The sequence below is a fragment of the Sanguibacter gelidistatuariae genome (genome assembly GCF_900096585.1).
Lineage (GTDB): Bacteria > Actinomycetota > Actinomycetes > Actinomycetales > Cellulomonadaceae > Sanguibacter > Sanguibacter gelidistatuariae.
Genome location: NZ_FMYH01000002.1, coordinates 1 through 56,800 on the forward strand (window position 1 = coordinate 1; position 56,800 = coordinate 56,800).

Here is a 56,800-nt window from a genome sequence, read left to right on the forward strand (position 1 = left end):
CTTGGTGTTGATCGGTCAGATCGAGGCTGAAGGTTCGTGGCGTGCTGACACGATGCATTCCTTCTCGTCGTGGTTGGCCTCGCGGGAACGCCTGTCGAAGGCGTTGGCGCAGCGGACGGTCGGGGCGGCGCGGGCGTTGCGTGAGCACCTGCCCGCGACTGCTGCTGCGGCGTGTGCTGGGGAGATCACCGCCGAGCACGTGTCGATCATGGTGAAGGCCACGGGCACGGAGACGTTGCGCGAGAAGTTGGCTGGGCCGGTGGCCAGTGATACTGCGGCGGGGCCGGTGTGCACGGGCGAGCAGATGCTCCTGGGGAACGCCGGGACATGCAAGGTGGATGAGTTCGGCAAGCTCATCAAAGGCTTCACCGTCAGTGGCGACCCGGAAGCTCAGGAGAAGGCGTTCAAGGACGCGGTCGAGCGGGAGTTCCTGCAGATCTCACCGACGTTGGGTGGGATGCAGATCAGCGGGTTCGTCACGACCGAGCACGGCCAGGCCTTCAATGCCGCGCTCCGCGCGGTCGCTGGCGTCCCGGCCGCCGACGATCTGCGGCCGGCGGACCTGCGCAAGGTCGACTCCCTCGTGGACCTGGCCCACCTGGTCCTGGACGGTGGGATCGCTGGCAAGGGCGCCAACGTCCGCCCGCACTTGTCGGTCCACATCACGTGGGACGAGTTCACCGGCCTCTACGCCAACGCGCACACCGCGTCGACATCCTCGACCGTCAGCGTCAGTTGAACTCGCGACCCGTCAGCCTGCGCGGCGACCGGGGCTGGTCCGATGAGACCCGGCGCCTCGGTCGATGCAAGCAGGTTGATCACCGTACCGCCGAAGTCGAAGGCCGCGGACTGAGCGTCCTCGAACACGAGCGGCATCCCGAACACCTCCTGGTAGAACTGCTTCGTCTCGGCGAGATTGTCCGTGAACAGCGTGATGGCACTGATGCCCTGCACCCAAGGAGTCATGTGCCCAGTATTCACGTGTCAGCAAGGTCACGTGTCGGCAACGTCACGTCGAGGCGTAGAACGCGCACTTTCGGACGACGACCAGGCACCATGGGCTGGGTCCAAGGGCCCGGTTTTGCACGGAAGCCACCGGGAGAATAGATCTGGGCAGCCAGCCACACAGGACGTCCCACCGCAGACCCTCGACCGAAGGCACAAGTCATGAACACCACTCAGCTCGGCCGAATCGTCGTCGCCGGCGCTGGCATGGTCGCGCACCGCTTCGTCGAACAGCTCATCGCCCGCGGGCCGCAGGACGGCTGGACGCTCACCGTCGTCGGCGACGAGGGGCATCTGCCCTACGACCGCGTGCACCTGTCGGAGTTCTTCGACGGACGCAGCCCCGCAGATCTCGCCATGAACCCGTCTGTCTGGGACGACCCCCGGGTCGAGCTTGTCTCTGACGACCGGGTCGAGGCCATCGACCGCGATGCCCAGTTCGTGCACACCCGCTCCGGCGGCGCGATCGCCTACGACACCCTCGTGCTCGCGACCGGCTCCTGGCCGTGGAGCCCGCGCGCTGAGGGCACCGACCTGCCCGGCGTGTTCAGCTACCGCACCATGGCCGACGTCGCGGGCATCGCCGCGTGGATCGCCGAACGCGAGGCGACCCTGGGACGCCCGCTGCGCGGCGTCGTCGTCGGGGGCGGGCTGCTGGGGCTCGAGGCCGCGGCCTCGCTGCAGAAGCTCGGCGCGCACGCGTCCGTCGTGGAGTTCGCCGACCGCCTCATGAACGTCCAGCTCGACGACGGCGGCGGGCAAGCCCTGCGCGTGCTCATCTCCGACATGGGCATCGACGTGCACACGTCGACCGGCGCCTCCGCGCTCGGTGCGGCCGCCGACGGCCCCGTGGGCACCATGGCGCTCACCGACGGCTCCGAGCTGCCCGCCGACATCGTCATCTTCTCGACCGGCATCCGCCCCCGCGACCGCATCGCCCGCGAGTCCGGGCTGGCCATCGGCGAGCGCGGCGGCGTCGTCGTCGGCCCGACGTGCCGGACCTCCGACCAGGCGGTCTGGGCGATCGGGGAGTGCGCATCCTACGAGGGCGAGTGCACGGGCCTCGTCGCGCCGGGCAACGTCATGGCCGACGTCGTCGTGGGGCAACTGCTCGGCAGCGACCTGACCTACGCGAGCCAGCCGGCCGGCGCCAAGCTCAAGGGCGTCGGGATCGACGCCGCGAGCTTCGGCGACGTCTTCGCCCTCTCCCCGGGTGCGCTCGAGGTCACCTTCGCCGACCCGGTCGCCAAGACCTACAAAAAGCTGGTCGTCTCCGACGACGCCAAGATCCTGCTCGGCGGCGTGTTTGTCGGCGACACCACGCTCTACCCTTCGCTGCGGCCCATGCTGGGCCGCGCGCTCGGCGCAGACCCATCCGCCTTCCTCGCCCCCGAGGGCGGCGCTGGAATCCCCAGCACGGACCTGCCCGACGACGTCGTGGTGTGCTCCTGCGCGAACGTCACCGCGGGCACCATCCGCGGCGCGGTCACCGAGCACGGGTGCATGGACGTCGGCGCGGTCAAGGCGTGCACCAAGGCCGGGACGATCTGCGGGTCCTGCGTTCCGCTCGTGACCAAGTTGGTCAACGCCACGCTCGAGAAGGCGGGGATCGAGGTCTCCCACGCCATGTGCGAGCACTTCTCGATGTCCCGCGCGGAGCTGTTCGCGCTCGTGCGGGCCGAGGGGCTGCGCACGTTCACCGAAGTGGTGGCCGCCCACGGGACAGGCCGTGGCTGCGTCATCTGCAAGCCGGCAGTCGCCTCGATCCTCGCCTCCCAGGGGGCCGGGCACGTGCTCTCCCGCGAGCACATCGCGCTGCAGGACACGAACGACCACGCCTTGGCGAACATGCAGAAGGATGGGACGTACTCCGTCATCCCGCGGGTGCCGGGCGGGGAGATCACCCCGGAGAAGCTCATGGTCATCGCCCAGGTCGCGGCGGACTTCGGGCTGTACACCCGGGTGACCGGCGCGCAACGGATCGGGATGTTCGGGGCCCGGATCGACCAGCTGCCCGAGATCTGGCAGCGTCTCATCGACGCCGGGATGGAGTCGGGTCAGGCCTACGGGAAGTCCCTGCGCGCGGTGAAGTCCTGCGTCGGGCAGTCTTGGTGCCGCTTCGGCGTGCAGGACTCCGTCGGCATGGGCATCCGCCTGGAGCTGCGGTACCGCGGCCTGCGCTCCCCGCACAAGTTCAAGTTCGGCGTCTCCGGGTGCGCCCGCGAGTGCGCAGAGGCGCGCGGCAAGGACGTCGGCATCATCGCGACCGACAAGGGCTGGAACGTCTACGTCGGCGGCAACGGCGGGTTCACCCCGCGCCACGCCGAGCTGCTCGCCGAGGACCTCGACGACGACCGCCTCGTGCAGGTGATCGACCGCTTCCTCGCCCTGTACATCCGCGAGGCCGACCGCCTCGAGCGGACCGCGCCGTGGGTGGCGGGCTACCCGGGCGGCATCACCGCCCTGCGCAAGGTGCTCGTCGAGGACTCCCTCGGCCTGGGCGCCGAGCTCGAGCAGACGATTGCCGAGCACGTGGAGGCGTACACCGACGAGTGGGCGGACACGCTCGCCGACCCGGAGAAGCTCAAGCGCTTCGTGTCCTTCGTGAACCTGCCCGACGAGCACGACCCCGACCTGGCCTACACCTCCGAGCGAGGTCAGGTCCGCCCGGCTCGTGCGGGCGAGATCTCCAACAACAACCCGGTCATTGCCCGGACGATCGAGGTGCGCTCATGACGAGCTGGACAGCAGTGTGTGCGATGGACGACCTGCTCCCCGAGCTGGGGGCGGGGGCCATGGTCGACGGCGTGCAGGTCGCCCTGTTCCGCCTCGCCGACGACCGCGTGCTCGCCATCCACCAGCGGGATCCGTACTCGGGGGCGAACGTCCTGTCCCGCGGGATCATCGGGTCGCGCGGAGACGTGGCGACGGTGACGTCGCCGATGTACAAGCAGGTGTGGAACCTGGCCACGGGGGAGTGCCTGGACCCGGTCGGCAAGGACCCGGTCGACCTGCGCACGTGCGCGGTCGAGGTGACCGGCGGTCAGGTGCGGGTCTCGCTCGGGTAGGCCGGGACGTCGTCGGGCACGATCGCCGGGCCTTCGCCGCCCGGCGTGCGGAGCGCGGGCGTGACGAACGACGCCGCGAGGACGCAGACCAGCACGAGGACCATCGCCCCGCGTAGCCCGACGTGTTCGCCGAGGAATCCGAGGGTCGGCGGCCCCACGAGGAAGGCGAAGTACCCGGCTGTAGCAACCGCGCTGACGCGCACGGCGGAGTCGGGGTGGTCGCCGGCCGCGGAGATGCTCACCGGGAAGGCGAGCGAAGCCCCAAGTCCCCACAGCACGACGCCGACTCCCGCGACGACCGTGTTGTCGACGACGATGACGAGGGCCAGTCCGACGGCGGCCAACAGCGCGCAGAAGCGTACGACCGCGGAGCGGCTCACCCGGCGCAGCACCATCGCGCCCGCGAACCGGCCGACGGTCATCGCGGTCGCGAAGCCGGCGAAGATCAGCGATCCGGTCGTCGCGGACGTCCCGTGCCCGTCGACCATGAGCAGCGGGAGCCAGTCGTTGGCGGACCCCTCGGCGAAGGCCATGGCCAAGATGATCAGGGCGATGAGCACGAGCCGGTGGTCGCGCCACACGGTGAGCTGGTCGCGCCAGCTGGGTGCGCGGTCGTCGGGCTGGGCCTTGCCGGTGCCGGCCGGGACGGCCCGGGCGCCCCAGGCGCACACTGCGGCGGTGGCGACCGCGACGATGACCAGGTGCGCGACGACGGGGAAGTCGGCCGCGGTCAGGGCGATGCCCAGCAGCGCGCCGGCCACCGTGCCGAGGCTGAAGCACCCGTGCAGGGTGGCAAGGACCGGGGCGCCCAGGGCCGCCTCGAGGGCGGCACCCTCGATGTTCAGAGCGATCTCGCACAGCCCCATCCCCGCGCCGAACAGGGCGAGCCCGGCGAAGACGCCGCCGGCCACGCCCAGCAGCACGCCGAGCCCGACGACGGCCATCCCGGCCGCGATGAGCGTGACACCTGCCGTGATGACGGGACGACCGCCGTGCCGGCGGACGAGCCCCCCGGAGGCTACGACGCCCGTGATCGACCCGACCGAGAGACCGAAGAGGACCAGACCCATCTGCGCGGTCGAAGCATCGACGGCGTCGCGGACGGCAGGGGTGCGTGAGACCCAGGAGGCCATGGCGAGGCCGGCAACGAACATCGTGGCGAAGAGCGCCAGCCGCCATCTGCGGGTCGTGGGATCCATCGGTGCTCCAAGATCGGTGAGGGGCGGGCGGCTGTGCACGTTCGTCCGCGCCAAGTGTACGCTCGTACCTATGACGACTGACCGCACCACCCAGCCCACGTCCGGAGTCGGTCCCGACGGCTACCCGGACCCCGCTGACACCCGCACGATGCACACGCGCATGCTGGCAGGCGATCTCTACCTCGCCGACGACCCCGAGATCGGTGAGACGAGCGCGGCTGCCCTCGATCTCCAGGACGCCTACAACCAGACTTCCGCCCGGCAGGGTCCGCTGCGCAGGGTGCTGCTCGAGCAGATGCTCGGCTCGATCGGCGCGGGCTCCGAGATCCGCCCGCCGATGTACATCGACCTCGGCAGGAACATCACTATCGGCGCCCGGTGCTTCGTCAACTTCAACCTCACGGCGCTCGACGTCGCCGCGATCACGATCGGCGACGATGTCCTCATCGGCCCCAACGTCCAGCTGCTCACCCCCACCCACCCCGTCGAGCCCGCCCCGCGCCGGGACAAGTGGGAGGCAGCCAAGCCCATCACCATCGGCAACAACGTCTGGCTCGGGGGAGGCGTGATCGTCTGCCCCGGCGTGACCATCGGGGAGAACAGCGTCATCGGGGCCGGCGCGGTCGTCAGCCGGGACATCCCGGCGAACGTCGTCGCGGTCGGCAACCCGGCCCGCGTGATCCGCAGCATCTGATGAGCCGGAGATTTGATCCCACCCGACGTGACCGCCTGATCGACGTGACGATCGAGGCCATCGCCGAGCTGGGCGTCGCCGGACTCTCCGCACGCAAGGTCGCGACCCGGGCGGACGTGCCGCTCGGGTCGATGACCTACCACTTCACGGACATGGACGAGTTGCTCCGTGAGGCGTTCACCCGCTTCGCGGGCTCCGTGGCAGTCCGTTTCGAGGAGCGGTTGGCCTCGGTCGTCGGGGTCGCCGAGGCGAAGGCCGCAGTCGCGGCGATCATCCATGAGGATGTCTTCGACACTCCGGCCAACCTCGTGCTCACCCACGAGCTGTACACGCTGGCGGCCCGCGACCCCGCCTACCGCACGATCACCCGCGACTGGATGCGGCGCAGCCGGGCGGCCCTCGAGCGTCACTTCGACCCGACGACGGCACGTCAGCTCGATGCGCTCATCGAGGGCCTGACCATCCACCGAGCGCTGGACACCGAGTGTCACGACCCCGAGGTCACCGTCGGCGCGATCGAGCGCATCTGCCGAGGCGCGGGAGGCTAGAAGGCGTCGAGGAGCTCGACGACCTCATCTGTCGAGGTCGGGGTGAAGTCCGCATAGAACTGCCCTACGGCGCGGAAGGTGCGGGGGCTGAGAACCTGGACGAGCTCGTCGGCCGCGAGCCCCGCGGCGGTCGCCTCCGGCGGGGCTACCGGCACGGCGACCACCACCCGTGCCGCACCACGGGCGCGGGCCACCTCGACGGCGACCCGAGCGGTCGCCCCCGTGGCCAGGCCGTCGTCGACGACGAGAGCCACCTTTCCGGTCAGGTCGAGCGGGGCGCGTCCGTGGCGCAGCCGGGCAACGAGGGCGTCGACCGCTGCTCGCTCAGATTGCTGGACTTCGTCGAGCTCGCGGTCCGAGACGTAGGCGAGCGTCGCATGTTCGAGTACACCCACGGATCCCTCGCCGACTGCGCCGATGGCTACCTCCGGCTGAGCCGGGAACCCAAGCTTGCGGACCACCACGACGTCGAGCGGTGCTTCGAGCGCTCGCGCAACCTCGACCGCCACCGGCACGCCGCCGCGAGGCAGGCCGAGCACAACGACGCCCGGCCCTCGCACGTGCTCCAGTCGCCGAGCCAGCTGGCGCCCGGCATCTCGACGATCGACGAACCCTGACATCTGTGCCGCTCCCGTGAGTTCCTCCGTCCATCCTCGCCCCGCGCGGCGGCTGACGGAAGGGGGATCGCTCGCTTCGCGACGGGGCTGCGGCCGTGCGGTCGCGGCTCCTCGGGGAGCCGCGTGGTGTACCGCTAGTTGGCAATCGTTTGCCTCAGTGGCAGGATGGCACCATTGGAGCCGCCTGTGGTCATGCCGCAGTGTGGTGATGGCGAGGTGCATCACCGTTGATGCACCGCAGTCGGCCGCCGTGGCAGCCGACTGGGCCCAGGTCAGCCCGTGGAGGAGTACATCGTGGTCAGCGACAAGAGTGCCCTTGCGGACGACGCGATCGCCGCAGTGCCGGAGCCTGCGCCGCGCAGGCGCACGCGCAGCGGCGGGGCACCCACGATCTATGACATCGCCCAGCTCGCGGGTGTCAACCCGTCGACCGTCTCCCGTGCGCTCAACCAGCCGGGCCGGATCAACGCCAAGACCGAGGCGCGGGTTCGGGCCGCGGCGAAGGAGCTCGACTACCACGCCAACCCGATGGCGCGGGCGCTGCCGACCGGGAGGACCAACACCCTCGGTCTCTTCCTCGCCGACATCACCAACCCCATGGTCTTCGACGTCGTGCGCGGCGCCGAGCGGGCAGCCACGGCCGCTGGCCTGACGCTTGTCATCGCCGAGTCGCAGGAGTCCGGTGACCTCGAGGAGACAGCCATCGAACGGCTCCTGCCGTCGGTTGACGGCGTGGTCCTGGCGACCACGCGGCTGAGCGACGAGCGGATCCTCGCGCTGACCCGGCGCAAGCCCGTGGTACTCATGAACCGCGAGGTGGACGGCGTCACGTCGGTCGTCCCGGACATCGGACCTGGGGTCGACGAGACCGTGGCCCACCTGCACGGGCTCGGCCACCGCTCGATCGTCTACCTCTCGGGGCCGACCACCTCGTGGATGAGCGGCCGGCGCTGGGATGCGTTGAGCGCGAGCGTCGTCGCCCACGGGATGTCTCTCATCGAGATCGGTCCGAATGCGCCCACCCTCGCGGGCGGGCGCGACGCCTTCGCCCGGGTCCAGCTCTCGGGAGCGACTGCCGTGGTCGCCTACAACGACCTCATGGCCATCGGTCTGCTCCGCGAGGCGAGCCTGCGCGGCGTGGTGTTCCCCGACAACCTGAGCATCGTCGGCTTCGACGACATCTTCGGCAGCGACTTCACGTCGCCGCCGCTGACCACCGTGCGCTCACCGTTGCTCGAGGCGGGGACCCGAGCGGTCGACCTTGTGCTGCACGCGATCACGACCGGTGACCAGGTCACGCCCTGCCTAGTCACTGGTGACCTGACGACCGAGCTCGTGGTCCGCGGCTCGACGGGCGCGCCGCAGGCGACCTGAGCCCGACGCCGCGCGCCCGCTCTCGTGTGTAGCTCGCTGGCCTGCTCCATGGCCGCGTGAGCGTCGCCGATGCCGTGGCAGACCCCGTCTGCCGGGGCCGGGCCGAGGCTCTGTGGGACGAGGCCGAACGAGTGCTGCCGGCCGCAAGTCCTGACCTGGCGTCCTACCGGGCGGCGCTGCACAACCGGTTCGAGAATGCCCGGATCGAGCATCGCCTCTCCCAGATCGCCGCCGACGCCGCATTCCGTGCTCGGGTGCGCTCGGTCGTCACCTCGTTCAGCTGAGGCTCTCACCAGCAGGTTCGGGACCCGCCGACAACCAGCTATTCGGCCAAATGGCAATCGCATGCCAAACGGCGGGATGCGTGATCCACTGGAGGAAGCCCGAACCGGCTCCGGTTACTTTCAGAGCCAGCAGCACCAGGTCCCACGAATCTAGCCCGCAATGTCGCGCAGTCGCAGTGAAGCGACCCAGGAAGGTCAGTCATGCTGAAACCGCAGTCCTCCGCCACCCGTGAGCTCCTCAACCTCGACGGTCTCTGGCGGTTCGCCGTCGAGAACGACGAAACCGCGGGATCCTGGACCGCTCGTGTCGAGTCCGGCCTCGAGGCTCCCGTCCCGGCCAGCTACAACGACCTGTTCACCGACCCGGCGATCCGCGACCACGTCGGCTGGGTCCGCTACCAGCGCGAGGTCCGGGTGCCGCGCGGATGGGCGGGGGAGCGGGTGTTCGTCCGTGTCGACGCCGCGACCCACGAGGGCCGGGTCTACGTCGGTGACGTGCTGGTCGCCGAGCACGTGGGCGGATACACCCCCTTCGAGGCCGACATCACCGAGCTCGTCACGGCCGGCGAGGTGCTGCGGCTGACGATCGCCGTGAACAACGTGCTCACCAACGAGACCATCCCGCCGGGATCCATCGAGGTCACCGCGGACGGGCGCCGCCAGCAGCGGTACCTGCACGACTTCTACAACTACGCCGGCCTGGCCCGCTCGGTCTGGCTCTACAGCGCACCTGCCCTGCGGGTCGGCGACGTGACGATCACGACCGACGTCGACGGCTCGACCGGTCTCATCGGCTTTGACGTGTCCACCACCGAGGCAGGGCAGGTCCGGGTGAGCGTCCGGGACACGACCGGCCGCGTCGTCGGTCAGGCAGACGGCGCCCAGGGCACGCTCCGGGTTGAGGACGTGACCCTGTGGCAACCCGGTGCCGCCTACCTCTACGACTTCACGATCGAGACGCTCGACGACGCAGGCGCCGTGACCGACGAGTACGTCCTGCCCGTCGGGGTCCGCACCGTCGAGGTCCGCGGCATGCAGTTCCTCATCAACGGTGCCCCGTTCTACTTCACCGGCTTCGGCAAGCACGAGGACACCGCGGTCCGCGGCAAGGGCCACGACAACGCCTACCTCGTCCACGACTTCCAGCTCCTGGACTGGATCGGGGCGAACTCCTTCCGGACCTCCCACTACCCCTATGCCGAGGAGGTCATGGAGTTCGCCGACCGGCACGGCATCGTCGTCATCGACGAGACCGCAGCGGTTGGGCTCAACCTGGCCATGGCGGGTGGGATCTTCGGTGGGGTCGTCAAGCCGACCTTCTCGCCGGAGACGATCAACGACCGCACCCAGGCCGTCCACGCCCAGGCCATCCGCGAGCTCGTCGCGCGGGACAAGAACCACCCGAGCGTGGTCATGTGGTCCATCGCCAACGAGCCGGGCTCGAGCGAGGCCGGCGCGCGTGAATACTTCGAGCCGCTCGCCGCGCTCACTCGTGAGCTCGACCCGACGCGCCCCGTCGCCTTTGTCAACGTCATGTTCGCGACCTTCGAGACCGACCTCATCTCCGACCTGTTCGACGTCATGTGCCTCAACCGCTACTACGGCTGGTACGCCGACACGGGCGACCTGGCCAGCGCCGAGGTGCACCTCGAGACCGAGCTGCGGGGCTGGCAGGAGAAGTACGGCAAGCCGATCATCATGACGGAGTACGGCGCCGACACCCAGCCCGGTCTGCACTCGATCTTCGACCAGCCGTGGACCGAGGAGTACCAGTCGGCCTACCTCGAGATGAACCACCGGGTCTTCGACCGCATCGAGGCCTTCGTCGGCGAGCAGGTCTGGAACTTCGCCGACTTCCAGACGTCGGTCGGTATCTTCCGCGTCGACGGCAACAAGAAGGGCGTCTTCACACGCGACCGCAAGCCCAAGGCGGCCGCCCACGCACTCCGTGCACGTTGGACCACACTCGGAAAATAGTTGCGCTCTGCGCGACGGGCAAAGGAGCCCAGATGTCCTTCATGACTAAGCACCCGCGAGCGACGACGCCCGCTTCCCAGGCCACCCAGCGGCCGTCGACCACGACGCCTTCATGCCCCCGGCCCTGCTGGAGTCCCAGCTCGCCACGCTCGAGCCGCTCGCAGCCGACGAACCCGGAATCGTGGTGGACATCGGGCCCGACGTCGTCACAGTGATCGCCACGGCGGTCGGGCAGATCCGCGCCTTAGCCGGTGCCGGACAGGGCATCGCGCAGCGAGCCGATCACGAATGCTCCGGCAGGTGAACTCGCCACCGTCAGGAGGACGAGGTTGGCGACCACTGTGCACCAGAAGACCGCACGGAAGCTCACCTTGATGGTCTTGTGCCGCAGCACCTGCTGCGCGAGGAGTGCACCGGGCCACCCACCGAGCAGGGACAGCAGGTGCAGCGTGCTCTCGGGTGTCCGCCAGCGCCGGCCTCGCGCCGCGGCCTTGTCCTTCGCGTAGACGACGAACGTCAGCAGGCTCATTGCGGCGTACACCCAAGCCGTCCAGGACGGAACGGTCCAGACGGTGCCCAGCGCGGCCACGGCGCCTGCGCTCACCCCGAGCGGCACCGCGACCTTGAGCGTCCGAGACAGTCGACGCGAGCGCCCGCGCCGACCCGAGCTCGCCTGGGGCTCACGGGTCCGGGTGGCGCCGTCAGTGTCGCGTCCGGGGCCGGCGGGAGGAGTCATGCGGCGAGTGTAGCGAGGGCCGGTGGGGCGGGTGTCCGGGATGGGTGTCTGAGGTGGGTGTCCGAGGCGGCTGCCTGACCGGCGAGAATGATCCGTATGACCACACCGATCGCGCGACTGCTCGCCGACCCGCCGGACCTCCCGGTCCGGACTGGTCTCTCCGAGCTGGTCCGTGCCGTGGGCGCGCGCGGGGTGGCCGTCGTGCACGCGCCTCCCGGGACCGGCAAGACGACGCTCGTCCCGCCCGCGCTGGCCGCCGTCGTGGCGGGTCGGGTGATCGTCACGCAGCCGCGGCGGATCGCGGTGCGGGCGGCCGCGCGGCGCCTCGCCCAGCTGCTCGGCGAACCCGTTGGTCAGACCGTGGGGTACACCGTCCGCGGGGAGTCCACGACGACCGACGCGACCCGGGTCGAGATCGTCACGACGGGGGTGCTCCTGCGACGGCTGCAGAACGACCCCGAGCTGGTCGGCGTCGGTGCGGTCGTCCTCGACGAGTGCCACGAGCGTCAGGTCGATGCCGACCTCGCCCTCGCCCTGCTCGTCGACGTCCGCGCGAACCTGCGTGACGACCTCGTGGTCGTGGCCATGTCTGCCACGGTCGAGGCGGAGCGCACCGCTCAGCTGCTCGGCGGGGCCGGCGGCACGGGACCGGGCGACAGACCTGCCCCGGTCGTCACGGTCGAGAGCGCCCTCTTCCCGGTCACCGACGTCTGGTGCCCGCCGCCGCCACGGTCCGCCGCCCTCGACGAGCGCGGCGTCACCCAGCCGTTCCTCGACCACGTCGCGGCGACCACCCGCCGGGCGCTCGCGGAGCAGACCGGCGACGTCCTGGTGTTCGTGCCCGGGGCCGGGGAGGTGGGCGCCGTCGTGCGCCGCCTGGGCGGGCTCGACGTCGACGTCCGGCCGCTGCACGGCCGACTGCCCTCCCGAGAGCAGGACCTGGCGCTCGCGGCCGGGAGCCGGCGCCGCGTCGTCGTCTCGACCGCGGTCGCCGAGTCGTCACTGACCGTCCCCGGCGTGCGCGTCGTGGTCGACGCCGGTCTGTCCCGCGAGCCGCGGACGGACCACCGGCGCGGGCTCGCCGGGCTCGTGACTGTCCGGGTGAGCCGCGCGAGCGCAGCTCAGCGTGCCGGACGCAGCGGCCGCGAGGGCCCGGGGGCGGCGTATCGCTGCTGGTCACGGGAGGACCACGCGCGCCTGAACGCGCACCCCACCCCGGAGATCATGACCGCGGACCTGACCGACTTCGCGCTCGAGCTCGCCTGCTGGGGCAGCGCGGACGGCTCTGGCCTGGCCCTCATGGACGCGCCGCCAGCGGCTGCGATGGCGGTCGCACGTCAGACCCTGGTGGGGCTGGGCGCGGTGTCGCCGGACGGTCGGGTCACCCCGCGTGGCCGGGAGATCTCACGCATCGGCGTCGATCCGCGGCTGGCCCGCGCCCTGCTCGACGCGAGCGTGGTCATCGGGGCCCGGCGCGCCGCCGAGGTGGTGGCCTTGCTGTCCCAGGATGTGCGGGCCCCCGGCGGGGACCTCGTCGCCGCGCTGCGTGACGTGCGCCGCGGCGGCCCTGAGGGCGCCGCCTGGGCCAAGCAGACCCAGCGGCTGCAGCGGGCCGTGCCGCGCGGGCGGGACACCCGTGACCGGAGCGACCTGACTGAGGACCTCGCCGTAGGGCTTGTCGTTGCGCTCGCCCACCCCGACCGGGTCGCGCGCCGCCGCCCCGGCGGAACCCGCTATCTCATGGTCTCCGGGACCGGCGCGGACCTGCCGCCAGGGTCGCCGCTGGCCGGCTACGACTGGCTCGCGATCGCCGACGCCGATCGCGGCGCGGGCCGGCGCGACGCCGTCATCCGCTCGGCCGCTCCCCTCGACGAAGACCTCGCCCTCGAGGCCGCCTCAGCCGCCCTGCACGACGACGAGGAGGTCGCCTGGGTGGACGGCAGGGTCCTCGCGCGCCGCACGACCGGACTGGGGGCCATCGAGCTGAGCTCGGCTCCGCTGACCGATCCACCGCGCGAGCGGGTCGTCGCCGCGATCCGCACGGGCCTCGAACGCGACGGGCTCGACCTGCTGCCCTGGCGAGAGTCGGCTCGGGAGCTGCGCGCACGGTTGGCCTTTGTGCACCGCGCCTGCGGTTCGCCGTGGCCCGACGTGAGCGATCAGGCGCTGCTCGCCGACATCGACCGGTGGCTCGGTCCGGACCTCGGCAGGATCCGGACGACGCGGGATCTGCAGCGCGTCGACGTTCCGGTGGCGTTGCGCCGGCTCGTGCCGTGGGAGGTAGCCGGGCGCCTGGACGAGCTGGCGCCCGAGCGGGTGGCCATCCCGAGCGGGGCCCGGCCACGGATCGACTACTCCGGGGACCAGCCGGTGCTCGCGGTCAAGGTGCAGGAGGTGTTCGGGTGGAAGGCGACCCCCACGCTGGCCGGCGGCCGGGTGCCGTTGCTGCTGCACCTGCTCTCCCCGGCGCGCCGCCCTGCGGCTGTCACGGCCGACCTGGAGTCCTTCTGGCGGACCGGCTACCCGCAGGTCCGCGCGGAGCTGCGCAGGCGGTACCCCAAGCACGCCTGGCCGGAGGACCCGTTCGCGGGGTGAGGGCGCACGCGCGACGGGCCGTCGTCGTGCATCCCGGTGGGGAGACGACGGCGGCCCGTCAGGTGACTATTTGACGACGGGCACCGGTGACGCGTGCCAGATGCGGTCGAGGTAGTCGCGGATCGAGCGGTCCGAGCTGAAGAAGCCGGACCGGGCGACGTTGAGGATCGCGGCACGTGACCAGGCTTCCTGGTCGGCGTAGGCGACGTCGACCTTGTCCTGGGCCTCGATGTACGCCTGGTAGTCAGCCAGGACCATGAAGCGGTCCTTGTCGAGCAGGTCCGAGACGATCATCTGGAAGGTCGTTCGGTCCCCGCCGGAGAAGGCACCCGAGGCGATGAGGTCGATCGCACCGCGCAGCGAGGCGTTCGCCTCGTAGTAGGACCCGGGGCGGTACCCCGCGTCGGAGATGTCCTGGACCTCGGGCTCGGTGAGCCCGAAGAGGAAGAAGTTGTCCGCCCCGACCAGGTCGTAGATCTCGACGTTGGCGCCGTCCAGGGTGCCGATCGTCAGCGCCCCGTTGAGCGCGAACTTCATGTTCCCGGTTCCGGAGGCCTCCTTGCCGGCGAGCGAGATCTGCTCGGAGAGGTCGGCCGCGGGGATGAGCTTCTCGGCGAGGGTCACGTTGTAGTTCGCCGGGAAAGCGATCCGCAGGCGTCCCTCGAGCTCGGGGGCAGTGTTGACCACCTTGGCGACGGCGTTGATCAGCGCGATGATCTCCTTGGCCATCCGGTAGCCGGGGGCCGCCTTCGCGCCGAAGGTGACGACCCGCGGGGTCAGGTCGGCGGCGCGCAGCTCGCCCTTGAGCACCCGGTCGTACGTCGTGATCACGTGCAGGACCTTGAGCATCTGGCGCTTGTACTCGTGCAGGCGCTTGACCATGACGTCGAAGAGCGCATCGGAGGACAGCTCGATCCCGTCACGGGTGGCGAGCAGGTCGACGAAGCGCTTCTTGTTCTCGGCCTTGACGGTGCGGAAGGCGGCCCGGAACGAGGCGTCCTCAGCGAAGGGCTCAAGCTCGCGCAGGCGCTCGAGGTCGTTGACCCAGCCGGTGCCGATGGCCGCGTCGATGAGCTCGGAGAGCCCGGGGTTGCTCAGCTTGATGAAGCGGCGAGGGGTGACGCCGTTGGTGACGTTCGTGAACTTCTCGGGCCACAGCCCGGAGAAGTCGTTGAGCACCTTGTCCCGCAGCAGCTCCGAGTGCAACGCCGCGACGCCGTTCACCTTGGAACTGGCGACCGTGGCGAGGAAGGCCATCCGCACGGCGCGCTCCGGCTGCTCCTGGACGATCGACATGCGACGCGCCCGGAGCTCGTCGCCGGGGAATGCCGCGCGGACTCCGGCGAGGAACTGCTCGTTGATCCGGTAGATGATCTCCAGGTGGCGGGGGAGCAGACGGCCCAGCAGCTCGACCGACCACACCTCGAGCGCCTCGGGCAGCAGCGTGTGGCACGTGTAGTTGAAGCTGGCGCGGGTGACGTCCCACGCCACGTCCCAGTCCAGTCCGCGCTCGTCGACGAGGATGCGCATGAGCTCGGGGATGGCGATGACGGGGTGGGTGTCGTTGAGCTGGAACGTCACGCGGTCAGGGAGGTTCGTCAGCGCGAAGTCGTCCGGGAGCAGCCGGGTGATGAAGTCCGTGATCGACGCCGCGACGAAGAAGTACTGCTGCTTGAGCCGCAGCTCCTTGCCCTGTGGGGTCGAGTCCTCGGGGTAGAGGACCTTGGAGATGTTCTCGGCCACGGTCTGGGCGCGGACGGCTGCCTCGTAGTCGCCTGAGTTGAAGATCTGCAGGTCGAAGGCGTTGGTGGCCTTTGCGCTCCACAGGCGCAGGGTGTTGACGTTGTGGGTGCCGTAGCCGGGGACCATGTAGTTGTAGGGCACGGCGGAGACGCTCTCGGAGGGCACCCAGCGGGTACGGCTGCCTCCGGTCTCGTCTGTGACCTGCTCGGTGTATCCACCGAAGCCGACCTCGACGGCCATGTCGGGGTGCGGGAACTCCCACGGTGACCCCTTGGACAGCCAGGTATCCGGCTGCTCGGCCTGGCGGCCGTCGACGAAGGTCTGGCGGAAGATTCCGTATTCGTAGCGGATGCCGTAGCCGACCGCAGGAATGTTCAGCGTCGCGAGGGAGTCGATGAAGCAGGCCGCGAGCCGTCCGAGCCCGCCGTTGCCGAGCCCCGGCTCGATCTCGATCCCTTCCAGGTCGTCCAGGTCGAGTCCGAGGCTGGTCAGTGCGCCACGGGCGAGGGACTCGAGCCCGGTCGCGAGCAGGGCGTTCTCCAGCTGCGGGCCGAGCAGGTACTCGGCGGACAGGTACGCGACGATCTTCGACTCGGTGGCCTGCTGCGTCCGCAGCGTCGCCAACCAGTTGTCGATCATGAAGCCGCGGACGGTGCCGGCGAGGGCCTGGTAGAGGTTGTCCTTCGTGGCGAAGTTGAGGTCGACACCCTGTTCGTAGCGCAGCTGACGGACGAACTCGTCGGCGAACGATGAGACGGTCACGGGGGAGGAGGGTGGCTCCTGGGTGGTTTCGGTCACACGCACAACGCTACCCCGAGACGCCGGGTGGGGTGATGTTCACCGGCGGCGTGGTCGCTACTGCTTGGTACCGGAGATGTTGACGAGCCAGGCGATGCCGAACTTGTCGGTGCACATCCCGAACGTGTCGCCCCACGGTGCTCGGTCCAGGGGCATGGTGACCGTCCCGCCCTCGGAGAGCTTCCCCCAGTACCCGCGGAGCTCGGCCTCGTCCTCTCCGCTGAGCGAGACGGAGAAGTTGGTGCCCGGGGTGTACTCCATCGAGTTCGGCGTGTCGGAGGCCATGAGCGACAGCCCGGACGGTGTCGTGATCATCGAGTGCATGATCTTCTCCGCCTCGCCCGGGTCCTCGCTCGCCTGGAACTCGGCGAAGGTGCTGATCGTCAGCTCGCCGCCGAAGACGGAGTGGTAGAACTCGATCGCCTGTCGCGCGGTGTTGCGGAAGCTCAGGTACGGGTTGAGCTGAGTGGCCATGGTCGTGCCGCCTTGTGGGTGTGGTCGGTGGGTCGGGTCGATGCCCTTCGATTATCGACCGGTGGCACCGGGGGGCGCGCGTCGAGACGACTGATCAGGCCGGGACCGGCGCCGACTGCGGGTCCGGTGCCGCCAGGCCGCCGGGGACCAGGTCGTCGAGCAGGAGGAGCGCGGTCTCGTTGAGCTTCTGGAGGTGGCCGAGCACCCGTCGGGTCTCTTGGGTCAGGGGGGAGTCGTCGAGCAGGTCGTCTGTGAGATCGAGCCAGCCAGGGATGTCGTCCTGTGGGTCGCCGCGCAGCGCGGCGGCGAGCGCGTCGAGGTTGCCCATGGTGAGGGCGGTGAGCCGCGCCCACTTCTCCGCTGGGATCCCGGGGTCGCCGGCCTCCGTGCCGGTGGCCGCGCGCAGCAGCTCACGGGCCGCGAAGACCATCGCCCACACGGCGGTGAGCTCTCCCTCGATGCCCCCGATGTCCAGGGCCCCGGATGCGTGCCGCAGCGGGGCGGCGGTCGTCGTCACAGCTCGGAGTTGGCGGTCGATGGCAAGGCCTTCGCTGCGGAGCGCACCCACGGGCAGGTCGGCGCCGCCGAGGCGGTGGAGGGAGGCCGACGTCGCGGACGCCAGCTCGTCGACCAGGGCGGTGAGGTCGTCGTTGAGCTTGGTCCGGGTGCGGACGGGCAGGATGAGTCGGGCGACCACGAGGGCGACGACCGCACCGATGACCGTCTCGAGGATGCGGACCTCGACCGCGACGGTGCTGAGCTTGCCCAGGAACTCGTAGAGCTGGGCGAACAGCATGGTCTGCCAGAACGTGGTCAGCGGGGAGGACACCGTGCGGAAGTAGGTCGAGGCGAAGACGCACAGTGCGAGCAGCGGCAGAGTGACGGCGTGGTTCGATCCCCACTGGATAGCCACCGCGAACCCGATCGCCGCGCCGACGACGGTGCCGATGATGCGTTGGGTGGCCTTGACGAAGGTCTCACCGTCCGTGCCACCGAGCACCTGGTAGGCGGGCATGGCGGCCCAATACTGGTGGGTCGTGGACGCAACCGACCCCAGGCTCAGGGCGAGACCGGTCGAGACCGCCGCCTGGATCGCGCGCCGCGAGGTCGGGGAGAGTGTTGCCCGGGCGCCCGCTGTGGTCGATGCCGCGCCTGCGTGGTCGTGGTCTGGGACGACGTCCGTCGGGTCCATGCCGGGGCCGTCGAGGTCGAGCGGGTGGGCGGAGTGAAGCGCGTCGGCAGCACGGAGGAGGTCGACCGTCGAGCGGTGCAGTCGGCGCGCGGGCTCGGGCCATCCGGCCGGTGGTGCGTAGGACAGCAGCAGCTCCGTGGGGGCGGCAGACAGGTCGGGTTCCGACCCCGTGCGGTGGTTCCGGTCCTGGGCCCAGCGAGGTGCCTTCGTGAACTGCCGCAGGTGCTTCTGAAGCAGCTCGATCTCACCGGCCAGGCGGGCGCGCAGCGCGATCGGCATCGCCTCGCCGGTCGCGGCCCGTGCCGCGTCGGAGAGCATGACGGCCGCGAGCTCCAGGTCGAAGACCCGTAGCCGCAGCGCACCGGCCTGGGACGGGGTGAGGCCGAGCGTCGTGTTGTTGGCGGTGAGCTGCCCGCCGAGGAAGGCGCCGGAGCGGCTCAGCTGGAGCATGTCGCGCTGGACCCGGCTCGTGACATCAGGGTCCCACCGCGCCCACGAGACGGCGTCCACGAGTGGATCAAGGGCGAGGACCAGCCGCCGCTCGAACGCCTGCACGCCGTCGCGTGCCACCCGGCCCGGAAGGTCCGGCAGCACGACGAAGCCCAGGAGGAACGCCCAGGCCACGCCGACGACGCCGGCCAGGATGTGCGCGACGAGGTCCCCGGTCTGGAGGTGCATGAGCAGCGCGAAGTAGTAGGCGATGAAGGCGAGCTGGCCGAGGATCGCCCACCTCAGGCCGTATCTCCCGATCCACACCCCGACAAGGGCGACAAGTGCGAGAGACGCCGCGGTGAGCGGCGAGGGGCCTCCGACGACGATGGTGAGCAGGACAGCCAGGACGACCGGGCCGACGGCGAGGGCCGTGGTGAGCCGCCGCCCCTTCCCGGTGCCGGCCCCCGTCGCGGCGCTCGTGAGCATCGCGACGATCCCGCCGAAGATGGCGGCCTGGGTCGAGTCCGTGTCGAAGCCGTGCAGCACGAGGACGAGGGTCGTCGCGGCGAGGACTGCTGACAGCAGGGCGCGCAGGGCAGCGACGAGGCGGGTGAACCCGGGGTCGATGAGGGCGGACCTGTCGCGGAGGAAGGTGCGCCATCCGTGCCAGTGCCGGGTGACAGGGGAGTCGCGGGGCACCACACGAGCCGGGGTGGCCGGCGTCACGCCGACCTGGGCCGGGCCGGGGTCCGGCGCCTCCCACACGACCGGCGGCGCCCCCGACGTCCCGCGTGCCGACCGCCCGGTCATCACGACGATCGGCTGGTAGTCGAGATCACGGCTGACCGCCGTGGTGAGGCCCTGCATGCGGTAGGCGAAGGGGAGCCACGCGGTGTAGCGGTCATAGGTGTCCTGGGGGTCGTCGACCGGGCTCGTGCGTGACAGCCGAGCCATGTCGTGGTTGAGCTGGGCGAACTGGGTCACCCACCGGTCGGCGTCCGCGCCGGTGGGTGAGGCCCGCCACGCCCGCTCGAAGCCGTCGAAGTCCAAGAGCTCGGGGACGTCGGTGCTCTTCCACTGCAGCAACGGGTGGATGTACTCGCTGAACTGGTCGAGCTGGGCGGTGAGCGGGACGAGGACGGGCTGCAGCGACGCGAGCTGCCCGGTCGGGCCACCCCACCGCAGGCTGGCCACGACGCCACTGAGCATCCCGAGGGAATAGGGGAGGGAGAACTGGTCCCGCCCGCTCTGGAAGTAGTACGCGGCGTGGTGCAGGCGCAGCCCTTCGGTGTAGGAGGCGAAGGAGTCCGAGATCGCCTGGAGGTGGCTGTCCAGGCCGGTCGGCTGCCCCAGCGGGAAGAACGGCTCGAGGCTCGAGATCGGGTCTCCGGCGCCGCGCTCGGCGGAGTAGAACTTTGACGACAACGACTGCAGTGAGCTGATGACGTCGTAGATCCCCAGGAGGAACGTGAGGATGAGGGAGACGAGCACGACGCCGGAGATGGTCTGGGCGATCGACAGCGACCGCAGCCAGTCGGTGTTCGGGGTGAGTTGGGACGTGCCCACGGTCGATAGCTGAGCGGCGCTGAAGTACAGGGCGCTGTAGAACCCCTGGTGGACGCCGTCGTACAGGAAGTTGTCGTCGCGCATGTTGCCGTAGTAGATGAGTCCGAAGCCGAGGATCACCCCGCCGATCCAGGCGACCACGGTGGACATGATCTGCAGGCCGGTGACCTGGCGCAGGGCTGCCGGGCGCCACCGGCGGGAGAGCCTCCTGGTGGCCGCCCGCAGGAGCCGCCACTGCAGAGCGGCGAGCGGACCTGCGATGAAGCCGGCCTCGTCGTAGTTCAGTGCGGTGAGAAACACGTCAATGAGTGTTATTCCCAGAACCGCTATTCCTAATGTCGCCCAAATGGCTTCCACGATGGCAGTTTATCGAGGAGTGTCAAGGCGAACAAGGGCTGGGAAAAGAAGATGGCGGAATCCTGATCAATGGCGTTGTGAATCGTTCGGGAGGAATGATACGCCCGAGATTGATCGCTGTCCTGCGCATTCGTCGCGGGGTGGACAGCGGGTGGGCGGACGGGTCCGTCGCCCTCGTCTTGCCGGCCATGGCCGTGCCGTGTCCCCCCTGTCCGACCGGACCGGTCAGGTCGTCGAACTTGCATGAACGGTTGCCCTTTCAACTTCAGATGCAAGTGTCTGGGCCGTTCTCGAGGGGCCGGGTGGCCGAGAGTGCCGCGCACGATGCTTCAGACCGTGGGGCGGCTGGCGCCCCGGGGCGCCCGACCTATCGCCCACGACGGTCGTCCTGGGTGCCCCGTTCTGACCGTGCCGAAGAGTCTTCAGAGCCCGCATGCAGGTACTCGCGAGCGCGCGTATCGTCGAAATTGGACCACCTTGGGTCGGTGGCAGTCCGCCGCCGGACGCACTCCTGGAAAGGTATCGCTGATATGAACCTGACGCCGAAAGAACTCGACAAGCTGGTCGTCTATCAAGTGGCAGATCTTGCGCGCAAGAGGCGAGACCGCGGGACGCTCCTCAACCTCTCCGAGGCCCAAGCGCTGGTCACCGAGGCCATCCTCGAAGGTGCTCGGGACGGGAAGTCCGTCGCCGAGTGCATGGAGCTCGGCAAGACCGTCATCACCGAGAGGGACTGCATGCCCGGCGTGCGACCACGCTTGAGCCTGCTCCAGGTCGAGGCCACCTTCGTCGACGGGACCAAGCTCGTCTCGTGCCACGACCCGGTGGGAGCCTGACGGCATGAGCGGTGACCCTCTCGCTGCGCCCCGGATCGTGCTCGTCGCAGGACACGAGGCCGGTGGGGGCGCAGACCTCGACGACTACGCCGCCGCCCTGACCGGGGCCGTCGTCACCGGTGCGGGGCGCCAGCTCCACAATGTGGTGACCTCGATCCTGGGTGTGGCAGGCACCCGCGTGGTGGTGGTGCCGATGACCTTCGGACGCAACCCCACCATGGTCGCGGACGCGGCCAAGACCCTCAGGTGGCTCGCGGACGGCGACGGGCGAGGGCGGGTCGCGCTCGCGGCGTCCTTCGGGACGCTCGACCACCTCACCGCATGGCTGCGCAAGGCGGCCAACGAGACTGTCGCACGCTCGCCGGGCGCGGCCGTCGTGCTCGCCGCTCGCCGGGCCAATCCCTTCGACGACGCCGAGCTCCATCGCGTCGCCCATCTCGTGCGCACGCACGGGGCCGGCAACGAGGTGGAGGTGTCCTGCACGAACACCGGCGCCGCGGTGGCCGGCACTCTCGAGCGGTTGCGGCTGCTGGGGTGGGACGAGGCGGTGATCGTACCCGCAGGCTTTGCGCGGACCTATGACGCCGAGCTCTCGGGTGCGCTCGGCGGCGCCCGGTTCTACGGTCCGCTCATGTCGGAGAACGCCGTGCTCAACGTGATCACGGATCGGGTCCGGGCAGCTGACCACGACCTTTCCCACGGTCGCGACGGGATCGCGGCCGGCCTCGAGGCCGACCACGGGCACGGGTACGCGCACTCCCACGCCTTCGAGCTCGACGCAGCGACAGCAGGCCACGCCCATCCCCACCCGCACGCTGCACCCCACGCCCGACTCACGCACGATCACTGATCAGTGGAGGGAAGAACCCATGCTAGGAAGCCCGAAGTATGACCACAACACAGAGGACATAGAGATCAACGCCGGACGTGCCAGCGTGACGTTGCGGGTGAGCAACACCGGAGACCGCGCGGTTCAGGTCGGCTCGCACTTCCACTTCTTCGAGGTGAACCGTGCGCTGCTGTTCGAACGCGAGAAGGCCTACGGCATGCACCTCGACCTGCCGGCCGGCACGGCGGTCCGGATCGAACCGGGCGACACGCGCGAGGTGACGCTCGTGGCCTACTCCGGCGGTCGTCACGTCGTCGGGTTCAACGGCCTGGTCGACGGCGGGCTCGACGCCCCCCAGACCAAGATCGACGCCCTGGCACGGCTTGAGTCCCACGGTTTCAAGAACGGTGCGCCCAAGGCTGCACGGCCTGCTCAGAAGGGGAAGAAGTAATGGCTATCATCTCGCGCAAGCAGTACACGGACCTGTTCGGACCAACACGTGGCGACAAGGTGCAGCTCGCGGACACCAACCTCGTCGTCGAGATCGAGAAGGACTACAACGAGGGGTTCTACGGCGACGAGGTCGTCTACGGGGGTGGCAAGACCGGCCGCGACGGCATGGCCGCGGACCCCTCGACAACCGGCGCGCAGGGTGCGCTGGACCTCGTGCTGACCAACGCGATCATCATCGACCCGATCCTCGGTGTGGTCAAAGGTGACATCGGGATCAAGGACGGGCTGATCGTCGGGGTCGGCAAGTCCGGAAACCCGCACCTCCAGGCCGGGGTCGACCCCCGGCTGGTGGTCGGCCCCGGGACGGAGATGCTCTCCGCCGAGCACCAGATCGTCACGGCCGGTGGGATCGACACCCACATCCACTACATCTCGCCCCAGCAGGCCTATCACGCGCTCTCCGGCGGGATCACGACCCTCTTCGGCGGCGGGACCGGGCCGACCGATGGCAGCAACGGCGTGACCACCACCCCGGGGGTCTGGAATCTCCACCGGCTCTTCGAGTCCGCGGAGGGCCTTCCGGTGAACACCGGCTTCCTGGGCAAGGGCAACGGTTCCCTCCCCGAGGCTCTCATCGAGCAGGTCGAGGCAGGAGCGGCCGGGCTGAAGGTGCACGAGGACTACGGTGCGACCCCGGCCGCGCTGAGCTGCGCCCTGGACGTCGCCGACCGGTACGACGTCCAGGTGTCCCTGCACTCCGACTCCCTCAACGAGGCCGGCTTCGTCGAGGACACCATCTCTGCGATCGACGGCCGCACGATCCACACCTTCCACACGGAGGGCGCCGGCGGTGGGCACGCACCCGACATCATGAAGGTGGCCGGGCAGTCCAACGTGCTCCCGTCCTCCACGAACCCGACGTTGCCGTACACGGTCAACTCGGTCGACGAGCTGCTCGACATGGTCATGGTCTGCCACCACCTCTCCCACGACATCCCCGAAGACGTCTCCTTCGCCGACTCGCGGGTGCGCGCCGAGACCATCGCGGCCGAGAGCGTCCTGCACGACGAGGGCATCATCTCGATGATCTCCTCCGACTCCCAGGCCATGGGACGCGTCGGCGAGTCGTTCCTGCGGACGTTCCAGGTGGCTCACCACTGCAAGGACAAGCGCGGCAAGCTGCCCGAGGACGCCTCGGGAAACGACAACTTCCGGGTCCTGCGGTACCTGGCCAAGATCACCATCAACCCGGCGATCACCCAGGGCATCTCCGACTACATCGGCTCGATCGAGGCCGGCAAGCTCGCCGACCTTGTTGTCTGGCCGGTGGACTCCTTCGCAGTCAAGCCGCGCTGCGTCATCAAGGGCGGCCTGATCAACTGGGCGCTCATGGGCGACCCGAACGCGTCCCTGCCCACCCCGCAACCGGTCATCTACCGGCCGATGTTCGGGGCCTTCGGGCAGGCGCTGCAGACGACCAGGGTGACGTTCATGTCGCAGGCGGGCATCGACAACGGGGTCCCGGAGAAGCTGGGGCTCAAGAGCCAGGTGCTTGCGGTCAAGCGGTGCCGCTCGATCGGGAAGCAGCACATGGTGCGCAACGACTATGCCCCCGACATCCAGGTCGATCCGGAGACCTACGCCGTCACCTATGACGGGAAGCGGGCCACGATCGAGCCGGCGCAGTCGTTGCCGCTGACCCAGCTCTTCTTCCTGGCCTGAGGTCGACGTGCAGTCACCAGCTTTGACGGCGCCGACAGATGTTCGGCAGCTCCTCGTCAGCCTGCAGCTGGCCGACTCCGCTTTCCCGAGCGGCTTCTACACGATGTCGCACGGTCTCGAAGGATTCAGCCAGGCCCGCTGGGTGACCAGGCCGGACGTCGAAGGGCTGCTGGCGGACCTCCTGCGGCACTCGGTGGGTCCGGGAGACGCCACGGCGTTGGCCCGGGCCCACGACGCGGCGACCGCCGGTGACTGGCCATCGGTCCAGGAGATCGACCGGCGGCTGTTCGCCTCCAAGCTCAACACCGAGATGCGCAAGGCGTCGGTGCGCAGCGGGCACCAGGTGTGCGACCTTGCACTCGAGGTGCTCGGCGGCGAGGGCCTCGCCGAGTATGTCCGGCTGGTCAAGGCGCGATCGACCCCCGGGTGCCAGGCGGTCGCGAGCGCAGTCGCGTTCGCGGCGGCCGGGGTGAGCGTGGAGCGGGCGGTGACCAGCGACCTGTTCGCGTTCTCGGCCAGCTTCGTGGGGGCCGCGCTGCGGTTGCGGCTCACCGACCACCGCCACGCACAGGTGGTGCTCAACGCGGTGAGCTCCGTCATCGAAGACACGGCGGCCAGTGCAGTGGTGCGTGAGATCGACGACATGGGTGGGTGCGTGCCTGTAGCCGACATCATGTCTGCCCGGCACGAACGCGCCGAGGCCAGACTCTTCGCCAGCTGAGGGGCACGCAGCACGGACCTCCAAGCAGACGAGTTCCAGCACACGATTCACAGCACACGACGAGAGGGAGACCAATGAGCGAGGACGTACTACGCATCGGGATCGGAGGCCCGGTCGGGTCAGGCAAGACGGCGCTGACCGAGGCGCTGGTCCCGATCCTCATCCGGGAGGGACGCACGCCCGGTGTGATCACCAACGACATCTACACCCAGGAGGACGCCCAGCACGTCCGGCGCGAGCTGGCAGGGATCCTCGACCCGAACCGAGTGGTCGGCGTCGAGACCGGTGCCTGCCCGCACACCGCGGTCCGGGACGACCCGACGATGAACCTCGCCGCCGGGGCCGAGATGCTGGAGAAGTTCCCCGACATCGACACGCTGATCTACGAGTCGGGGGGCGACAACCTGACGCTGACATTCTCACCGGCGCTCGCCGACGTGTTCATCTTCGTGCTGGACACCTCCGAGGGGGAGAAGATGCCGCGCAAGCGGGGTCCGGGGATCACCGAGTCCGACATCCTCGTGATCAACAAGATCGACATCGCCCAGTACGTGCGCACCAACCTCGAGGTGATGGAGAACGACGCCTACCGGGTGCGTGACAACAAGCCGGTCGTGCTCACGAACTCGCTCTCGGGCGAGGGGCTCGAGGAGCTCCACCAGGCGATCATGTCCCACTGGTGGGCTTCACGATCCGAACTCGTCTGATGAGCGCGGTCACGGTGGCCGTGGACGAGGAGATGACCGACGACGGCCTCGCCGGGCCCTACGGCGGGTACCGCCTGCAGCCGGCTCACTACGAGCCGGCGCGGGTCCCCCCGGAGGTCGCACGGTACTCCCAAGCGCTCGACTCGCTCCCGGTGGGCAGCCCCGGCAAGGTCGGGGTGCTCCAGCTGGCATTCGCCCTGTGCGGTGACCAGACCCAGCTCGTCCATCACTACCAGAAGTCGCCGCTGCAGATCATGCGCCCGCTGTACTTCGACCCGCTGCGCCCCGACATGCCGCTGACCTCCCTCATGTCCACGGGCGGCGGCGTCCTGCAGGGTGACCGCCTGCGCACCGACCTGGAGTTCGGACCGGGATCCAGCGCGCACGTGTCCACCCAGACGCACGCGAAGTACTACCGGATGGAGCAGGACTACGCCGCGGTGAGCGTCAATCTCACGCTCGAGGCCGGGGCCTTCGTCGAGTACCTGCCCGACCCGGTGATCCCCTTCGAGGACTCCAGGACGTACCAGCACACCCGTGCCTGGGTCGACGAGGGCGCCACCCTCATCGCATCGGACACGGTCTATGCAGGTCGCCTCGCCCACGGGGAACGACACCGGTACGAGATCTTCGCCTCCGACTTCGAGGTGCGCCGCCCGGGCGGCGACCTTGTCGCGCTGGACCGGGTCCGCCTCAGCCGCGACGGGGTCAGCGGCCTCGCGGTCCTCGCCGACCGCGACGTGCTGGCCATGCTGTATGTGGTCACCCCGCTGCTCCCGGCCCAGGAGGTCGCCGACCGCCTGCACGAGGTGCTCACGGTCCTCGCCGACGACGACCTCCTGTTCGGGGTGAGCGTCCTGCCCTACGATGCCGGGGTGTCCCTGCGGATGGTCGGCAACGACACCATCGCCGTGGCCTCCGCGCACGCTGCAGCCTGGGCTGCGGTCCACGAGCAGCTCACCGGCAGAGCCGCACCGTCGATGCGGAAGAACTGAGCCATGCAGGCGCGACGGTCCTCCGCGTGGGAGGTTGTCAAGGTCTTCCTCCCCGTCGTCGGCATCCACGTGCTGGCCTTCGGGGTCTTCTTCCTGTTGATCGCGCCCCAGCACCTGAAGATGGGGTCGACGGTCTTCGGTGTGGGCCTGGTCGTGACCGCCTACGTGCTGGGCGTCAAGCATGCCTTCGACGCCGACCACATTGCAGCGATCGACAACACAACCCGCAAGCTTGTCGACATGAAGAAACCGGCGGCAGGCGTCGGACTCTACTTCTCGCTGGGGCACTCGACCGTGGTGTTCCTCATGGCAGCCCTGCTCGCCGCGGGCGTCTCCTGGGCCGTGGGCCTGACCACGGACGGCAACGACGTCCGCACCGGGCTCGGCGTCGTCGGGACGATGGTCTCGGGGGTGTTCCTCATCCTCATCGGCCTCATCAACTCCGTGACCTTCGTCGGGATCTGGCGAGTGTGGAAGCAGTCCTCCGACGGGGGCCTCAACCAGGAGGCCCTCGACCACCAGCTTGCCGGGCGCGGCCTCGTCAACCGAATGATCCGGCCGGTCATCAAGTCCGTCGACCGGCCCGGGAAGATGTACCTCGTCGGCTTTCTCTTCGGGCTCGGCTTCGACACCGCGAGCGAGATCGCCCTGCTCGTCCTCGCCGGGACCGGCGCCGCGACCGGCCTGCCGTGGTACGCCGTGCTGTGCCTGCCGCTCATCTTCGCGGCAGGCATGAGTCTCTTCGACACCATGGACTCCGCGATCATGGTCAAGGCCTACTCCTGGGCCACGGTCAACCCGGTGCGCAAGATCTACTACAGCCTCACCGTCACCGGGATCTCGGTCATGGTGGCGATCCTCATCGGCGGGGTCGAGCTCATCGGGCTGCTCAACGAGAAGCTCGGCTGGACCGATCCGGCGACCACCTGGGTCGCCAACCTCAACTTCGAGTACATCGGCTACATCATCGTGGGCACCCTGATCCTCGTGTGGTTGGGATCGACCGCCTACTGGAAGCTTGCCAAGGTCGAGGAGCGATGGACCCTGCGCCAAGGGACCGCCGCTGCGGCAACCGCCACTGTGGACGGGGGAGAACTGTGATGACTACGAGACGAGCTTCGCGACGTGGGGACCTGAACGTGAACGTCCGGTGGGGCCCGGCGCTCGCCGACGGCATCGGCCAGATATTCTTCCAACCCGTCGTATGGACGGGGCTGGCCGTCCTGGCGGCCTTCGTCGTCGCGGACTGGAGGATGGCCGTCCTCGTCGTGATCGGGACCGTGAGCTCGACCCTGACCGGCTACCTGCTCGGTGTCGCGCACAAGGACATCCAGGTCGGGCAGCAGGGTTTCTGCGGGGCGCTGATCGGCGCGGCCGTGTTCTCCGCGCTGGGCACCCAGTGGGTGGCCTACCCGATCACGATCGTCGCGGCCGCTCTCACGGCGCCCGTCTCGCTCCTGGTCATGTGGATCTTCGCCCACGAGCCGTTCAAGCCGCTCAACCTGCCGTCCACGACGGCACCGTTCTGCCTGCTTGCCGGGCTGATGTACACGACGACGTTCTCCCTGCACGTGGCGTCCACCTCGGACATCATGGACCAGTCCACGATCAGCGCGTTCGGCAAGTCGATTCTCACGAACGTCTCCGAGGTCGTCCTGCTCAACGACGTGTGGGCCGGGGCGCTCATCCTGCTCGGGCTGTTTCTCGCGTCCTGGAAGGTGGGGGTCGCCGCCGTCCTGGGAAGCGTCGTCGGTAGCCTCTGCGCACTCGCGCTGGGCGAGGACATCACCGGGGTCGGCAGCGGGCTCGAGGGCTACTCGGGTGTCCTGACGGCGATCGCGCTCGCGGTGGTGTTCCTCAAGGGGACGTGGGAGCCGTGGGTCATGGCGGTGATCGGGGCCGTGATGACGGCCCTGGTCACGGTGTGGATGCACCACGTCTCCGGGCCGGTCTACACGTGGCCGTACATCCTCACGACGTGGGCGCTGCTCGCCGTCGCGCACGTGATCCCGCGCCTGCAGCGCGCATAGGCGACTCGGAGCGTAGCGGCCCGGCTAGACCTGGGAACCGAGCCACAGGCCTAGGCCGGCGACCGCGACGCACGCGAGGAGCATGCCGATGCCGGAGGCGATGGCGAAGCCGTACCGGTTCTGCTTGATGAGCTGCACGGTCTCGTAGCTCGCCGTGCTGAACGTCGTGTACCCGCCGAGGAACCCCGTCCCGATGATCGCGGACGCGTCGCTCGAGAGCAGGTGGGCCGTGGTGAGCCCGGTGATGAAGCCGAGCACGAGGGACCCGGAGACGTTGATGATCGTCGTGGCCCACGGGTAGGCGGTCTTGAGCCGCGACCGGATGAGCCCGTCGACGAGGTACCGGGCGCTGGCGCCGACGCCCCCCGCGAGGGCGAGGGCGAGGAAGATGAGCGGGGTCATCGGCGGGCCCCCTCAGGTGAGTTGCGCCGGGCGTTCGCGCGGGAGGCCACGGCGATCCCGGCGAAGGTCGCGCACGCGCCGATCAGGAGCGTGCCGAAGGCATACAGGGAACCGACGCCCCACCGGCCGTGGGACAGCAGGACCGCGGAGTCGGTCGCGAGCGAGCTGTACGTCGTGAAGCCCCCGCAGAAGCCGGTGCCGAGCAGGAGCTTGATACTCGCGGCTGTGGGGTTGCCCGGTCCGAGCCGGGTCACCGCCTCGTAGAGGTAGCCGAGCGCAAAGGCACCCAGGACGTTGACGATCGCGATCGCGACGGGGACCCCGGACGCGTCCGGGATGATCAGGGAGGTGCCCTCACGGGTAGCCGCGCCCACCGCACCGCCGAGCGCGACGAGCGCGAGCGGCAGCCAGCGGAGGTGGTTGGGTCGGCCCGCCACGGTCACGGAGCCTCGACCCACGGCAGCGGCGAGGTGACGCCGGGCGGGCGCGCGGGGATGACGACGACGGGGCGCTGCTGACGATGGGCCAGGTGCACCGCGACCGAGCGGTTGAAGAATTCCTGCACGCCTCCGCTGAACGACCGTTCGTGGGTCCCCACGACGATCATCGCCGCGTCGACCGTCGTGGCCAGGTGCCCGAGAGCGACGGTGATGTCACCGGCCAGCAGCCGGGTACTCCACGTGACGTGGGTACCGGCAAGGATGTCGGCCAGCTCGGCCTCGAGGCCGGCGTCGAACTCATCCTCGCCGGGCTCGGAGAAGTCGGGGTCGATCGAGCGGGAGGTGACGCTGCCGTCGTCGGACTCCGAGGTGGTGAACCGGCCGGGGTTGACGTAGGCGCAGATGAGCTCGGCCCGGAAGGCGGCGGCGAACCGCGCGGCGTGCTGGACGATGTGCGGCGGCTGACCGGGGGATACGCCGACGACGACTGGCTGAAGAGGAGGCGGTGCCGGTGAGTCGACCATGTTGTGAGCGTATGCCCGGGTGAGAGGTGCAGCAAGGCATCGCCGAGCAGGTCAGTCGCGTGACGGCCCGGCTCCCAGGCGCCCCATTCGACGGGCGGCTCAAGGAGAAGTGCCTAACCTGGGGACTATGAGTGCAGCGCAGCAGTCAGCGGTGAGTCGTCGGGTGTTCTGGCCCGCCGCTATCGTCGTCGTGGTCTTCGTCGCCTTTGCGATGGCCTTCCCCCGGGCGGCTGAGACCACCTTCGCGAGCGTCCAGACATCGATCGTGGCGAACTTCAACTGGTACTACGTCCTCATTACCGCCTTCTTCGTGGTGTTTTGTCTGTGGATGGGGTTCAGCCGGTACGGGGACATCAAGCTCGGCAAGGACGATGACACCCCGGAGTTCTCCCTCGGGTCCTGGTTCTCCCTGCTCTTCGCAGCGGGGATGGGCATCGGGCTCGTCTTCTACGGTGTGAGCGAACCGCTCAGCCACCTCGCCCAGCCGCGGCCGGGGACGAGCGGGACCGAGGCCGAGATCGCGCAGGCCGCCATGGCGCAGACCTTCCTACACTGGGGCGTGCACCCCTGGTCGATCTACGTGATCATCGGGCTCGCGCTCGCCTACGCGATCCACCGCCGGGGGCGCCCGATCTCCATCCGGTGGGCCTTGGAGCCGCTCCTGGGGCGGCGGGTGCGGGGACGGTGGGGCGACCTGATCGACGTCATCGCCCTCGTCGGGACGCTGTTCGGGGTGGCGACCTCCCTGGGGCTGGGCGTGCTGCAGATCAGCGCCGGCCTGGAGAAGGCTGGCTACCTCAAGGCCTCCGACCTCGTCAACGTGCTGCTCATCGTGGTGATCACCGCCGTCGTGCTGTTCTCGGTGCTCTCCGGGGTGGGGCGGGGCATGAAGTGGCTCTCCAACTTCAACCTGGTGCTCGCCGCGGCGTTGGTCGTGCTCGTCCTCGTCGTCGGCCCGACGCAGTTCCTGCTGCGCGATTTCGTGCAGTCCGTGGGGAGCTACCTCCAGGGGCTGGTCGGGATGTCCTTCGACGTGAGTGCGTTCCAGGGGGCGGCGGGGGAGGCGTGGCAGGCGTCCTGGACGACGTTCTACTGGGGATGGTGGATCTCCTGGGCGCCGTTCGTCGGCATCTTCATCGCGCGAATCTCGCGCGGACGCACCGTGCGCCAGTTCGTCATCGGGGTGCTCCTGGTCCCCACGCTCATGACCTTCATATGGTTCTCGGTGATCGGCGGGATGGCGCTGTACTCCCAGCTCTTCGGCCAGGGCGGCCTGATCGCCGCGGACGGGACGGTCGACGTCGAAGGCGCGCTGTTCAGCCTCCTCGACCAGCTCCCCGGCGGTTCGGCCCTGACGGTCGGCGCGATCGTGCTCATCGCCATCTTCTTCGTCACGTCCGCTGACTCCGGGTCGCTCGTCATGGGGATGATCGCGACCGGAGGGCAGGTCGAGCCGAAGCACTGGATCCGGGTCTTCTTCGCGTGCATCACGTCGCTGCTCGCGATCGCGCTCCTGCTGTCGGGCGGCCTCGAGGCGCTCAAGACCGCCGCGATCATCATCGCGCTGCCCTTCTCCGTCATCATGCTGCTCATCTGCTGGTCGACGGCGATCGCCTTCGCCCGCGAGAACCGGGCCTACGAGCGGGCCCGGCGGGCGACGTTCCGCGACCACATCGGCGACTACTACGGGCTCGAGGTGGAGGAACCCGTCGAGCGTCCGGTCGGGTCGCCCTTCGCGGTGCTCCTCGCCGCGCGACGACGGCGGGGCCGGCCGCGCGGGACGGGGGCGGGTGCTGGGACGACACCGCCCGCGGACGGACCTGCAGGCTCCTGACAGGCACGGGGAGGGGAACCGGCCCTAGGGTGGGCGGATGGCCTCTCCCGCGACGCTGCTGGTGCGGTCGGCCCACCCCGGGCCGACCGCGGCGGTCACCGTGCTTGCCGTCGTCCTGGGGGTGGGTGTGGGCCTGCCCGCCGGCACGCTCGTGCTGCTCGCACTGGCCATCCTCGCCGGTCAGCTCTCGATCGGCTGGTCCAACGACTGGATCGACGCCGAGCGCGACACGGCGGTCGGGCGGACGGACAAGCCCGTCGCCCAGGGCCTGCTCGACGCCGGCGCCGTGCGCACCGCGGCGCTCGCGGCCGCCGGAGCCACGGTTGTCCTGTCCTTCGCGCTCGGCCTCGCCGCCGGCGCGGTGCACGTGGTGCTCGTGGCCTCGGGGTGGTCCTACAACGCCGGGCTCAAGCGGACGCCGTTCTCGGTCGTGCCGTTCATGGTGAGCTTCGGCCTGCTGCCCGCCGTGGTCACGCTCGCCCTGCCCGACCCCGCACCGCCCGCCGCCTGGGCGGTTGTGGTGGGCGCGGTTCTGGGAATCGCCATCCACTTCACCAACGTGCTCCCCGACCTGGCCGATGACGCCGCGACCGGGGTCGCCGGCCTGCCGCACCGGGTCGGTCGACGGGTGTCCGGGCTGGTCGCCTTCGGGGCGCTCGCGCTCGCGGCGGTCGTCGCGGGCGTCGGACCAGCCCTCGGGCAGGGCGGAATACCAGTGATCACGGTCGTCGGAGTGCTCGCGGCGGTGTCCATCGCGGTGTGGGGAGCGGTCCTCGTGCTCACCCGCCCGCCCGGGCGACTGCTCTTCCAGCTCATCATCGTCGCCTCGCTACTGCTGGCCACCCAGCTCGCGCTGAGCGGCACCCGACTCGTGGCAGAGTTGGGACCGTGACCGCTGACCCCACCTTTGTCCTGTTCCCCGGCCGCCACCACCTCGTGACGACCTTCCAGGTCGACTACCTGACCCGGCTGCTCGCGGGCGAGGAGACCGACTCCGACGGGGCGCCCCTGACCTTCGCCCCCGGAGCCCAGGTGGTGTGGGCGCTCACCTCGGCCACGCACAGCGGCACCCGGCGCAACCCCGTGCCCGCGCACCGCCGCGAGGCCCTCATCGAGCGGGTCGCGCTCGCAGCCGGTCTGCCCTCCCTCGTCGTCCCGGTCGCCGACGTTCCGCGCAGCGACGGGTTCGCGCACACCGTGGTCGCCGCGGTCGAGGCGAGCCTGGGCATCCGCCTCACCCCGGCCACGACGGTCGTCGCGTGCTCGACGCCGACCGTCGCCGCGCTCTACGCCGCCGCCGGGTTCGCCCTGGCCCCGGTCGAGCTCGGCCAGGACCCGGAGCCCACCCGCCCCTGGGACGTTCTCGAGATGCTCGCGACCGACGACCCGCGGTGGCGCGACCTCGCCCACCCCCAGACGGTCGACTACGTCGACCGCTATGCACTGGCCGCGGCCATCCGACTGATCCACCACGACCCGACGGTCTCGGCCGAGGGGGACCTCACTCAGACCCGCGACTACGCCAGCTACTCTGCGGACTTCGACGGCGCCTCCGACCGCAAGTGGGAGCAGGTCGCTCCGTACGTCCAGCCCGGGCGGATCGTGGACCTGGGGTGCGCGGCCGGCGGGCTGCTCGAGCGTGCCGCCCGCGAGCCAGCCCTCGAGGAGTCGGACCTGTACGGGGTCGACGTCGCCCGGCACCTCGTGGCCGAGGCAGAGCACCGCAAGGCCCAAGGCGTCTTCGCGAACCCGAACGTCTTCTTCGCCCAGCGGAACCTGCTGCGGGCCCCGGTGTTCCCGGACGCGAGCGTCAACACGACCCTGACGGTTGCGCTCACCCACGAGATCTCCAGCTACGGCGACGGCGTGGCCGACCTGAGGACCCTCGCCCGCAGGATCTTCGAGCACACGGTGCCGGGCGGGGTGTGGATCAACTCCGACGTGGTCGGACCTGATGGCGGCGACCGCCTGGTGCACCTGCACCTGGACCACGACCCGGAGGGCGACGGTACGAGCGAGGCGGACGTCGTCGACTACTCCGGGTGGCCACGCGCGGACGTTGCCGCCCACTTCGCCGGGCTCTCGCCGGCCGGGCGGCTGCGCCAGTTCGCCCGCGACTTCCCGGCTCTGTCCGGTGGGTCCTGCGACGCGCGATGGGTCTCGCCCGGGGTCGCCGAGCTCGACCTGCGCACGTCCATGGAGTTCCTCTACACCCGCGACTACACCGAGAACTATCTCTCCGAGTGCCACGAGCGGTTCTGCGACCTGACCTACGCCGACTGGGCGGACCTGCTCACCCGCGCGGGCTTCGAGGTGGACCGCGACAGCCGCGCCTGGCGCAACGACTGGATGGTCGAGAACCGGGTGTCGATCGGCGCGCGGATCACCGACGCGCTGACCGGTGAGGCCGTGCCGTGGCCGTCCACGCACGTCTTGCTCGTGGCCCGGCGACCGGGCTGAGACCGGCGCTGCTCTGACGAGCGCGGCTACGACCAGCGCATCGCGTACGCGGCGGCGAGCCCGCGGCTGGCCGGGGAGTTGAGCGCCCCGGCCAGGGCCAGGTCCCGCAGCGCGAGCCGCAGGCCCCGGGCCGGTCGCCCGAGTGCCATGTTCAGCTCGGCCTGCCGCGCGGCGCGGCGTGCGCTCAGCGACCGGGCGTGGGCCGTGCGCGCCAGGGTGTGGAGCAGGGCGTCGTCGGGCATGGCAGTGCGCAGCGCCTCGGTGAGGACCGGGGCGAAGGCTGCGGCGTCCAGCCAGCCCAGGGTCATGCCCTGGCCGCCGATGGGGCTGATCTCGTGGGCTGCGTCTCCCACGAGCACCGCGCGGCCCGCGGCCATCTGCTCGGCGAGGCGCCGCTGGACCGTGAACGCGCTGATCATGGTGCACGTGGCCGCCTCGACCCGGGCGCCGGTGCGGTGAGCGATCACCTCGGCGAGGTGTTCCGGGCGCGGTGCGATGACCAGACCCGAGGTGCGCACGACGAAGCGGCGCCGGAGCCCGGGTAGCGGGAAGGACTCCACGACGCCGTCGGGCTCGAGGAAGACGACGGCGTCGTGGCCGGCGTCCGTCGTGTCGGCGAAGTCGCCCATGACGTAGGTGTCGGGGTACTGGCGCAGTGTGGCCGGGATGCCGAGGACCGACCGCACGGTGCTGCGGGCGCCGTCGGCTCCCACGACAAAATGCGCCGTCTCCTCCACGAGCCGAGCGGAGGGCACGGCGACGGCGCTCCCCGTCGCCGTGGACACGCTCGCATGCCCGACGGCGTGCAACGCGCTCCCGAGCCGCCCGCCACGGGCGCCCACGACCCGGAGGTCCCCGAGCTGGACCCCACGCACGAGGGTGCCGGGGGCGACCTCCCGGAGCCGCTCGGTGAGCAGCGCCTCGGTGACCGACTGCGGGAGGGTGGCGACAAAGGGATAGCGGGGGTCGGCGCGGGCGAAGGAGACCTCGCCGAGCAAGCGGCCGCGGCTGCGCGCCACCCCGCGTCGCACGAGCACGGCCGACTCGAGGAGGGAGGGTGTCAGCCCGGCGGCCTCGAGGGCGTGCAGCGCGGGGGCGTGGATGCCGATCGCCCGCGAGGAGCCGCCGGCCTCGGTGCGCCGCTCCCAGACCGCGACGTCGAGCCCGGACTGTGCGAGAAGCACCCCGAGATACAGACCGACCGGACCTCCGCCGACGACGAGGACATCACGCACGGCCGCCGGCCTCATCCCTGGGGCGAGCAGCGGCACGGCGGACGAGCAGCAACCGGTAGGGGCGCTGGCGGACGACGCGCCACCCCGGGGGGACCGCCGCGGCGAGCTCGCCGCGGCGGTAGCTGCGGCGGATGGAGAGCAGGCCGTCGTCGTGGATGAAGGACGCGTCCGGGCGCGACCGGCGCCACGGCAACGTGCCGACAAGGTATGCCCCGTAGGCCACCGGGCTGCGGGCGATGTCGTTGTGGACCACGAGCCGACGCGACAGTGCCTCGCTGTCGGCGAGCATCGTGCGCAGCTCGGCCGGGTCGAGGTGGTGGAGCAGGTGGTTGGACGTGACGATGTCGAAGCGGGCGCCCGCACGGACCAGCTCGGAGCTGGTGGTCCGGGCGAACGTCAGCCCCGCGACCGGGGGCTCGGCGGCGGCGAAGGCCGCGGCGCGGGCGTCGGGGTCGATCGCGGTGATCTCCAGGAGCAGGCCCTCCCGCGCCGCCCAGCGCGCGAGGGCGCGCGGCACGTCGCCGCCGCCACAGCCGATGTCGAGGAGAGACGTGGGGGCGGTGGGGGACAGCAGCGGGCGCAGCCGGGACGTGTAGACCCGCCGCCACCGCGAGACGAGCCCGTTGATCACTCGGAAGTGGCGGTAGGTGCGTGCCAGCGCTGCCGGGTCGCAGTCCGGGTCGTCCATGAGCTCACGCGCACGGAGCTCGCGGTGGACCAGGAGGCGGTCTTCCCTGACCGAGGTCGTCATGCGCCGGGCATCCGGCGCTGGGTGAGCAGCGCGGACTCGACCGTGAGCCCGGGGCCGAAGGCCATCGCGCACACCCGCTGGGTGGTCGCCCCGCCTGCGGCGCCGGCGTGCAGCAGCCGTCGCAGGACGAACAGGACCGTCGCGCTCGACATGTTGCCGTGCTCGGTGAGTGTGCTGCGCGACGGCTCGAGCTGGCGGTCGGAGAGCGACAGTGCGTGCTGGACCTTGTCCAGGATCGACCGGCCGCCCGGATGGATCGCCCACAGGTCGATCGCGGACGCCGGCCGACCCGCGAGGTTCGGGTCGCCCATGAGCAGCGGCGCGAGCGCGGAATCGATGTGCTCGCCGATGATCGCGGGTACGTACCGGCTCAGCACCATCTCGAAGCCCTGGTCGCCGATGGTCCAGGCCATGTCGCTCTCGCCCACGGGGGTCAGCGTCGTCTCGAAGGCATCCAGCTCGAGCACTGCTGCACTGGGGGAGGCGGGGGAACCGAGGGGCTCCCGTCCGGTGACCACGGCCGCCGCCGCGCCGTCGGAGAACACCGACGACGCGACGATCGTGTCCGGGTCGTCGCTCGCCCTCAGGTGCAGCGAGCACAGCTCGACGCACACCACGAGCACAACTGCCCCCGGGTCGGCCACGCAGAAGGACCGCGCGGCCCGCAGCGCGGGGAAGGCCGCGTAGCAGCCCATGAAGCCCAGGTGATAGCGCTGTGTGCGGGGAGAGAGCCCCAGCTCACGCACGAGCGCGTAGTCCGGACCGGGGGCGTAGAAGCCCGTGCACGAGACGGTCACCACGTGCGTGACGTCCGCGGCCTCGATCCCGGGAGCCGCCTCGAGGGCGCGACGCGCGGCGGTCAGGATCAGCTCCGGGCACCGCGCGGCGTAGACGGCGTTGCGGGTCCCGGTGCTCGGGGTGAGGACCAGGCCGGCGTCGGCATCGTAGAACACCGGGGCGGCGCCGTAGCGGTCTGCGCCCTGGATGCCACGTGGGGAGCCGTCCAGCTCGTCGATCACGGTGTGCCGACTGTCGATCGCCGACGCGTCGAAGGCCGCGGTGATGAGCCGCTGGGCGAGCCGGCTGCGTCCCGGCTGGGCCAGGAAGAGGTCACGGATCTCGCCCTGCTTCACCTCGACGGACGGCACGGCGGTCTCGATCGATCGGATGCTGATGACCATTCGTCACTGTAACTCCGGCCCGCGACCGCCGCCCGACCGCCGCCCCGCGAGTGGCAACACCATCGTCAACGACGACGGGGTGCTCACCGCCTACAACACCGACTACTCCGCCGTCGCCGCCCTGCGCCGTGCCGGGTTCACCCGCGGGACGGTCGTCGCCCGCAACGAGGTCACCGGACGGGCGCTCGCGGATCTCGCGGGGTTCACCTGGCAGAGCGAGACCGGTTCTACGACCGCCGACCTCCTCGTCAACGCCACCCCGATCGGGATGGTCGGCTCGGAGCAGGCGGACGTCCAGTCTTTCGAGGATGCGACGATCGCCGCCGCGCGCACGGTCTTCGACGTCGTGGCCTTCCCCTCCGAGACGCCGCTGGTCCGGGCCGCTCGGTCGGCCGGACGTGCCGTCATCACGGGTGCGGAGGTGATCGCCCTGCAGGCCGCCGAGCAGTTTGCGCTCTACACCGGCGTCCGCCCGACGCCGGAGCAGGTCGCCCGCGCGTCGGCTTTCTCCCGGGCGTGACACGAGGCCGCGCAGGACGTTCCCTGCGCGGCCTCGTGTGGCGGGTCTGTCGACTCAGGTGCTCGTCCTCAGCCGCCCTGACTCAGTCACGCTGCGCCCCCAGTCACTCTGCGCCGACAACCACCCGCGGAGCGCGTCCGGCCGGTCGGTGATGATCGCGTCGACGCCCGCCTCGGTGAGTGCGGCCCACTCCTCGGGCTCGTTCGCCGTCCACACCATCACCTGCAGGCCCGCGCCGTGCAGCTTGCCGAGCAGCTCGGGGTGGGCGCGCAGCAGCTCGCCGTGCGGGTTGCAGGCCATGACGCCGAGCTCCGTGCACATGTCGAACAGAGTGTCGTCCGCGTCGGCGATGAGCAGGCCGCGGCGCAGCTCGGGTGCCACCTCGGCCAGGACCGCGACCGTGCCGGGGTAAAAGCTCTGCACGATCACCCGGTCGCCAAGACCGGCCGAGCGGATCGCCGCGACGACCGATCGAGCACCGACCGAGTCCCACTCGCCCTTGAGCTCGAGCAGCAGGTCGATCCCGCGCCGGGCCACGAGGAACTCGGTGACCTCGGTGAAGGTCGGCACCCGCTGGCCGGAATAGGCGGGTGAGAACCAGCTGCCGGCGTCGAGACGGCGCAGCTCGGCCAGGTCGAGGTCGGTCACCGCACCCGAGCCGTCGGTCGTCGCGTCGACCGTGTCGTCGTGGATGACCACGGCCACGCCGTCGGCGCTCAGCTGGACGTCGATCTCGATGCTGTCTGCGCCCGCGCGCCAGGCTGCCTCGAGGGCGACCAGGGTGTTCTGCGGGGCGACCCGGGAGTTCCCGCGGTGGGCGATCACGAGCGGGCGGGCCGGCGTCGGGAGAGCGGTCACAGGTAGGGCTCCACGTTCTCCTGGAAGGCCTTCTGCAGGCGAGGAGTGATCGAGGCCCAGGCCGTCGCGGCGGGCACGTTCTTGAGCACCATCTGCTCGATCCCTTCGGTGATGATCTGGTCACCGCCCGGCACGAACACCCGGACCCAGTCCTGCGTTCGGGTCTTCGTCTCGAGCTGGTCGATCGCGGTGCGGAACTGGGGGGTGGTCGCGTAGACCTCTGTCATGATCGCACCCTCCTGGGCGGAGGTGCGCACCGGCATGTACCCGGTGTTCTGGGAGAAGTACGCGGTGTTGTCGGCGTCGGTGATGAAGGCGAGGAACATCGCGGCGGCCAGCTGCTGCTCGGGGGTCCGCGAGGCAGGGATGGCCAGGCCGGTGCCGCCGGTCGGCACACCCGAGCCCTTCGGGCCGTCCGGCAGGAAGCTTGTACCGAGGTTGAAGGTCGCGGCCTCGAGCAGGCCCTTGAGGGAGCCGGTCGAGCCGACCATGGAGCCGAAGATCCCGGCGGCGAAGTCCGCGCTCGTGTCGGTGCCCAGGCCGGCGACCTTGGAGTCGTTGAACAGGGCGCGGATGAAGTCACCCGCGGCCTCCGCCTCGGGGGTGTCGAGGGTGACGGTCCAGTCCTTGGAGTAGGCGCCTCCCTGGCCCCAGATGACGTTCTCCATCCACCAGCCCGCCCAGCTGGTCCCGGTGTCCAAACCGAGGGGCGCGCCGTCGGCCGGGAGCAGCGCGGCGAGCTTCGGGGCCCACTCCTCGAGCTCGGCCCACGTCGCGGGGCCGCGGTCGGGCAGACCGGCCTTGGCCCACAGGTCGCGGTTGTAGTAGAAGAGCGGAGTGGACCGGGCGTAGGGGGCCGCCCAGTGCTGGGAGTCGAACTCGTAGTCGGAGTACAACGTGGCGTTGAAGTCGGACGTGTCCACCTCGAGGTGCTTGAACACGTCGTCGAGCGGCATGATCTGGCTGTTGAGGAAGTATCGGAACCACCAGACGTCGCTCGAGATGACGAGGTCGGGCAGGTTGGAGGTCGAGGACGCGGCCTGGAAGCGCTGGGCGACCTCGTCGTAGTTGGCGCCCGCGGTCACGTGCTTGATCGTGATCTCGGGGTGGACCTTGGCGAAGCGGGCGATGAGCTCTTCCTCGATCGCCTTGGAGGCGCCGGGGTGGTTGCTCCACCAGGTGATCTCGCTCGCGGGTGTGATCGTTGACCAGTCGGTCGTGGCAGTGGTCTTGGCGCGCGCGGTGTCCTCCGTGACGGAGGGGCCGCTGCACGCGGCCAGCGTGAGGCCGAGGGCGCCCAGGCCGCTGAGCTGCAGGAGGTTGCGCCGAGACGGCTGCCAGGGGATGCCGGACGAGAACGTGCGGGACGAAGTCGACACGAGAAGTGCTCCTTGGGTGTGGTGGTGCTCAGGGGGTGGAGGGACGAGGAAGAGTGCGGCGGTCAGCCGGTGACGGCGCCCGCGGTCAGGCCGGCGACGAGCCGGCGCTGCAGGACGAGGAAGACGGCCAGGATCGGCGCGGTGACCAAGACGGTCGCGGCCATCAGGACGCCCCAGTTGTTCATCCCGTCGACGTTCTGCAGCAGGGTGAGCCCGAGCGGCAGCGTCATGAGCTCCGCGTTGTCGATCACGAGGAAGGGCCACAGGTAGTCGTTCCATTCCGCGACCATCGAGACGAGCCCGACGGCCGCGATGGTCGGCAGGGACATGGGGATGACAAAGCCCCACAGACGGCGCCAGTGACCGGCGCCGTCGAGCTGGGCTGCCTCGAGGATGGACGCGGGCAGGGTGAGGAAGTGCTGGCGGAACAGGAAGGTCCCGAAGGCGCTCGCCAGCCCCGGCACAAGCACGCCCTGGTAGGTGTTGAGCCAGCCCAAGGACGCCACGAGCGTGTAGTTCGGGATGATCGTGATCTGCGCCGGGATGAGCAGCGCGAAGATCACCAGGGCGAAGATCGCCTTCTTGAAGGGGAACTCGAGGAAGACGAGCGCGTAGGCGCAGCACAGCCCGAGCAGCATCTTCAGGCTCGCGCCGACGACCGTGAGGCCGAGGCTGTTGAGGAAGAGTCGCCCGATCGGCAGGGTGTCGGCGACCTGGGCGTAGTTGGCCGGGTCGAGGCTGGTCGGGAGCCACTGCAGCGGCAGCGAGTACAGCTCGCTCGGCTGCTTGAAGCTCGCGAAGAGCATCCACACCAGCGGGACCGACATGATCGCCACGGCCACGATCATCGTCACGTACGACGCGGCATCGGCTCCTGCCCGACGCCGGGCCGCGCGCCGGGCGGGGCCGGCTGCGGGAACTTTTGCGCGGACGGGGACGAGGACGCTCATCAGTAGTGCACCTTCCGCTCGACAAACTTCAGCTGGACGACGGTGATCACCAGCAGGACGACGAAGAGGATCGTGGCGACGGCGGAGGCGTAGCCCGCGCGGCCGGAGACGAAGCTCTCCTGGTAGATCTGGTACATGAGGGTGGTCGTGCCGCCGAGCGGGCCGCCCTTGGTCATCGCGTGGATGATGTCGAAGGACTGCAGCGAGCTGAGCAGGGTCGTGACCGACAGGAAGAACGTCGTCGGGCCGAGCAGCGGGAGGACCACGGACCGCAGCGTCCGGCCGGAGCTGGCGCCGTCGAGGGCAGCGGCGTCGCGCAGCTCCTGGGGGACGGCCTGCAGGCCGGCCAGGTAGATGAGGGCGACGTAGCCGACGTTCTTCCACAGGTAGACGACGATGACCATGGTCAGCGCCCAGGGGGAGTCGTTGTACCAGTCGGGCGAGCTCAGTCCCACCCACTTCAGGGCAGTGGACATAAGCCCGTACCGCGGGTCGAAGATGAACAGCCAGAGCATGCCCACCGCGATACCGGACAGCACGTACGGGGCGAACACGACCGTGCGGGCGACGCCGCGCCCGAACAGCTTGCGGTTGAGCAGCAGCGCCAGGCCGAGCCCGATGAGCAGCGAGCCGCCGACCGTAGCCACAGTGAAGATCGCCGTCGTGGTGAGCACCTGGGGTGTACGGGGGTCGGAGAACCACTCGACGTAGTTGCCCAGGCCCACGGACCGGGCGTTGGGGGATCCGATGTTCCACTGCAGGGTCGAGTACTGGAAGCTCTGCAGGAGCGGCTTGTAGACGAAGACGATGAGCAGCGCGACGTTGGGGCCGGCGAGGAGGAGGAATGTCAGGTAGGTCTTCCACCTGGAGCGGGTGAGGCGCCGGCGGGGTGAGTGCCGCACTGTCGGTCGCACGGAGCCGGGCCGGTTGGTGGAGGTCGGTCGGGAGGATGGAGCGAGCGGTTCCGAGGCCGCGGTGGTGATCTGCGCGGTGGTCATCTGGGGGACTCCAGTCGTGGGCGGGGCAACGCCGCAACCCTAGGGACGTCAGGGGCCGCGAACGGCCTTTTTTGGCCTCGTTTGGCGACTGTTCGCGGGGAGTTCATCCGCCGCTCGGACGCGGCATATCCAGGTCGCCGGAGCGCCACCGGAAGGCCCCCGGGCGTTCGCCTGGAGTCCTTTTTGCGGATGTGTCGCTGGTAGTCTCCGGGTCCATGAGCCCACTCACCGCGCCGGTTGGCCTCGTGGTCCGCGGCGCCCACGTCATGGACGCCGACGGGGCCTTCTCGGTGGCACGCATCGAGGTCTCCGGAGGCCGGATCGTCGCCGTCGAGCGCCGGCCGGGCGCGGCTGGTGATGAGCGACCTGGTGGGTCGGAGATCGTCGAGGCGACCGGTCTCTGGCTGATTCCCGGCATCGTCGACTGCCACACCCACCTCGGCTGGACCACGTTCCTGCACGACGACGAGCCCGAGGCCGGCCCGGGTGGTGACGTCCGCGCGCGGCGTCGGGCGCTGGTGGCCCCCGCACTGGCGGCGACCTTGCGGGCGGGCGTGACCAGCGCCCGCGACGCAGGCGGCGCCGAGGCCGAGCTGCGGGACGAGGTCGCGGCCGGCGTGCTCCCGGGCCCGCGGCTCGCCGTCGCGGTCGAGATCATCACGGCGCAGGCGTCCTCCGGCGGGGCGGACAACGGCGTCGAGCACCTGCGCGAGCGGGTCCGCGGCCTCGTGGCTCGGGGCGCAGACTGGATCAAGCTCATGGCTACCGGCGGTGTGATGGCCGCGGCGGGAACCGAGCTCGAGTCGGCCTTCAGCGAGGAGGAGATCTTCGCGGTTGTCGACGAGGCGCGAGTGCTCGGGGCCAGAGTCATGGTCCACGCGTGGGGAGGTCCCGCGGTCACGCACGCGATCGCCGCGGGGGCCGCGTCGATCGAGCACGGGATCTTCCTGACCCGGGAGCAGGCGGTCGCCGGTGCCGCGAACGGCACGGTGCTCGTGCCCACGCTGGCCATCTACGCCGAGGTGGCCCAGATGGCGGAGCGGGGAGAGCTGCCGTCATCCGTGCTGGATCGGGTCCGTCGCGTGGTCGCCGCTCACCCCGTCGCCGTCCGGACGGCCCACGAGGCGGGCATGCGGATCGTGCTCGGCAGCGACTACGGGACGACCGACCAGCACGGGCGGAACCTCACGGAGATCGACCATCTGGCGCGAGCAGGCCTGGGCGCGCGGCACGCGTTGCTCGCGGCGACCCGCAACGGAGCCGAGCTGCTCGGCGGCGGATCGGGTCTGCTCGAGGTGGGCGAGGTCTTCGACGCGGTCCTGCTCGACGCCGATCCGCGCGACACGGGCATCTTTCTCCGACCTGACGCGGTCGTCGCCGTGTATCAAGACGGTCAAAAGGTGCGCTGAACTGCATCTTTGTCTTTTTGAGACGGAGGTCTTGATATTTGAGACGATGCGGGTCGGTGCGTCGAGACGTGCAAACGTAGGACGACTACTCGACCGAGTGGAGCATGCTGTTGTCCCGCTCGGCACTCCTGCCGATCTGGCATCCCCGCGGGCCCGCGCTCTTGTGCGCGGCCCCCACAGAAGGAAGTACGGACGTGACCCTCACCAGCGCATGCACCTCGACCAAGACGATCCGCCGCACCGGCGTGGCCGTCCTGACCGCAGGGGTCTTCGTGCTGTCGGGGTGTACCTCCTCCTCGACCCCGGAACGGGAGGGGACAGCGGCGGACACCACAGCGACGACGGCCGCGCCCACCCCCGGGGGGACGCTGACCTTCGCCCGGACGCAGTCGCCCACCTCGCTCGACCTGCACACCGAGATCACCGCGAACAACGCCTTCGCGATCGACAAGATCTTTGAGCCGCTGCTCTCCTTCAACGCCCAGGGTGAGATCGAGCCGTGGCTCGCGAGCGAGTACTCCCCGAGCGAGGACGGGCTCGTGTGGACGTTCACCCTGCGCCCCGGCGTGCGGTTCTCGACCGGTGACCTCGTCACCCCCGAGGATGTGGTCTACTCCCTCAACCGTCACATCGAGGTCGGCGGACCGCTGCCGCTGGACGCACCGATCACGTCGATCGAGGCGAGCGGCACCGACACGGTCGTGATCACCCTGAGCGAGCCATACACGCCCTTCATCGCCGAGCTCGCGGGATTCTCCAACGGCATCCTGCCGGCCGACCTCGGCGGGGTCGACGAGGCGACGTTCTTCAAGAACCCCGTCGGAACCGGCCCCTTCGTCGTCGACGAGTGGACCGAGGGTGGGGACATCTCCTTCACGAAGAACGTGAACTACTGGCAGGACGGCAAGCCGTACCTCGACGAGCTCGTCTACAAGCTCGTCCAGGACGACAACCAGCTCGTGGCTCAGCTGCAGTCCCGCCAGGTCGACGTGATCGACTCGGTGGCCAGCGCGAACGTCGCCACGCTCGAGGGCAACTCGTCCCTGACGGTGTCCACCACGCCCAGCTGGGTCGTGGAGGAGATCTTCTTCAACACTCTCGACGAGCACTTCGCGGACCGTGACGTGCGCCGTGCGGTGTCCTACGCCCTGGACCGTGAGGGCATCGTTGCCGCGACGAGCTTCGGCACCGCCGAGGTCGCCGGGTCGGTCCTGCCGCCGAGCGTCCCCGGCTACGACGCCACGATCGACTCGCTCAGCTACGACCTCGCGGGCGCCAAGGCGTCGATCGCTGCCTCCGCCTACCCGGACGGATTCTCCACGAAGCTGCTCGTGGCGAGCGGGAACACGCTGCGCGCCCAGGAAGCCCAGATCGTCCAGGCTCAGCTGGCCGAGATCGGCATCACGGTCGAGATCGAGTCGATCGACCTCGCGGCCTTCCGCGAGCGGTTCCGCGCCTTCGACTACTCCTTCATGATCAACAGCGCGACGTCGGACGTGGCCGACCCCAACGGGATCGTCTCCTTCCAGGCCGACCCTGAGGGTGGCACCAACGGATACTGGACGCACTACAACAACCCCGAGGTGACGGCGCTCATCGCGCAGGGGCGCACGCTGCCCGACGGCGCCGAGCGCACGGCCGTCTACTCCGAGATCCAGGCCACGATCGCCGGGGACGCCCCGTTCATCCCGCTGTCCTACCCGTCCAACATCAAAGCATCTCAGGCGACCGTCCAGGGCCTGACGGTGCTGCCCAACGGCAGCGTCCGGCTCCAGGACACCTGGCTCACCAAGTAGCCCGGCGGCTCGTGATCCAGGGATGGACCAGCAATGATGAACGGCTCCCTCCGGTGGCTGCGGCGTACGGCGCTGCGCGTCGTACCCGTGGTCACCGGGGTGGTCCTGGCGACCTTCTTCCTGCTCCGGCTGGTCCCCGGCGGTCCGGCCGCGGCGGCCCTCGGTGATCAGGCCACCAACGAGGCGGTTGCCGCCCTCGAGGCGCAGATGGGCCTCGACCAGCCGCTGATGACCCAGCTCTGGAGCTATGTCAGCGGCATCGTCACCCGCGGCGACGTGGGGACGTCGCTCCTCTACGGCACGCCCACGAGCGAGCTCATCGCTGGTCGCGTGGGTGTCACCCTGTCCGTCGTCGCACTGGCCGTCCTGCTCACACTCGTCCTCGTGGTGCCGCTGGCCTTCGCGGCCGCACTGCACAAGGACGGGGTCGTCGACCACCTGATCCGGGTCGTCCCGGCGATCGGCCTCGCGATGCCGACGTTCTGGATCGGGCTGCTGCTCATCATGGTTTTCGCGGTCAACCTCGGATGGCTGCCAGCCGGAGGTTCCGGGGACGGGGTGCGCAGCCTGATCCTGCCGGCCGTCGCGATCGCGATCTCCATGACGCCGGTCCTGGTGCGGACGCTGCGCGCCCAGCTCCTCGAGGTGCTCGACGCCGATTTTGTCGCCACCCTCACCGCGGCCGGGCTTGCGCGCGGGCGAGTCCTGGTGCACGTGCTGCGCAACGCGGCCCTGCCTACCCTGACCCTCTTCGGCCTGAACATCGCGTACATGATCGGGGGAACCCTCGTCATCGAGCGGGTCTTCGCCCTCAACGGACTGGGAGCGCTCATGTTCGAGTCGATCAGCAACCGTGACTTCCCCGTGGTCCAGGGCGTCGCGCTGTTCTGTGCCGTGGCCGTGGTGGCCGTGACCGTTGCCACGGACTTCCTCGTCGACCGCCTCGACCCACGATCGAGGCTGTCATGACGGCCGGATCGGCCGTGGAGACGGCCGAGGACGTCACGCGCGGTTCTGCCCCGCTGTGGCGGCGGATGGCTCGGACCCCGGCCTTCGTGGCCGGCACGGTGATCACCGTGAGCGTCATCCTCGCCGCACTGCTCGCCCCCGTGCTGGCCACCCACGACCCAGCGGCGCAGAACCTGCTGGGCGGTCTCCAGGGACCCTCCGGCGAGCACTGGCTCGGAACGGACCAGCTCGGCCGGGACATCTTCTCCCGACTGCTCTTCGCGGCCCGGACGGACCTGCGGATCGCCGGTCTCGCCGTGATCATCCCCTTCGTCATAGGCGTCGTGGCCGGGACCACGAGCGGCTACTTCGGCGGTTTCTTCGACTGGGTAGTCTCCCGCGTGGTCGACACGGTCGTGGCCTTCCCCTTCTACGTGATCGTCGTCGCAGTCGTCTTCGCCGTCGGCGCGGGCGAGAAGGGCATCTACGTCGCACTCGCCCTCGTGGGCTGGGTGACGTACGCCCGGGTGCTCCGCGCGACCACAGCCGTGCACGCGCGGTCCGGGTGGGTCACCGCGGCACGCGGCGGGGGGCTGTCGCACGCGCGGATCATCGGCCGCCACATCCTGCCCAACACCCTGACCCAGGCGATCGTGCTGCTCATGAACGACATCGTCTTTGTCATCGTCGCGGTCGTCACGCTGAGCTACCTCGGCCTCGGTGTGCAACCGCCGACGGCCGACTGGGGAACCATGATCAGCGACGGCCAGGCTTTCGTCGCCACCAAGTGGTGGCTCTCGGTCGTCCCCGGAGCCGCCGTCGTCTACACCGGGATCGGGCTGTCGCTCCTCGGCGACGGCGTGGCCGACGTCTGGAGGGTCGAATGAGTGCGATCGAGCTCGCCGGGCTGAGCATCGAGGGTCCTCGCGGACCGCTCGTGCACGGGATCGACCTGAGCGTCGAGGCCGGTGAGGCGATCGGGATCGTGGGGGAGTCCGGCTCCGGGAAGAGCCTGACGTTGAGGTCGATCATCGGGCTGCTGCCGCGTGGGGTCCGGGTGTCCGCCGGGCAGGTGACCACCTCGGGCAGGCTCGGGATGATCTTCCAGGACCCGCTCAGCGCCCTGGACCCGCTGACGACCGTGGGCAAGCACGTGATCGAGATCTGCCGACACGTACGCGGCATGTCCCGGGCCGCGGCCCGGGCGCGCGCTGTCGAGCTCTTCACCGAGGTTGGGCTCCCCGACCCCGAGGCGAAGCTACGGTCCTATCCGCACCAGCTCTCGGGGGGGCAGCGCCAGCGCGTCGTGCTCGCGGTCGCACTGGCCGCCGAACCGGAGATCCTGCTCTGCGACGAACCCACCACGGCCCTCGACGTCACGGTCCAGGCGCAGGTCCTCGCGCTCATCGAGACCCTGCGCCGGGAGCGGGGACTGACGGTGGTCTTCGTCAGCCACGACCTCGCCGTCATCAGCCAGGTGTGCTCCACGGTCGCCGTCATGCAGGCGGGACGGATCGTGGAACGCGGGCCGACTGCCGAGGTGGTGACCGAGCCTCGTCATCCCTACACCCGGTCGCTCATCGACGCGGTCCTGGAGGTGCCGAGGCCGGACGCGCCGGCATCTGACGCGGCCGCTGACCTGAACGCTCCCCGCACCGAAGGAGACGTCCGATGAGCACCGCGAGCCAGTCACGGACGTCGATCCCACGCCTCGAGGTCCGCGGCCTGCAGGTCTCCTACGGCGCTACCCGGGTGGTGCACGGCGTGTCCTTCGCCGTCCAGGCCGGGTCGGTCGTGGGAGTCGTGGGGGAGTCCGGCTCGGGCAAGACCACGATCGCCCGGGTGATCGCCGGCGAGCTAGAACCATCCGCGGGCGCCGTGCTGCTCGACGGCCACGCCCTCGGCCCACGCACCCGGGAGCTGCGCCGCGCGATCCAGGTCGTCTACCAGGACCCGTTCTCCTCCCTCAACCCGAGAATGACCGTCGTCCAGGTCCTTGCCGAGCTGCTTCGCGTTCACAAGATCGTTCCGCGGGCGCAGATTCGCGGGCGGTGCGCCGAGCTCATGGATCTCGTCCGGCTGCCCGCCTCGGTTCTCGACGCCTACCCCCGCCAGCTCTCCGGCGGTCAGCGTCAGCGGGTTGCGATCGCCCGGGCCCTCGCGCTCGGCCCGCGCATCCTCGTGGCCGACGAGCCGACGTCGGCCCTGGACGTCTCCGTCCAGCGGACGGTCCTCGACCTGCTCGCCGACCTGCAGCGGACGCTTGGCCTGACGATCGTGCTCATCTCCCATGACCTGGCAGTCATCCACCGGCTGTGCGACCGTGTGGTCGTGATGCGCGCCGGAGAGATCGTCGAGGACTCTGGGGCGCAGGAGTTCTTCGCCGCGCCGCGCAGCCCCTACAGCCAGGCCCTGCTCGACGCCGCACCTCGCCTGGCCGGCAGACCCGCAGACCTCTGACCTCTGACTGACAACCCGAACGGACCCACCGATGACCTTCGACCCCACGACCCTCCTCGACGTCCCCGGTCTCGACGCACCCTTCCTGGCTCGCCTGGAGGCGCAGGTCGCCGAGCTGCTCGGCGTGCGTGACGACGTCGTGATCTTCCAGGGCGAGGCGATCCTGCTCATGGAGGCCATCGCCAAGAACATCGCCGCACCCGGCGCGACGGCGATCAACGTCGTCACCGGTCCCTACGGGGCGATCTTCGGTGACTGGATGCGCGTGGCCAGCGCCCACGTGGTCGACGTCACGAGCTCGCTCGACGCGGTCATCACCGTCGAGGCGGTCCGCGCGGCCCTCGACGCGCACCCCGAGGCGACCGTGCTGGCCCTTGCGCACGCAGAGGCCGCGACGGGTGGCACCAACCCGGTCGCAGAGATCGTGGCGCTCGCCCGGTCCCGCGGGGTGGTGACCGTCGTCGACGCGGTGGCTTCGATCGGCGCCGAGCAGGTCACCCCGGCCCGGTGGGGTGCGGACATCTGCGTGATCGGCCCACAGAAGTCCCTCGCGGGTCCGGCCGGGATCAGCGCGGCGAGCGTGACCGCGCGAGCATGGGACGTCATCGACGCAAATCCCGGTGCGCTGAGCGGATCGTCGTTGTCCCTGACCGACTGGCGTGAGACGTGGTTGCGCACCGACCGCTCCGCGATCCCGGGCACTCCGTCGGTCCTGGAGAGCCGTGCCCTGGGCGCAGCCCTGGACCGTGTGAGCGCCGAGGGCCTCGACGCCGTCGTGGCACGACACACTGCGGCAGCCCACCAGGCACGCGCGGGGCTCGAGGCCCTCGGACTGAGGACGTGGCAGAGGGGCCCGCTGGGATACGCCTCGGTCGTGACCATCGTCGCCATCCCCGGCGACCTGGACGGCGCGGCCTTCACGCGTGCCGCGATCGACGCCGGAGGAGGCCTGGTCACGGCGGGGAACGGGTCCCTGCTGGACAAGGCCGTGCGGATCAACCACACCGGCCGCCAGGCGACTCCTGAGGCCGTAGACCGCGCGCTGGCCGGACTCGCCCGCGCCGTCGCCGAGGTCCGTGGACATCAGGAGCTCGTGAGGATGACGAGTCGCTGAGTCGCTCGGGTCATCGCGACATAGCGGTCGACCGCTCCTTCGATACCTGTGCCGAATGCCTCTGGGTCGATGAGGACGACCAGGTCGAACTCGAGCCCCTTCGCCAGCTCTGGGGTGAGCGAGCGGACGCGAGATGTCTCTCGGAACGTGCCGACGTCACCAGAACCGATGACGCAGGCGATCCCCTCGGCGTGGGCGGCCAGCCAGGAGTCGAGGATTGCGTCCAGATCCGCGGCAGTGCCATGGGTGACAGGCACACCGGTGCTGCGGATGGAGGTTGGCACGTTGGCGTCCGGGAGCGCGGCCCGGATGACCGGCTCTGCCTCCGCCATGATGTCTTTCGGTGTCCGGTAGTTGATGCTCAGGGTGGCCAGGTCGATCCGGTTGAGCCCGACCCGCTCGAGCCGTTCCTGCCACGACTCCGTGAAACCGTGCCTGGCCTGGGCGCGGTCCCCGACGATCGTGAAGCTCCGGGACGGGCAGCGCAGCGCCAACATCTGCCACTGCGCGTCGGTCAGCTCTTGGGCCTCGTCTACCACGATGTGGGCGAACGGACCGGCGAGCGCGTCCGGGTCAGCGCTCGGCAAGGTGCCCTCGTCGACCCACTTCTCCCGCATGTCCTCCCCACGCAGCATCGACATGACGAGCAGCTCGGAGTCGTCGGCCGCGATGAGGTCGTCGACCACCTGGGCCATCTGCTCTCGTTCGGCCGCGACGGCGGCCTCGTGGCGACGTCTGCGTCGTGACGCCTCGGGGTCGCCGAGTCGCTGCCGCGCGGCGTCCAGGAGTGGCAGGTCAGGCACCGTCCAGGCCTGGGGGTCCTCGCGTTGCAGCGTCCGGACCTCGTCGGGACCGAGCCAGGGAGCGCACATGCGCAGGTAGGCGGGCACCGACCACAGGTCCGAGACGAGGTCGGCTGCCTCGAGCAACGGCCATGCCTTCGTGAGGTGGGTGCGCAGGTCCGCGTTCCGCGCCAGCGACGTGCGGAGCTGGTCGGTCGGGACGTCGTCGTCGAGTTTGTCAGTCAGGATCGTGAGGATTTCCTCCCAGACCTGGTCGCGTGCCTCGTTGTGCGGAGTACCGGGGTCCGGTGCCTCGAAGGCATCGGCCCAGTCGGCGGCGCTCAGCCAGATGTCGGACCAGCCGGTCTCGACCGTCATCCCCTCGGTGGGCGGCTGCTCATAGAACCTGACGGCAGTCTCGATCGCCCTGACCATGTCCGCGGAGGACTTCAGGCGGGCCACGTCTGGGTCGGTCTCGCTCGCTGCGGCGGCTCCCTCGGGGACGAGGTCCGCCAGGGTGCAGGTCTGCACGCCCTCCTCACCGAGGCTCGGGAGGACGTCGGCGACGTACGCAAGGTAGGGCTGGTGCGGACCGACGAACAGCACGCCACCCCTGCGGTGACCGAGGCGAGGGTCGGAGTAGAGGAGATAGGCGGCGCGGTGCAGCGCGACGACGGTCTTCCCCGTGCCCGGACCGCCGTCGACGACGAGTGCGCCAGGCGATCCCGCACGGATGATGGCGTCCTGGTCGGCCGCGATGGTGCCGAGCACGTCTCGCATCTGGGCCGAACGGTCGCTGCCCAGGCTCGCGATGAAGGCGGACTGGTCGTCGAGCGCGGCGTTGCCCACCAGAGCGTCCGAGGTGAACACCTCGTCCCAGTAGTCGCTGACCCGGCCCCCACTCCAGCGATATCTGCGCCGGCTCACCAGGCCGGCCGGGTGCGCGTGGGTCGCAGCGAAGAACGGCTCAGCCGCAGGCGAGCGCCAGTCGAGCAGCAGCCGATGACCGGCGCTGTCCGTGAGGCCCAGCCGCCCGATGTACACAGGCTCGGCGGGGTCAGCGCCGACGATGCGTCCGAGGCACAGGTCGATACCGAATCGGCGCAGGGTACGCAGGCGAGCAGACAGCCGGCGGATCTCCACGTCACGCTCGAGCGTTTCCTGGCCCATGCGGGTGGGCGCCTTGCGTTCGGCGTCCAGGCGGTCGGACAGGTCGGCGATCGTCCGGTCGAGGCACTCCGCGATGGCCGTGAAGTGGTGCTCGTCGTCGGCGATCATCGACGGGTCGGCCTTGGCGGTGAGGTGGTCGGGAAGGTTGAATGCGCTCGTGGTCAAGGGGTTCACAGCATCGGCTCCGATCGAGCGGCTCTGGCTTTTCCGATGATTCTGCGACATGCCGGGGGGCTTGCCACAAGCCCCCGGGCGCGCTATATCTTGAGAGTGGAAGGGCTTTTCGAGGCCTAGAGCCACTTCTTCCACCGGAACACGCGGTACAGGGTGAACGACCCGCCGACCATGAGCCCGAGCGCCATCGGATACCCGAGTGGCCACGCGAGCTCGGGCATGTTGTCGAAGTTCATCCCGTACACGGTCCCCACGAGGGACGGCGCGAAGAGGATCGCCGCCCAGGCCGAGATCCGCTTGACCTCCTCGTTCTGCTCGAGGCTCGAGACCGTCATGGCCTGCATCTCCTCGTTCTGGCGCTGGGCGACGACCGTCGCGTTGACGGCGAGCGCGTTCTGCAGGAGCGCCCGGAATGAGTCCGCGCGGTCGACGACGCGCACCACGTGGTCATGGACGTCACGCAGGTAGCGGGTGAGCTCGTCGTCGACGTTGTACTTCGCGGCGCCGTTCTTGAGCGCGTCGAGCATCTCCAGGAGCGGCCGGGTGGCGCGCTGGAAGTCCATCACCTCGCGGAACAGGTCGTAGATCCGCCGGGACACGGCCGGGTTCCCAGCGAAGAGCTCATCCTCGATCTCGTCGATGTCGTTCTCCAGCCCGGCCACCACGGGGGCGTACTCGTCGACGACCTCGTCGAGGATCGCGTACAGGACGGCCTCCGGCCCGAGCCGGAGCAGCTCCGGGGCGGCCTCCATGCGTCGCCGGACCTTCGCGAGGTCTGGCGCCTCCGCGTGCCGGACGGTCACGACGAAGTCGGGCCCGGTGAAGACATGAAGCTCGCCGAACTCGACACGCTCCTCGGAGTCGATGTACCGCGCCGGGCGCAGCACCGTGAACAGCACGTCGCCGTAGCGTTCTATCTTTGGCCGCTGGTGGGCCTTGATGGTGTCCTCGACGGCGAGCGGGTGGATCCCGAACTCCGCCCGCACCGAGGCGATCTCGGCCTCGGTGGGGCGGTACAGGCCGATCCAGGCCATGCCGCCGTCGGCGTGCATGGCCTCGTAGGTCAGCTCGAGCGAGGCCGGCTCGGCGCGGCGCACGCCGTCGACATAGACGACGTTGTCGATCAGCGGCATGAGAGGCTCTTTCGTCGGATGCACGGGCGTGGTCGTGAGGTCAGCGCCCATTATGACCGCTGCCTGGGAGGTTCTCCCAGACCTGACCCTGCCCGACGTCGGCCCGACGTCGGCCCGACGCCGCGTGGGCGCCTCTCGCGGCGATAGGATCGCTGGAGTCGTGGTGACGGCCCGTCACCTGCCGGACCCACGACTTGCCCGACGGCGCGGGTGGTCACCCGCGCCGCAGACCATGCGGAGGATTTTCAATGGCGTTCTGGGACCAGCTCAAGACGAAGACCTCGGAGATGAGCGACCAGCTCAAGACCAAGACGAAGCAGTTCACGAACAAGGACTTCGCCAACGCCAGCATGGCGATGTGCGCCCTGATCGCGGCCGCTGACGGCAAGATCGACCAGACCGAGCGCGGCAAGACCGCCGCCCTCATCATGAACAACGAGATCCTCTCCGTCTTCTCCCCGAGCGACCTCCGCGAGAAGTTCGACTTCTACTGCGATCGCCTCGACCGGGACTACGACTTCGGCAAGGTCGAGGCCATCTCGGCCGTCGCCAAGCTCAAGTCGAAGCAGGACCAGGCCCGCGCCGTCATCCAGATCGGCATCATCATCGGCGGATCCGACGGCGACTTCGACTCCGACGAGCGCCAGGCCGTCAAGGAGGCCTGCTTCGCGGTGGGTATCGCGCCGGCGGAGTTCGACCTCTGACCGGTGGCTGACACCGTAGTCTGAACCGCAGATGGCGGCTGTCCCCTCGTGGGGACAGCCGCCATCTGCGTCGGGACCTCAGTCCTGCGGCTGGTCAGCTCAGCGGCCGGACCAGCGAGCGCTCCGCCGCAAGCATCGCCGGCGGCTCCGGATTGACGTTCAGAGACGGCTCGTGAAGGGTCCCGGTGGCCGCCTCGGGCGGCAGCGGGACGAGGGTCTCGACCGTGACGAAGGAAGCGCCGAGGACCGGATCCAGCAGCCCGGCGTCGCCGCCGGTGGCCAGCCGGACGGCGGCCCAGGGCAGGTTGACCCCGGTCAGGGACGCGGCGAAGAGCCCCCCCGACGGACGGGTGTTGACCTCGAGCAGGGCAAGCTCTCCGCGCCACCAGCGCAGCTGGGTGTTGGAGAGATACGCGAGCTGATAGGCCTCGGTGATCTGCCGGGCGATGTCGACGGCGCGCGGGGTGTCGTCGAGGAAGGTTCGGCGCCGTCCTGACTTGGCCCGGGGCAACGCGGCGAGCAGCTCGCCGAAGGTGGTGGAGAGGCAGTCCACGCTGATCTCGGGGGAGGACATGTAGGGCATGACCATCATGGCCGGGACCGAGCGGCCCTCGGCATCAGCGGCGCGCAGAGCCGCCGTGACCTCGTCGAGGCGGACCCGGTGCGCGGGCGGGGCGAGCAGGTCGTCCAGGCTCATGGCGTCGTCGCTGAGCAGCCGGAAGCCCTCTGCTCCGACGCCGCTGAGTGGCTTGATGCAGATCTTCTCGTGCGTCTCGAGCTCGCCGCGCAGCGACAGGACTGCCGCCTCGAGCTCGTCCGCGCCGCGGGCGCGGCGCCACGGTGGCACCGGCAGCCCGAGCGTGGTCGCAGAGGCGTAGGTTGCGCACTTGTCGTCGAGCAGGGCGATCGACGCAGCCGGGGAGGCCAGGACCATGACGCCTGCCGCGTCGAACTCACCGTGCCGGGCGGCGATCTCCTCGATGCCCTTGCCGGGGAGCAGCACGTCGATCGCGTGCATCCGGCAGAACTCCAGGACCCAGTCGACGTAGTCGTCGCCGACGAGCTGAGGTTCGAGGAAGGAGACGTCCGCGGCCTGGAGGACGGGCGACGTCGGATCGGTGTGTGTGGCGAACAGACGGACGCGGCGATGGTCCGGATTGTTCCGGAGCATCTGGAGGAACCAGTAGTTGGTGGCATACGTCCGGTTGAGCCAGATGTTCAGTGTCACGAGATCCCTGCTGAGTGCGCGAAATAGGGGGGAAGGCGCGCCGGGTCACGTGCGTCTCGGCGCTACAGTACTCGCGTCCGAGCGCGACTGCGGACCACCTTCTGGATCGCGATTCCCGCCGCCGTCACTTGCCTGCGAGCTGCTGGGCGAAGGGCAGGAAGTCGCCGAAGGGGCTCATGGGAGCCGGTGCCTGCTCGTGGGCTGACACCAGAGCTGAGAACTCCTGGGCTGCGCGCCGGATCCGTCCAGCCAGGTCGTCCGTGGACGCATTGGTGGACCCGCCCGTACCCCAGTCTGAGGAGGCCGCGAAGACCGCCGTCGGGGTGACGATCGCCCGGAGATAGGAGAACATCGGGCGCATCTCGTGCTCGAGGGTGAGGGAGTGCCGTGGCGTTCCGGCCGTCGCAGCCATGAGCACCGGGACGCCGGCGATCGCGGCGTTGTCGAGGATGTCGAAGAAGGACTTGAACAGCCCCGAGTAGGAGGCGGTGAAGATCGGGCTGACCGCGATGATGCCGTCCGCGGAGCCGACGGCGTCGATCACGGTGCGCAGGCGCGGGGCCGGGAAGCCTGTGAGCATCATGTCCATGATCTCGTGGGCGAGGTCACGCAGCTCGACGACGTGGACGTCCGCGGTCACGCCGCGCGTGGCCAACGAGCCGACGGAGTCGGCCACGAGGCGGTCGGTCAGCAGGCGGGTCGAGGACGGCTGGCTCAGGCCGGCCGTGATGGCGACGATCTTGCGGGTGGGCGCTGCGGCTGTGCTGGGGACAACAGGAATGGTGGACATGGTGGCCTTTCGGGTGGTGCTGGCGGCGATGGTGCTGGGGGTGGGTGCGCCGGTCAACGGCGCGGTGCGGCGTCGGGAATCTGCGCCTGAGCCAGGCGCAGCTTGGTGCACAGCTCATCGAGGGTGGCCATCTCGCCGGCGGTGAGCGCGGGCTCGACGTAGGCGCGGATGCTGCGCACGTGCCTGCGCCCGATGGTCTTCTGCAGCTGCGCGCCCTCCGGCGTCAGCGCGATGAGCGTGCCGCGGCCGTCGCCCTCGGCGGGCCGCTTGGTGACCAGACCCCTGGACTCGAGCCGGTCGACCATCCTGCTCAGGGACGGCTGGGAGATCAGCACGTCCCGGTTGAGCTCGTTCAGGCGCAGCCCGCACGGGTCCGCGAGGCTCAGCGTGAAGAGCACGTCGTACTCGCGGACGGTGGCCGGGGCCCAGATGTCCTCGGCGGAGAACCGCTGCATGAGGGCGACCTGGGCCCGGAAGAGGGACTCCCAGGAACGGGCCGCGAGATGGGAGTCGTCGCGGTGGACGTCGACCGCATCGGCACCCGGTACCGGCTGCGCGGTCAGAGTCGTCGTCATCGCTGGTCCGCGGGGGAGGCGCCGGTCACGTCG

General features: G+C 69.9%; 52 protein-coding genes and 1 pseudogene (1 of these 53 cut by a window edge). 30 read left to right on the plus strand and 23 right to left on the minus strand.

Features of this window, described 5'->3' with window-relative positions:
- Positions 1–739: DUF222 domain-containing protein (locus tag BLQ50_RS04735; protein ID WP_175559022.1), on the plus strand; the 739-nt coding region annotated here is incomplete at its 5' end.
- On the opposite strand, the gene BLQ50_RS04740 is transcribed toward BLQ50_RS04735, so the two are convergent.
- Complete coding sequence (locus BLQ50_RS04740; RefSeq protein ID WP_093181738.1) at positions 688–966, minus strand: VOC family protein; 279 nt, start codon at positions 964–966, stop codon at positions 688–690. The two genes, BLQ50_RS04735 and BLQ50_RS04740, sit on opposite strands and share 52 nt — an antisense overlap.
- Before the next feature lie 201 nt (positions 967–1,167).
- Here BLQ50_RS04740 and nirB point away from each other — a divergent pair, with 201 nt between their 5' ends.
- Positions 1,168–3,741: a nitrite reductase large subunit NirB gene (nirB, locus tag BLQ50_RS04745; protein ID WP_093181740.1), complete on the plus strand. Its 2,574-nt coding sequence runs from the start codon at positions 1,168–1,170 to the stop codon at positions 3,739–3,741.
- Complete coding sequence (gene nirD, locus BLQ50_RS04750) at positions 3,738–4,073, plus strand: nitrite reductase small subunit NirD (protein WP_093181742.1); 336 nt, start codon at positions 3,738–3,740, stop codon at positions 4,071–4,073. The genes nirB and nirD overlap by 4 nt, the downstream gene beginning before the upstream one ends.
- On the opposite strand, the gene BLQ50_RS04755 is transcribed toward nirD, so the two are convergent.
- A complete protein-coding gene (locus tag BLQ50_RS04755; protein ID WP_093181744.1) occupies positions 4,049–5,272 on the minus strand; it encodes an MFS transporter in 1,224 nt (407 codons plus the stop codon). The genes nirD and BLQ50_RS04755 overlap by 25 nt on opposite strands.
- Positions 5,273–5,420: 148 nt before the next feature.
- Here BLQ50_RS04755 and BLQ50_RS04760 point away from each other — a divergent pair, with 148 nt between their 5' ends.
- Both BLQ50_RS04760 and BLQ50_RS04765 read left to right on the plus strand, forming a co-directional pair.
- Entirely contained in the window at positions 5,421–5,966 is a 546-nt protein-coding gene (locus BLQ50_RS04760) for a sugar O-acetyltransferase (RefSeq protein ID WP_093182517.1), read from the plus strand.
- A complete protein-coding gene (locus BLQ50_RS04765; RefSeq protein WP_217629105.1) occupies positions 5,966–6,514 on the plus strand; it encodes a TetR/AcrR family transcriptional regulator in 549 nt (182 codons plus the stop codon). Before BLQ50_RS04760 ends, BLQ50_RS04765 begins: the two co-directional genes overlap by 1 nt.
- Here the strand turns inward: BLQ50_RS04765 and BLQ50_RS04770 are convergent.
- Entirely contained in the window at positions 6,511–7,353 is an 843-nt protein-coding gene (locus BLQ50_RS04770) for a phosphoribosyltransferase (protein WP_342672048.1), read from the minus strand. The two genes, BLQ50_RS04765 and BLQ50_RS04770, sit on opposite strands and share 4 nt — an antisense overlap.
- A gap of 57 nt (positions 7,354–7,410) precedes the next feature.
- Here BLQ50_RS04770 and BLQ50_RS04775 point away from each other — a divergent pair, with 57 nt between their 5' ends.
- The 3 genes from BLQ50_RS04775 to uidA all read left to right on the plus strand — a co-directional run bounded on the left by BLQ50_RS04775 (position 7,411) and on the right by uidA (position 10,766).
- Entirely contained in the window at positions 7,411–8,505 is a 1,095-nt protein-coding gene (locus tag BLQ50_RS04775; protein ID WP_245700903.1) for a LacI family DNA-binding transcriptional regulator, read from the plus strand.
- A gap of 41 nt (positions 8,506–8,546) precedes the next feature.
- Positions 8,547–8,789 carry a mannitol dehydrogenase family protein gene (locus BLQ50_RS04780; protein ID WP_093181747.1) on the plus strand — a complete coding sequence of 81 codons (243 nt, stop codon included), beginning with the start codon at positions 8,547–8,549 and terminating at the stop codon, positions 8,787–8,789.
- A gap of 201 nt (positions 8,790–8,990) precedes the next feature.
- Positions 8,991–10,766 (plus strand): beta-glucuronidase, encoded by a 1,776-nt coding sequence (gene uidA / locus BLQ50_RS04785; RefSeq protein WP_093181748.1) that lies wholly within the window; start codon positions 8,991–8,993, stop codon positions 10,764–10,766.
- A gap of 244 nt (positions 10,767–11,010) precedes the next feature.
- Here the strand turns inward: uidA and BLQ50_RS18975 are convergent, their stop codons facing one another.
- Entirely contained in the window at positions 11,011–11,502 is a 492-nt protein-coding gene (locus BLQ50_RS18975) for a DUF1294 domain-containing protein (RefSeq protein WP_093181750.1), read from the minus strand.
- Between the two features lie 96 nt (positions 11,503–11,598).
- Between BLQ50_RS18975 and hrpB the strand changes: the two genes are divergently transcribed.
- A complete protein-coding gene (gene hrpB, locus BLQ50_RS04800) occupies positions 11,599–14,097 on the plus strand; it encodes an ATP-dependent helicase HrpB (RefSeq protein WP_175559024.1) in 2,499 nt (832 codons plus the stop codon).
- Between the two features lie 66 nt (positions 14,098–14,163).
- Here hrpB and BLQ50_RS04805 read toward each other — a convergent pair whose 3' ends face one another.
- The 3 genes from BLQ50_RS04805 to BLQ50_RS04815 form a co-directional block, all read right to left on the minus strand.
- Complete coding sequence (locus BLQ50_RS04805) at positions 14,164–16,638, minus strand: glycogen/starch/alpha-glucan phosphorylase (protein ID WP_093181751.1); 2,475 nt, start codon at positions 16,636–16,638, stop codon at positions 14,164–14,166.
- 57 nt (positions 16,639–16,695) lie between these two features.
- Positions 16,696–17,112: a VOC family protein gene (locus BLQ50_RS04810; RefSeq protein ID WP_093181753.1), complete on the minus strand. Its 417-nt coding sequence runs from the start codon at positions 17,110–17,112 to the stop codon at positions 16,696–16,698.
- 94 nt (positions 17,113–17,206) lie between these two features.
- Entirely contained in the window at positions 17,207–20,602 is a 3,396-nt protein-coding gene (locus BLQ50_RS04815) for an FUSC family protein (protein WP_093181754.1), read from the minus strand.
- A 587-nt stretch (positions 20,603–21,189) separates the two neighbouring features.
- Between BLQ50_RS04815 and ureA the strand changes: the two genes are divergently transcribed.
- The 9 genes from ureA to BLQ50_RS04860 all read left to right on the plus strand — a co-directional run bounded on the left by ureA (position 21,190) and on the right by BLQ50_RS04860 (position 28,952).
- The gene (gene ureA, locus BLQ50_RS04820) at positions 21,190–21,495 is read left to right on the plus strand and encodes an urease subunit gamma (protein ID WP_093181756.1); all 306 of its coding nucleotides are present in this window, start codon (positions 21,190–21,192) and stop codon (positions 21,493–21,495) included.
- 4 nt (positions 21,496–21,499) lie between these two features.
- Positions 21,500–22,345, plus strand: coding sequence for a sirohydrochlorin chelatase family protein (locus BLQ50_RS04825; protein ID WP_093181757.1), 846 nt, complete (start codon positions 21,500–21,502; stop codon positions 22,343–22,345).
- Between the two features lie 19 nt (positions 22,346–22,364).
- Positions 22,365–22,775: an urease subunit beta gene (locus BLQ50_RS04830; protein ID WP_093181759.1), complete on the plus strand. Its 411-nt coding sequence runs from the start codon at positions 22,365–22,367 to the stop codon at positions 22,773–22,775.
- Positions 22,775–24,499, plus strand: a complete 1,725-nt coding sequence (gene ureC, locus BLQ50_RS04835) for an urease subunit alpha (RefSeq protein WP_093181760.1) — start codon at positions 22,775–22,777, stop codon at positions 24,497–24,499. The genes BLQ50_RS04830 and ureC overlap by 1 nt, the downstream gene beginning before the upstream one ends.
- Positions 24,500–24,521: 22 nt before the next feature.
- Complete coding sequence (locus BLQ50_RS04840) at positions 24,522–25,220, plus strand: urease accessory protein UreF (RefSeq protein WP_245700904.1); 699 nt, start codon at positions 24,522–24,524, stop codon at positions 25,218–25,220.
- Positions 25,221–25,294: 74 nt separating this feature from the next.
- Positions 25,295–25,927: an urease accessory protein UreG gene (gene ureG, locus BLQ50_RS04845; protein ID WP_093181762.1), complete on the plus strand. Its 633-nt coding sequence runs from the start codon at positions 25,295–25,297 to the stop codon at positions 25,925–25,927.
- Entirely contained in the window at positions 25,927–26,922 is a 996-nt protein-coding gene (locus tag BLQ50_RS04850; protein WP_217629106.1) for an urease accessory protein UreD, read from the plus strand. The genes ureG and BLQ50_RS04850 overlap by 1 nt, the downstream gene beginning before the upstream one ends.
- Positions 26,923–26,925: 3 nt before the next feature.
- The gene (locus BLQ50_RS04855; protein WP_093181763.1) at positions 26,926–28,023 is read left to right on the plus strand and encodes a HoxN/HupN/NixA family nickel/cobalt transporter; all 1,098 of its coding nucleotides are present in this window, start codon (positions 26,926–26,928) and stop codon (positions 28,021–28,023) included.
- Positions 28,024–28,061: 38 nt separating this feature from the next.
- Positions 28,062–28,952: an urea transporter gene (locus BLQ50_RS04860; RefSeq protein ID WP_175559025.1), complete on the plus strand. Its 891-nt coding sequence runs from the start codon at positions 28,062–28,064 to the stop codon at positions 28,950–28,952.
- 24 nt (positions 28,953–28,976) lie between these two features.
- Here the strand turns inward: BLQ50_RS04860 and crcB are convergent, their stop codons facing one another.
- Genes crcB through BLQ50_RS04875 form a run of 3 tightly spaced genes read right to left on the minus strand, consistent with a single transcriptional unit; the run spans position 28,977 to position 30,318 of the window.
- The gene (gene crcB / locus BLQ50_RS04865; protein WP_093181766.1) at positions 28,977–29,354 is read right to left on the minus strand and encodes a fluoride efflux transporter CrcB; all 378 of its coding nucleotides are present in this window, start codon (positions 29,352–29,354) and stop codon (positions 28,977–28,979) included.
- Positions 29,351–29,791 carry a fluoride efflux transporter FluC gene (locus BLQ50_RS04870; RefSeq protein WP_245700905.1) on the minus strand — a complete coding sequence of 147 codons (441 nt, stop codon included), beginning with the start codon at positions 29,789–29,791 and terminating at the stop codon, positions 29,351–29,353. The genes crcB and BLQ50_RS04870 overlap by 4 nt, the downstream gene beginning before the upstream one ends.
- Positions 29,792–29,793: 2 nt before the next feature.
- The gene (locus BLQ50_RS04875; RefSeq protein ID WP_093181768.1) at positions 29,794–30,318 is read right to left on the minus strand and encodes a universal stress protein; all 525 of its coding nucleotides are present in this window, start codon (positions 30,316–30,318) and stop codon (positions 29,794–29,796) included.
- Between the two features lie 127 nt (positions 30,319–30,445).
- Here BLQ50_RS04875 and BLQ50_RS04880 point away from each other — a divergent pair, with 127 nt between their 5' ends.
- The 3 genes from BLQ50_RS04880 to BLQ50_RS04890 are packed head-to-tail and all read left to right on the plus strand — an operon-like array spanning position 30,446 to position 34,612.
- On the plus strand, positions 30,446–32,152 hold the full coding sequence (locus BLQ50_RS04880) for a BCCT family transporter (RefSeq protein WP_093181769.1): 1,707 nt from the start codon (positions 30,446–30,448) through the stop codon (positions 32,150–32,152).
- A gap of 37 nt (positions 32,153–32,189) precedes the next feature.
- Positions 32,190–33,044 (plus strand): UbiA family prenyltransferase, encoded by an 855-nt coding sequence (locus BLQ50_RS04885; protein ID WP_093181771.1) that lies wholly within the window; start codon positions 32,190–32,192, stop codon positions 33,042–33,044.
- A complete protein-coding gene (locus BLQ50_RS04890) occupies positions 33,041–34,612 on the plus strand; it encodes a class I SAM-dependent methyltransferase (protein WP_093181773.1) in 1,572 nt (523 codons plus the stop codon). Before BLQ50_RS04885 ends, BLQ50_RS04890 begins: the two co-directional genes overlap by 4 nt.
- A gap of 26 nt (positions 34,613–34,638) precedes the next feature.
- Here the strand turns inward: BLQ50_RS04890 and BLQ50_RS04895 are convergent, their stop codons facing one another.
- The 3 genes from BLQ50_RS04895 to BLQ50_RS04905 are packed head-to-tail and all read right to left on the minus strand — an operon-like array spanning position 34,639 to position 37,779.
- Positions 34,639–35,847, minus strand: coding sequence for an FAD-dependent oxidoreductase (locus BLQ50_RS04895; protein WP_245700906.1), 1,209 nt, complete (start codon positions 35,845–35,847; stop codon positions 34,639–34,641).
- Entirely contained in the window at positions 35,840–36,598 is a 759-nt protein-coding gene (locus BLQ50_RS04900) for a methyltransferase domain-containing protein (protein ID WP_093181774.1), read from the minus strand. Before BLQ50_RS04900 ends, BLQ50_RS04895 begins: the two co-directional genes overlap by 8 nt.
- Positions 36,595–37,779 carry a type III polyketide synthase gene (locus BLQ50_RS04905; RefSeq protein ID WP_093181776.1) on the minus strand — a complete coding sequence of 395 codons (1,185 nt, stop codon included), beginning with the start codon at positions 37,777–37,779 and terminating at the stop codon, positions 36,595–36,597. The genes BLQ50_RS04900 and BLQ50_RS04905 overlap by 4 nt, the downstream gene beginning before the upstream one ends.
- 49 nt (positions 37,780–37,828) lie before the next feature.
- On the opposite strand from BLQ50_RS04905, the pseudogene BLQ50_RS04910 reads away from it, so the two are divergent.
- A pseudogene (locus tag BLQ50_RS04910) lies at positions 37,829–38,299 on the plus strand (shikimate 5-dehydrogenase); the annotation flags it as partial.
- 54 nt (positions 38,300–38,353) lie between these two features.
- Here the strand turns inward: BLQ50_RS04910 and BLQ50_RS04915 are convergent.
- The 4 genes from BLQ50_RS04915 to BLQ50_RS04930 form a co-directional block, all read right to left on the minus strand.
- Complete coding sequence (locus BLQ50_RS04915) at positions 38,354–39,157, minus strand: glycerophosphodiester phosphodiesterase (protein WP_093181778.1); 804 nt, start codon at positions 39,155–39,157, stop codon at positions 38,354–38,356.
- On the minus strand, positions 39,154–40,536 hold the full coding sequence (locus BLQ50_RS04920) for an ABC transporter substrate-binding protein (RefSeq protein ID WP_093181779.1): 1,383 nt from the start codon (positions 40,534–40,536) through the stop codon (positions 39,154–39,156). Before BLQ50_RS04920 ends, BLQ50_RS04915 begins: the two co-directional genes overlap by 4 nt.
- 62 nt (positions 40,537–40,598) lie before the next feature.
- Positions 40,599–41,486: a carbohydrate ABC transporter permease gene (locus BLQ50_RS04925; protein ID WP_093181781.1), complete on the minus strand. Its 888-nt coding sequence runs from the start codon at positions 41,484–41,486 to the stop codon at positions 40,599–40,601.
- A complete protein-coding gene (locus BLQ50_RS04930) occupies positions 41,486–42,484 on the minus strand; it encodes a carbohydrate ABC transporter permease (RefSeq protein ID WP_093181782.1) in 999 nt (332 codons plus the stop codon). Before BLQ50_RS04930 ends, BLQ50_RS04925 begins: the two co-directional genes overlap by 1 nt.
- A gap of 215 nt (positions 42,485–42,699) precedes the next feature.
- Here BLQ50_RS04930 and BLQ50_RS04935 point away from each other — a divergent pair, with 215 nt between their 5' ends.
- From BLQ50_RS04935 to BLQ50_RS04965, 7 genes are all read left to right on the plus strand, one after another.
- Positions 42,700–43,893 (plus strand): amidohydrolase family protein, encoded by a 1,194-nt coding sequence (locus tag BLQ50_RS04935; protein WP_139185747.1) that lies wholly within the window; start codon positions 42,700–42,702, stop codon positions 43,891–43,893.
- 194 nt (positions 43,894–44,087) lie between these two features.
- On the plus strand, positions 44,088–45,689 hold the full coding sequence (locus tag BLQ50_RS04940; RefSeq protein WP_245700907.1) for an ABC transporter substrate-binding protein: 1,602 nt from the start codon (positions 44,088–44,090) through the stop codon (positions 45,687–45,689).
- 36 nt (positions 45,690–45,725) lie between these two features.
- Positions 45,726–46,658 (plus strand): ABC transporter permease, encoded by a 933-nt coding sequence (locus BLQ50_RS04945; RefSeq protein ID WP_245700908.1) that lies wholly within the window; start codon positions 45,726–45,728, stop codon positions 46,656–46,658.
- Entirely contained in the window at positions 46,655–47,524 is an 870-nt protein-coding gene (locus BLQ50_RS04950) for an ABC transporter permease (RefSeq protein WP_093181788.1), read from the plus strand. Before BLQ50_RS04945 ends, BLQ50_RS04950 begins: the two co-directional genes overlap by 4 nt.
- Complete coding sequence (locus BLQ50_RS18805; protein ID WP_093181790.1) at positions 47,521–48,312, plus strand: ABC transporter ATP-binding protein; 792 nt, start codon at positions 47,521–47,523, stop codon at positions 48,310–48,312. The genes BLQ50_RS04950 and BLQ50_RS18805 overlap by 4 nt, the downstream gene beginning before the upstream one ends.
- On the plus strand, positions 48,309–49,097 hold the full coding sequence (locus tag BLQ50_RS18810; RefSeq protein WP_093181791.1) for an ABC transporter ATP-binding protein: 789 nt from the start codon (positions 48,309–48,311) through the stop codon (positions 49,095–49,097). The genes BLQ50_RS18805 and BLQ50_RS18810 overlap by 4 nt, the downstream gene beginning before the upstream one ends.
- A gap of 31 nt (positions 49,098–49,128) precedes the next feature.
- The gene (locus tag BLQ50_RS04965) at positions 49,129–50,211 is read left to right on the plus strand and encodes a pyridoxal-phosphate-dependent aminotransferase family protein (protein ID WP_093181793.1); all 1,083 of its coding nucleotides are present in this window, start codon (positions 49,129–49,131) and stop codon (positions 50,209–50,211) included.
- Here the strand turns inward: BLQ50_RS04965 and helR are convergent.
- Together helR and BLQ50_RS04975 are read right to left on the minus strand one after the other, a co-directional pair.
- On the minus strand, positions 50,181–52,337 hold the full coding sequence (gene helR, locus BLQ50_RS04970; RefSeq protein WP_093181794.1) for an RNA polymerase recycling motor ATPase HelR: 2,157 nt from the start codon (positions 52,335–52,337) through the stop codon (positions 50,181–50,183). The two genes, BLQ50_RS04965 and helR, sit on opposite strands and share 31 nt — an antisense overlap.
- Positions 52,338–52,453: 116 nt before the next feature.
- The gene (locus tag BLQ50_RS04975; RefSeq protein WP_093181796.1) at positions 52,454–53,470 is read right to left on the minus strand and encodes a magnesium and cobalt transport protein CorA; all 1,017 of its coding nucleotides are present in this window, start codon (positions 53,468–53,470) and stop codon (positions 52,454–52,456) included.
- A gap of 248 nt (positions 53,471–53,718) precedes the next feature.
- Here BLQ50_RS04975 and BLQ50_RS04980 point away from each other — a divergent pair, with 248 nt between their 5' ends.
- On the plus strand, positions 53,719–54,174 hold the full coding sequence (locus BLQ50_RS04980) for a tellurite resistance TerB family protein (protein WP_093181797.1): 456 nt from the start codon (positions 53,719–53,721) through the stop codon (positions 54,172–54,174).
- Positions 54,175–54,268: 94 nt separating this feature from the next.
- On the opposite strand, the gene BLQ50_RS04985 is transcribed toward BLQ50_RS04980, so the two are convergent.
- From BLQ50_RS04985 to BLQ50_RS05000, 4 genes are all read right to left on the minus strand, one after another.
- Positions 54,269–55,402, minus strand: coding sequence for an ATP-grasp domain-containing protein (locus tag BLQ50_RS04985; protein ID WP_093181799.1), 1,134 nt, complete (start codon positions 55,400–55,402; stop codon positions 54,269–54,271).
- Between the two features lie 124 nt (positions 55,403–55,526).
- The gene (locus tag BLQ50_RS04990) at positions 55,527–56,192 is read right to left on the minus strand and encodes an FMN reductase (RefSeq protein WP_093181800.1); all 666 of its coding nucleotides are present in this window, start codon (positions 56,190–56,192) and stop codon (positions 55,527–55,529) included.
- Positions 56,193–56,245: 53 nt separating this feature from the next.
- On the minus strand, positions 56,246–56,767 hold the full coding sequence (locus BLQ50_RS04995; RefSeq protein WP_093181802.1) for a MarR family winged helix-turn-helix transcriptional regulator: 522 nt from the start codon (positions 56,765–56,767) through the stop codon (positions 56,246–56,248).
- On the minus strand, positions 56,764–56,800 hold the end of the coding sequence (locus BLQ50_RS05000; RefSeq protein WP_093181803.1) for an LLM class flavin-dependent oxidoreductase. 1,106 nt of this gene lie beyond the right edge of the window; 37 of the gene's 1,143 nt are visible here — the last part of the coding sequence; its start codon lies off the right edge, out of view — the gene reads right to left on this strand; its stop codon occupies positions 56,764–56,766. Before BLQ50_RS05000 ends, BLQ50_RS04995 begins: the two co-directional genes overlap by 4 nt.

Bases quoted from the DNA above. Each gene is read 5' to 3' on its own strand.
- BLQ50_RS04740 (WP_093181738.1), bottom strand. From the start codon at position 966: ATGACTCCTTGGGTGCAGGGCATCAGTGCCATCACGCTGTTCACGGAC.
- nirB (WP_093181740.1), top strand. From the start codon at position 1,168: ATGAACACCACTCAGCTCGGCCGAATCGTCGTCGCCGGCGCTGGCATG.
- nirD (WP_093181742.1), top strand. From the start codon at position 3,738: ATGACGAGCTGGACAGCAGTGTGTGCGATGGACGACCTGCTCCCCGAG.
- BLQ50_RS04755 (WP_093181744.1), bottom strand. From the start codon at position 5,272: ATGGATCCCACGACCCGCAGATGGCGGCTGGCGCTCTTCGCCACGATG.
- BLQ50_RS04760 (WP_093182517.1), top strand. From the start codon at position 5,421: ATGCACACGCGCATGCTGGCAGGCGATCTCTACCTCGCCGACGACCCC.
- BLQ50_RS04765 (WP_217629105.1), top strand. From the start codon at position 5,966: ATGAGCCGGAGATTTGATCCCACCCGACGTGACCGCCTGATCGACGTG.
- BLQ50_RS04770 (WP_342672048.1), bottom strand. From the start codon at position 7,353: ATGCACCTCGCCATCACCACACTGCGGCATGACCACAGGCGGCTCCAA.
- uidA (WP_093181748.1), top strand. From the start codon at position 8,991: ATGCTGAAACCGCAGTCCTCCGCCACCCGTGAGCTCCTCAACCTCGAC.
- BLQ50_RS18975 (WP_093181750.1), bottom strand. From the start codon at position 11,502: ATGACTCCTCCCGCCGGCCCCGGACGCGACACTGACGGCGCCACCCGG.
- hrpB (WP_175559024.1), top strand. From the start codon at position 11,599: ATGACCACACCGATCGCGCGACTGCTCGCCGACCCGCCGGACCTCCCG.
- BLQ50_RS04810 (WP_093181753.1), bottom strand. From the start codon at position 17,112: ATGGCCACTCAGCTCAACCCGTACCTGAGCTTCCGCAACACCGCGCGA.
- ureA (WP_093181756.1), top strand. From the start codon at position 21,190: ATGAACCTGACGCCGAAAGAACTCGACAAGCTGGTCGTCTATCAAGTG.
- BLQ50_RS04825 (WP_093181757.1), top strand. From the start codon at position 21,500: ATGAGCGGTGACCCTCTCGCTGCGCCCCGGATCGTGCTCGTCGCAGGA.
- BLQ50_RS04830 (WP_093181759.1), top strand. From the start codon at position 22,365: ATGCTAGGAAGCCCGAAGTATGACCACAACACAGAGGACATAGAGATC.
- ureC (WP_093181760.1), top strand. From the start codon at position 22,775: ATGGCTATCATCTCGCGCAAGCAGTACACGGACCTGTTCGGACCAACA.
- ureG (WP_093181762.1), top strand. From the start codon at position 25,295: ATGAGCGAGGACGTACTACGCATCGGGATCGGAGGCCCGGTCGGGTCA.
- BLQ50_RS04850 (WP_217629106.1), top strand. From the start codon at position 25,927: ATGAGCGCGGTCACGGTGGCCGTGGACGAGGAGATGACCGACGACGGC.
- BLQ50_RS04855 (WP_093181763.1), top strand. From the start codon at position 26,926: ATGCAGGCGCGACGGTCCTCCGCGTGGGAGGTTGTCAAGGTCTTCCTC.
- crcB (WP_093181766.1), bottom strand. From the start codon at position 29,354: ATGACCCCGCTCATCTTCCTCGCCCTCGCCCTCGCGGGGGGCGTCGGC.
- BLQ50_RS04875 (WP_093181768.1), bottom strand. From the start codon at position 30,318: ATGGTCGACTCACCGGCACCGCCTCCTCTTCAGCCAGTCGTCGTCGGC.
- BLQ50_RS04880 (WP_093181769.1), top strand. From the start codon at position 30,446: ATGAGTGCAGCGCAGCAGTCAGCGGTGAGTCGTCGGGTGTTCTGGCCC.
- BLQ50_RS04885 (WP_093181771.1), top strand. From the start codon at position 32,190: ATGGCCTCTCCCGCGACGCTGCTGGTGCGGTCGGCCCACCCCGGGCCG.
- BLQ50_RS04900 (WP_093181774.1), bottom strand. From the start codon at position 36,598: ATGACGACCTCGGTCAGGGAAGACCGCCTCCTGGTCCACCGCGAGCTC.
- BLQ50_RS04905 (WP_093181776.1), bottom strand. From the start codon at position 37,779: ATGGTCATCAGCATCCGATCGATCGAGACCGCCGTGCCGTCCGTCGAG.
- BLQ50_RS04925 (WP_093181781.1), bottom strand. From the start codon at position 41,486: ATGAGCGTCCTCGTCCCCGTCCGCGCAAAAGTTCCCGCAGCCGGCCCC.
- BLQ50_RS04930 (WP_093181782.1), bottom strand. From the start codon at position 42,484: ATGACCACCGCGCAGATCACCACCGCGGCCTCGGAACCGCTCGCTCCA.
- BLQ50_RS04935 (WP_139185747.1), top strand. From the start codon at position 42,700: ATGAGCCCACTCACCGCGCCGGTTGGCCTCGTGGTCCGCGGCGCCCAC.
- BLQ50_RS04945 (WP_245700908.1), top strand. From the start codon at position 45,726: ATGAACGGCTCCCTCCGGTGGCTGCGGCGTACGGCGCTGCGCGTCGTA.
- BLQ50_RS04950 (WP_093181788.1), top strand. From the start codon at position 46,655: ATGACGGCCGGATCGGCCGTGGAGACGGCCGAGGACGTCACGCGCGGT.
- BLQ50_RS18805 (WP_093181790.1), top strand. From the start codon at position 47,521: ATGAGTGCGATCGAGCTCGCCGGGCTGAGCATCGAGGGTCCTCGCGGA.
- BLQ50_RS18810 (WP_093181791.1), top strand. From the start codon at position 48,309: ATGAGCACCGCGAGCCAGTCACGGACGTCGATCCCACGCCTCGAGGTC.
- BLQ50_RS04965 (WP_093181793.1), top strand. From the start codon at position 49,129: ATGACCTTCGACCCCACGACCCTCCTCGACGTCCCCGGTCTCGACGCA.
- BLQ50_RS04975 (WP_093181796.1), bottom strand. From the start codon at position 53,470: ATGCCGCTGATCGACAACGTCGTCTATGTCGACGGCGTGCGCCGCGCC.
- BLQ50_RS04980 (WP_093181797.1), top strand. From the start codon at position 53,719: ATGGCGTTCTGGGACCAGCTCAAGACGAAGACCTCGGAGATGAGCGAC.
- BLQ50_RS04990 (WP_093181800.1), bottom strand. From the start codon at position 56,192: ATGTCCACCATTCCTGTTGTCCCCAGCACAGCCGCAGCGCCCACCCGC.
- BLQ50_RS04995 (WP_093181802.1), bottom strand. From the start codon at position 56,767: ATGACGACGACTCTGACCGCGCAGCCGGTACCGGGTGCCGATGCGGTC.